Below are 55,295 nucleotides of genomic sequence, written 5' to 3' on the forward strand. Positions count from 1 at the left end.
TGCTGCAGGCCGGTGTCATCGGCGCCGTGCTGATGAAGAACCAGCCGGCGACGTTCCAGACCGCTTCGCTCTCGACCAGCGCGCCGATCACACGCGAGCTTGGCAGCACGGCTGCGCCGGCGCGGGCGCTGGTGCGCTTCACGCCCGAGGCGCGCATCGCCGACATCACCGGGCTGCTCGACAGCTACCACGCCTCGATCGTCGACGGGGCCAAGGGCGGCATGTTCCGCCTCCAGTTCGACAAGGCCATGAGCCAGGACGAGCTCGCTTCGCTGCTCGGCAAGATGCAGCGCGAGAAGTTCGTCAACCTCGCCGTCGCGACGCCTTAAGCGCGCGGCCAAGCCGATGACGGGCAAGTCCGAAAGCAGGGTGCGTGCCGGGGCCTACGCTTCATCGGTCGGCGCCGCGCTTCTGATCGCCGCCTGTCTCGGCGTCGAGGTTGCGCAGGCGCAGGCCATCATGCGCACGCCCACGATCAGCGTGCCCTCGCGAACGCCGACCATCTCTCCGAGCATCGCCCCGCGCGTCACCCCCAGTGTTGCGGCCCGTGCGGTCAGTGTCGACCGCGGCCCGCGGACGATGGCGACCATTCCCCACACCACGACGTCGCGCATACGGCCGACGACGCCGGTGCTGCCCTATGCGCGCTATTCGCCGAACCTCTATCCGGCCTGCACCGCACCCTATCGTGATGCTGACGGCGAATGCACAGGGCAGCCGAACGCAGGCGGCGAGGGCACAGGAACATCAGGCAAGAAAAGCGCCGGCAAGGGGCGTGGCAACAACACGCCGGTCGCGGTCACCTCGCGCAGCTTCGCCAACGAGTTCGTCGCCGAGATCGATGGCGCGCTGTCGCCCGGCGATGCCGACGCGCTCGCCCGCCGGCACGGCCTGACGCGCGTCTCCTCGGAGAGTTTCCCGCTGATCGGGGCCACATTCGGTCTGTTCCGCATCACCGATGGCCGGCCCTACGAGACCGTGCGGCGCGAATTCGCGGCCGACGGCAGCGTGCGCTCGGTCCAGCCGAACTTCCGTTACGTGCTCCAGGACCAGAAATCGACGACGCCGAGCGAAGGCGATCCTGCGCAATATGCACTGACAAAACTCCGCCTGCCGCAGGCGCACACGTTGGCGCACGGTGCCAACGTCACGGTTGCCGTGATCGATTCCGGCATCGACGCCAGGCATCCCGAGCTCGCCAATTCCGTCGCCGACAATTTCGATGCGCTCGGCAGCGCCGAGGGGCCGCACATCCACGGCACCGGCATCGCCGGTGCGATCGTGGCGCATGCCAGGCTGATGGGCAGCGCGCCCCAGGCGCGCATCATCGCGATCCGTGCCTTCGGCGGCACCAACGGCGGCGCCGAGAGCTCGTCCTACATCATCCTGCGCTCGCTGAACTACGCCGCCGAGCACGGCGCGCAGATCGTCAATATGAGCTTTGCCGGCCCGAAGGACGCGGTGATCGAGCGCGCCATCGCGGCCACCGCCGCGCGCGGCCTCGTGCTGATTGCGGCCGCCGGCAATGCCGGCGCGAAATCGCCGCCGCTCTATCCGGCCGCCAATCCCAACGTGATCGCGGTCAGTGCGACCGACCAGCAGGACCGGCTGTTCACCGCGTCCAACCGCGGCAATTACATCGCGGTCGCGGCGCCAGGGGTCGACATCTTCCTGCCGGCGCCGGACGGCAAATACCAGATGACGTCGGGAACCTCGTTCTCGGCCGCCTATGTCTCCGGCATCGCGGCGTTGCTGCTCGAGCGCAACTACGCCTTGAAGCCGGAGGCGCTGCGCATGACGCTGGCGAAGACCGCGCGCGATCTCGGCTCCCCCGGGCGTGACGAGCTTTTCGGCGACGGGCAGACCGATGCGTTCGCCGCGGTCATGGCTGTTCCCGCCGACAGCGCGACGCCGGTCGCGGCTGCGTCCGGTACAACAAAACGTGAAGATGCCGGAACGCGTCGCGAGGCGCCCGGCAGCCGCGCGATCGAACAACCTTCGCTGTCGAGTGCCGACGATAAATCCACGATTTCTCAGGCGGATAGGCCGGCGGCGCGATAGCGGCCGCGACAAAGATGCGCGCGGACCGAAGCTCAAAAAAGCCAACGCCGCGTTGAACGTTCAGCCAGCTGCCACGACCAAATTATGTGGGAGCGGTCATCCCTCCCCATCAGTCATATTAGGCGCGAGCGCCCATCCACCCCAAGCGCCCATATGGCTCGACCCGTCCGGTTGTCCCCCCGGACGGGTCTCTTCTTTTCAGGCGTCCGATTCTTTGAAGCCTCGCACCCGTTCAGCTTGCGGTTGAAGGATCGCACCTTCGTTCGTCACGATCGTTCGCTCGGCATGCCGCAAGACCGTTATGCTTGTGCGAAGCTTGACTCGAAAACACAGCAAATCTCCGCGCGACTACGGAGTTTGATGACGAACGCGGTGTCGTTGCTGGACAAGTCAAAACTTTTCCACAAAATATTCATGTCGCGTCTAAATTGATTCGTGTGCGTTGCGTCCCCGCGTCCGTGTTTTCTCCTGACGGGCTGGTTTATGACACATCGCCAAGAAGTCGTTCGCGACGTGGCTGTCGGCCGCGACATTGCGGCACGCTGGTGCACTCTCGCCGAGCAGCGGCTGCAGCATCTGTCCGAAATGTTCGAAACCGGCCGCTGGCGCCGCTATCATTCCGAGATCGCATTCCTGGAAAACATCCAGGAGGCCAAGCGTGCCGTCGAGACCTGGCGCGCGCTCGCGACCGGCCGGGATGTCGCCGAGGCGGCTGCGAGCGTGACGCCCGCCTTCGGTTGGTCGCCGGCGACGATGCCCCGCGTGTTTCCGCGCGAGCAGCAGGCGCAGACCGTGCAGCCGAAGGCCGTCCACATCACCCCCGAAACCGCCGTGCCGGTCAGGCTCGATCCGAAGCCGGACGTTCTGGCCGAGATCACGGAAGCCCCGATCGCGCCGTTCGCCATGCCTGCACCGCTCGTGGCGCCTGCCGCGATGGCGTCGTTCACCGCGCCTGCTGAGATGCCGCCGCTGAGGGCTCTCGCAGCGAGGGCACCGTTCACCGCCCCCGCCGTGAGGTCGCCGCTCGCCGCGCCCGCCACGATGGCGCCACTCACCGCGCCTGTTGTGCGGCCGCCGGTCGCCGCGCCCGCTGCAATGGCAGCGCTCCTGCCGCAGTTCGCGCCGCCGGCCGAGGAAATCGTCGCAGCCCCCGAGCGCGTCGTCGAGTTCACCCTCAGCCTCGACGGCCTGGAAGCCAAATACCCGCTGCTGCGGAACGCGTTCTAAGGCTCCTGAGCGTGGGCAAAGGGAACGCAACTGCACCTCTCGCCCCGTCATCCTGAGGCGCGAGGCATGGGACGCAACGCGTCCCATGGGGAGCCTCGAAGGATGCACGGCCCGGCTGCCGCCGCATCAAGCTTACTTCTTCGACTTAGGCGCTCCTGCCCGACGCCGCGCAAGCCGACTCACCGCCTTCCAATCTGAATGGATAAGTGCTTCCTTCTTAGCACGGCCCCATCCCTTGAGCTGGCGCTCGGCAGCAATGCCGTCGGTAATCCGATCGAAATATTCGGACCACACCAGCACGACAGGCCGCCTCGAATAGGTATACCCGGGATAAGCTCCGGCGTTGTGCTCATCGACACGCTTGGACGTATCCTCGCCGGTCGCGCTTCCGATGTAGAACGAGCCATCCGCACATCGCAGCATGTAGACATAGATGCCCACAACATCATCCTTCGAGGCTCCCCACGTGGCGCGTTGCGCCACGTGTCTCGCACCTCAGGATGACGGCGGTGTTTTGGTTGTCAAGTTTTGATGCGACAACTTCAGGCTATCCCGCCATCCCGAGGCGCGAGGCATGGGGCGCAACGCGCCCCATGGGGAGCCTCGAAGGATGAACGGCCCTCTGCCAGCCGCGCACTTATCGCCGCACGGCATTCCCGCCGAGCACCACCTGCGCAAACCGCTGCGCCCCGTCCGCTGACAGGTCCGAGGTCACAGCACGCGCGTGATCGAGGCCGACCACGGCGCCGCGCGGGGTTTCCGAGATCATGTTGTTGTTGACCAGCGCGATACCTGCGCCCGGAACGACGGAGACGCCGACGCCCGCCAAGGCCTTGCGGATCACGTTGCCGGTGATCGCGACGTCGCGCAGATATTTGCCCCAGCCGGCGACGATGCCGTAGGACGGCGCGTTCTCGATCAAATTGCCGGTCACCGATGAATCGGCCTCGATATAGATGCCGACGCCGGCGTCGTCGTCCGGCGCCGTGCCGATCGGGCGTTTCGGGATCAGATTGCGGATGATGTTGCCCTGGACCACCGCGATGCGGCCGCCTTCGTTGAAATTGCAGACGGAGACGCCAACCGCGGCGCCATCCACGGTGTTGTTGGCAATCACCGCGGCCTCGAAGGCGAACTCGGAATACAGCGCGACCTCGCGCACGTCGCTGACGCTGTTGCCGGTGATATGGATGTTCGAAGCGGAGTTACCGCGCACTGCGGAGTAATCACAGTTCCTGATGCGGTTGCCGCGCACGATCACGTTGCCGGCACGGAAGGCGTTGATGGCGTTGCCGTACTGACCGGAGCCGCCTGGGCCCGCCTTGATGTTCTCGATGCGGTTGTCGGTGACCAGCGTGCCGTCGTCACCGATCGCCGTGCGCAGGATCTCGATGCCGTTGTCGTTGGTGCCGATGATGGTGTTGCGGGAGACGTGAAGACCCTTGGCATCGAACGACACCACTGCCGTCACCGCGATGTCAGTGAAGATGTTGCCGGAGATCTCGCCGGATACCTGCTCGAGCCAGATGCCGCTGCCGCCCGACTTCGTGATCTCGCAATCGGCGATGCGGACGTCGCGCCCGCCGAGAACGTGGATCAGTCCGCGTCGCGCCGGCAATGGAACGCTGCCGCCGTCGAAGGTGATGCCGGTGAGGCCGATCGCGTCAGAGCCCTCGCTCTGGATCGCCGAGGCGCCGCCGGTGAAGAGAATTTTCGTCGCTCCGCGCACACCGATCAATTGGGCGCCGTTCGGCAGCCGCAGCAGCCCGCTGCGGTAAATGCCGGGCGGTAACGCCAGCGGCATCTGCACCCGCGCGGCCTCATCGATGGCGCGCTGAAGCGCGCGCGTCTGATCTTCGTTGCTGCCTGGCCGCACACCGTATTGCGTGGCATCGCGGCCGAGCAGGGACGTCAGCGGCGCAGCGCGCGCGGCGTCGGCCGGTATGGCCAGCGCGCCGGCGATGCCGGCGGTGGAAGCTCCGATGAGATGGCGGCGATTGAGGTCCATGAGGCGTCCTCCGGCGGACGCGGGCGTCCGCGCGGGATTAGGTAGCGCAGCGCGGCCGGGGCCGTGAGGATTGTTCGCGGTAGGGTTAAATGTTTACACAGGGAGGTGCGGTAGGGTGGGTTAGCCTCGTGGCTGCGCGAAGCGCGGTCCGCGCGGCGTAACCCACCATCTCACTGCGATTACGGTGTTTGCTGAAGCCAAGATGGTGGATTACGCTTCGCTAATCCACCCTACGAAACCTGTGTGTTCCGCGTCTTCCTTGCCAGCCCCACCGTCTCCATCAGCATGGCCTCGCCCGCATCCACCAGTTCCTCCAGCGTGATGCGCGGCGCCCCCTTGCGGCGCACCGCGCCGCTGCGCGCGAGTAGGGGAATATGGATGAACGCGGCGAGCTGGGGGCCACCGGCCCCGACGCGCTCGATCGCGCGCCAGCTTAGATAGTTGCAGAGATAGGCGCCGGCATCGCGCGAGGGCCGTGCATCGATGCCGGTCAGGCGCGCGGCGCGCAGCAGCCTTGCCGTGTGCGGGCCGAATGTCATGGCGTCCGCGTGGCCGGCGATGCCGCGCTTGCTCGAGCGGGTGTTGGCGGCATCGGGCCAGAGCATGGTGACGGCGTTGCGCGCGCGGGTCTCGATCCGCAGGTAGGGCGTGCGCGCGGCGAGGCCGAACATCAAAAGCGCATCCGGCTTCACTTTCGCGAGCACATCAGGCAATTGCTGGTCGACCGCGGCATAGGTGACCGGGAAGATGTGGCTGGAGATCGAGACATCGTCGAGCGCCGGACGGCGCAGTTGCGCGAGCCGCGCCACCAGTGGCTGCGTTGGGTTGTAGGGCGCGCCGGGAAACGGCCCGAAGCCGGTGAGGAGAACGCGGAGTTTTTCCCTCATTGCAGCAACCCCAACATCTGCTCGGCGGCGAGCGCCGGCGTGAGATGGCCGTCGGCGACCTCAGCCTCGATCTTCCGGACCTTCGTTCGCACCGATGCCTCGCTGCGCAGCCGCGCCAGCATCCGCTGCTCCAGCATCGACCACATCCATTTCACCTGTTGATCGCGCCGGCGCGCGGCGAAGTCGCCGGATGCGTTCATCGCCTTGCGGTGATCCAACACCTTCTGCCAGATCTTTGCGATGCCATCGCCAGTGAGCGCCGAATAGGTCTCGACCGGTGGATGCCAATGCTCGGACCGGGGGCTGAGGATGTGCAGCGCGCCGCGATAGTCGGCGGCGGTGATCTTGGCGCGCTTGAGATTGTCGCCGTCGGCCTTGTTGATCGCGATCATGTCGGCGAGCTCGACCAGGCCCTTCTTGATGCCCTGCAGCTCGTCGCCGCCGCCCGGCAGCATCAGGGCGAGGAAGAAATCGGTCATGTCGCAGACCGCGGTCTCGGACTGGCCGATGCCGACAGTCTCAACCAGCACGACGCCGAAGCCAGCCGCCTCGCAGAGTAGCATGGCCTCGCGGGTCTTGGCCGCAACGCCGCCGAGCGTGCCCGAGGACGGCGACGGGCGGATAAAGGCATCATCCGAGGCCGACAGCCGCGCCATCCGCGTCTTGTCACCGAGGATCGAGCCGCCGCTGCGCGCCGAGGACGGGTCGACGGCAAGCACCGCGACCTTGTGGCCCTGCTCGATCAGATAGGTGCCCAGCGCGTCGATGGTGGTGGACTTGCCGACGCCGGGCGATCCCGTGATGCCGACGCGGAAAGCCTTGCCGGTGTCCGGCAGCAGCATCTGCACCAGTTCGCGCGCCATCGCCTGATGGTCGCCGCGCCGGCTCTCCACCAGCGTGATGGCGCGCGCCAGCGCCGCGCGGCTGCCGGCGCGCAGGTCCTTGGCGATGGTCTTGATGTCGAGCGGGGCTTTCTTCTCAGTCATGCCCTGCTTTACAACGCCGCGGCGGGGCAGGCGAGGGCCGCCCGCCTGGAATCACCGGGATGCTGCCGCCGCCGTCTGCGCCGGTTTCATCTTGCGCCACACCCACACCATCACCGGCCACAGCAGGGCGCCGATCGCCATCGCGGCGAGGATGGCGGCAACCGGACGTTCGAAGAACGGCAGAATGCTGCCGTCGGACTTGATCAGCGAGGTGACAAAGGCCTGCTCGACCATGGTGCCCATGACGATGCCGAGCACCATGGCGGCGACGGGATAGCCGTTCGCCTCCATGACATAGCCGACCATGCCGAAGGCGGCGACGGTGACGACGCCGAACATGTTGTTGCCGATCGCGAACGATCCGACTGCGCAGCACAGCATGATGATCGGCATGATGGCCGAGCGCGGCGCCAGCAGGATGTAGGCCGCGACGCGGATCATGGCGATGCCGAGCGGGATCATCATGATGTTCGCGATGATGAACATCAGATAGATCGCGTACATGCTCGACGCTTTCTCGGTGAACAGCGTCGGGCCCGGATTGAGACCCTTCATGTAAAGCACGCCGATCGCGATCGCCGCGATGGTGTCGCCGGGGATGCCGAACAGCAGCGACGGCACCCAGCCCGAGGCGATGCTGGCATTGTTGCTGGCGCCGGCCTCGACCAGGCCCTCGACATGGCCGGTGCCGAACTTCTCCGGCTCCTTGGAGAAGCGCTTCGACATCGCGTAGGAGACCCAGGCGGCCATGTCGGCGCCGGCACCGGGCAGCACGCCGATGATGATGCCGACGATGTTCCCGCGCGTCATCTGCCAGTGATACAGCTTGGTCAGCCGCCACTGGCCGGCCATGATGCTTCCGAATTTTCGCCGCGGCAGCGGCGGCGGCTCCGGCGTCAGCATCGCGCGCATCACCTGCGCCACCGCGAACACGCCGACCAGCGCCGGGATCGGCTCGATGCCGCCGAACAGATCGGTGAGGCCGAAGGTGAAGCGCGGTACGCCGCCGGGATTCTCGATGCCGACGCAGGAGACGAGCAAGCCGATGAACATGCCGGCGATCGCCTTCACCGGCGAGGAACGCGCCACCAAGGTGGCGCACATCAGGCCGAGCAGGGCCAGCCAGAAATATTCGAAGGTCGAGAACGACAGCGCGATCTCGGCAAGGGGCGGCGCAAGGATCATCAGCGACAGGACGCCGGCGATGCCGCCGACGGCGGAAAACCAGACGCCGGCACCCAGTGCGAGCTCGGCCTGGCCCTTGCGGGTCATGGCATAGGCCTCGTCGGCATAGGCGGCGGAGGCGGGCGTGCCGGGAATGCGCAGCAATGCGCCCGGAATATCACCGGAGAAGATCGCCATCGAGGACGCCGCGACGATGGTCGCGACGGCCGCGATCGGCGACAGATAGAAGGTCACGGGGACGAGCAGGGCGGTCGCCATCGTTGCTGACAGGCCCGGCAGCGAGCCGATGACGAGGCCGTACACGGAGGCTGCGAACATCGCGATGATGACCTCCCAGGTGGAGATCAGCGCGAACGCGTCAAGCAGGGTTTTCAGCATGGGATTACCAGGGCGTCGGCAACAGGCCGGCGGGCAGCGGCACGCGCAGCAGCTTGCCGAAGATGAGGTGAATGGCGAACGGCGAGAGCGCCGCGAGCGGCAGGGTCAGCTTCCATTTGGCCCCGAGCGCGGTCGAGGTGACGTAGACCATGATCGCCGCGGTGATGATGAAGCCCAGCCGGTCGGCGGCAAACACATAGAACAGCAGCAGCGCCGGCGGCAGCAGGGCGCGCAGGCCGTAGAGCTTGCTTTGCGGCGGCGGGGCGGCCTGGCCGTCCTCGAACGGGATCAGCTCTTCCTCCTCCTCGAAGGAGTGGCCGATCCCGAACACGATCGCGAGCCCGCACAGCGCCAGCCCCGTGCCGATCACCAGCGGAAACACGTTGGGACCGACCGGCTGCCCCGGTACCGGCGGCAAGATCCAGCCGCCATAGGCAGCCGCCGCGCCGAGCACAACGAGAAACAATCCCGTGACGGAGTCGGGAAGACGCATAGGGAGAAGTCCTGTCAGAATTCCTGGAGAAGCGCTCGCTCTCCCCGCGTGGGTTGGGCTAGCGAATGTGCCGAAAGCGCTTGGCCTGCATGGTTCGAGACGTCCGCTTTCGCGGGCTCCTCACCATGAGGGTCTGATATCTCGCCGCAAAACACGACCTCGTCCTGAGGGCCTGCCCTAGGCGGGCGTCTCGAAGGATGGGCAGCAAGCGAGCTACTCGCCACCTTCTTCTTCATATGCGAAACCGCCGCACGCGAGGAAAGGTGAACAATTACGCCTTGCTGAGGCCCGCCGCCTTCATCGCCTCGCCCATCTGGGCGTCGCCCTTGTCCATGAAGCTGGCGAAGTGCGCGGCATCGCCCCAGACGGTGCCGAAGCCGCGATTGCTCATGAAGTCCTTGAACTCGGCGGACTCGTAGACCTTCTTCAGCGCCGCGGTGAGCTTCGTCGCGATCTCCGGTGGCAGGTTCTTCGGTGCGCCGATGCCGCGCCAGGCGCCGGTCGCGTAGTCGATGCCCATCGCCTCCTTCAGCGTCGGCACGTCCTTGAAGACAGGATTGCGCGCGGGCGCCATGATCGCGAGGCTCCTGGCCTTGCCCGCCTCGATGATGGCACGCGCCTCCGGCACCGAGCAGGTGGTAAGGTCGAGGCCGCCGGCGGCGAGATCCTGCATCGCGGGCGCCGCGCCGTTCGATGGCACCCAAGCGACCTGGTTGGCGGGCAGGCCCATCGCCTGCATCCAGCCGACCAGCGCCAGATGCCAGATGCCGCCCTGGCCGGTGCCTGAAGCCTTGAACTTGCCGGGAGGGGCGGCCTTGATCGCCTCGGCGAGCTCCTTGACCGTCTTGTAGGGCGAGGAGGAGGAGACTTGGATGCCCGGGGGGTCCTCGTTCATCAGCGCGAGCGGCGTGTAGCTCTTCGGCGTCAGGTCGGTGAGCCCCTGCCAATGCATCATCGAGATTTCGACTGTGAGCATGCCGATGGTGTAGCCGTCGGGCTGAGCGGTCGCGATCGCGCTATGGCCGACCACGCCGGAGCCGCCGGTGCGATTGACCACGTTGAAGGGCTGGCCGAGGTCCTTTTCCAGCAGCGCGGCGACAATGCGCGCGGTCGCATCGGTTCCGCCGCCTGCGCCCCACGGCACGATCACCGTGACCGGCCGAGCCGGATAGGCTTGTGCGAGCGCGGGCTTGAACCCGAAAGCGGCGGATGCCGCGACTGCGGCCGTTGAAGCCGCAAAGCTGCGGCGCGAAATCTTGGACATTGAATGCCTCCCAGCGGCGCCCATGACGTCGGGCGCTCTTGTCAATGGCGACATTCTAGTCGGCTTTGCAGCATCGCTGCAAGGTAGCGCTACCAACGAGATCGACATGCTGTGTGAAAACTGCATGCCCATCGGAGGGGCCATCGGAAATCGGGTGGGTTTTGCCGGCACGCGCCGTCAATCTGAGCGCGTAAGGAAAACCAAAGGCAAGCCCCCGATGACCCAAGCCTATTACAGCGCGGTGCTGGACCGCCCGCTAGACGAAGTCTGGTCGCTGATCCGCGATTTCAACAATTATCCCGCCTATATCGACGGCGTGAGCGAGAGCGTGATCGAAGACGACAGGCGCGGCGATGAAGTCGGCGCCATCAGACGCTTCTGCTATCTCGGAAACTGGATCCGCCAGCGCCTGGTCGATCACTCGGACCAACAGCATAGCCTGACCTATGCCGGTCTCGAAGCGCTGCCCTATCCGCAAGATGACGGAAGCCCAAAGCCAGCGCCGGCGCACTATCAAGGCACCATGCATCTGCGCCCGATCACCGAGGGCGACCGCACTCTCATCGAATGGTCGGTCGCGCTCGCTACCGAACCTGCGGACGCCGATCGCTGGCAGGCCCTGTTTGCGTCCTGGATTCCCGGTTGGGCGGATTCGCTGGCGCGGACGCTGGCTCGGGCCAGTTAGCGATCGCTCACGGCTCGTCCGCATCGCCCTTGGGCCGCGCGCCGCCGAAGATGCGCGTGCCTTCCGCGGTCAGGTAAGGCTTCAGCGTCTCCCACGGCACGAAGGCGACGTACCCGCCCTCGGCGTAGGGACCGACGGCGTAGGGCGGGTAATGGAAGGTGAGGCCGGAGCTCTTGCCGGCTTCAGTTGAAGGCGCGAGCGTCACCGCGCCGATCTTCAAGAGGCTCGGCTTCAACTCCTTGAACCATTCGTCGGTCGCGGTCTCGCTGGCGCCGCGCTTCTTCTTCTCGGCGGTCGACCTCGAGCAACCGCTCGACCGCAAGACGCATGAAGACGTCCTGGGCGAAGGTCTCTGAGCAGCCACGGCCCGCCTGATTTTGTCCGTCGCATCCAGGATATGGCCAATGCGGTCGGCAAAAGTCGGGGGCACGTCAGAACACTTCGAGAATGTCGTCTGCGATCCGCTCCGCGAAGCGGGGAGAAAGGGAGCGGCGAACAGTTGCCTGCGCTTGCAAGCCCGTCGCATCCTCGATGATGTGCTCGACATCGATCAAGTTGAGCAGCGAAAAAGAGGTGTCCGGCTCGATCTCGACGATGACGTCGATGTCGCTGTCAGGCCGATAATCGTCGCGGGCGCGTGAGCCGAAAATGGCAAGCTTCGATACGCCTTTGCCTTTGATGGCATCGGCATTCTTGCGTATGGCAGCGATGATTTCGTCACGCGTCATGGACACACCTGGCCAGTCGTGCGGCCAGTCTATCAGCTACTCCGCCGCCTCGCTATGCCCCAGCCGCGCGTTCAGCTTGCGGATCAGCTCCTCCGCCGCATCCGCGATCACGGTGCCCGGCGGGAAGATCGCTTCCGCGCCGGCAGCATAGAGCGCGTCGTAATCCTGCGGCGGCACCACGCCGCCGACGATGATCATGATGTCGTCGCGGCCCTGCTTCTTCAGCGCGGCCTTCAGCTCCGGCACGGCGGTGAGGTGGGCCGCGGCGAGCGAGGAGACGCCGAGAATGTGGACGTCGTTCTCGACCGCCTGGCGGGCGGCCTCGTCGGCGGTCGCAAACAGCGGGCCGATGTCGACGTCGAAGCCGATATCGGCAAAGGCCGATGCAATCACCTTCTGGCCGCGGTCGTGCCCGTCTTGGCCGATTTTTGCGACCAGGATGCGCGGGCGACGGCCTTCGGCCTCTTCGAAGGCGTCGATCAGCGCCTGAACCTTCTCGACCTGATTGCCCATGCTGGACGCCTCCCGCTTGTAGACGCCGGTGATGGATTTGATCTCCGCACGGTGCCGGCCGAACACCTTCTCCATCGCGTCCGAGATTTCTCCGACGGTCGCCTTCGCCCGCGCCGCGTCGATGGCGAGCGCCAGCAGATTGCCGTTGCCTTCGCCGGCCGAGCGCGTCAGCGCGGCCAGCGCGGCGTCGACGTCCTTCTGGTTGCGCTCGGATTTCAGCCGCGTCAGCTTGTCGACCTGCAAGCGGCGGACATTGGTGTTGTCGACCTTCAGGATCTCGATTTTGTCCTCGTCGGTCGGCTTGTACTTGTTGACGCCGATCACCGCCTGCTTGCCGGCATCGATGCGGGCCTGCGTCTTGGCCGAGGCCTCCTCGATGCGCAGCTTCGGCAGGCCGGCCTCGATCGCCTTGGCCATGCCGCCGAGCTCCTCGACCTCCTGGATGTGGGCCCAGGCCTTCGCCGCGAGGTCGCGCGTCAGCCGCTCGACATAATACGAGCCGCCCCAGGGGTCGATGATTCGGGTGGTGCCGCTCTCCTGCTGCAGGAAGAGCTGGGTGTTGCGGGCGATGCGCGCCGAGAAGTCGGTCGGCAACGCCAGCGCTTCGTCGAGCGCGTTGGTGTGCAGCGACTGGGTGTGGCCTTGCGTCGCCGCCATAGCCTCCACCGTCGTGCGCATCACATTGTTGAAGACATCCTGCGCGGTCAGCGACCAGCCCGAGGTTTGGCTATGCGTGCGCAGCGAGAGCGAGCGCGGGTCTTTCGGATTGAAGGGCTTGAGCAGCTTGGCCCAGAGCAGGCGGGCGGCGCGCAGCTTGGCGACTTCCATGAAGAAGTTCGTGCCGATCGCCCAGAAGAACGACAGGCGGGGCGCGAAGCGGTCGACGTCGAGGCCGGCGGCAAGGCCGGCGCGCAGATATTCGACGCCGTCGGCGAGCGTATAGGCGAGCTCGAGGTCCTGCGTCGCGCCGGCCTCCTGCATGTGATAGCCGGAGATCGAGATCGAATTGTACTTCGGCATCTTTTGCGAGGTGTAAGCGAAGATGTCCGAGATGATGCGCATCGACGGCGCGGGCGGATAGATATAGGTGTTGCGCACCATGAACTCTTTCAGAATGTCGTTCTGAATCGTCCCTGAGAGCTTCTCCGGCGGCACGCCCTGTTCCTCGGCGGCGGCGACGTAGAGCGCGAGGATCGGCAGCACCGCGCCGTTCATGGTCATGGACACGCTCATCTGGTCGAGCGGAATCCCCGCGAACAGCGTGCGCATGTCGTAGATGGAATCGATGGCAACGCCGGCCATGCCGACGTCGCCGCCGACGCGGGGATGATCAGAGTCATAGCCGCGATGGGTGGCGAGATCGAAGGCGACCGAGAGGCCCTTCTGCCCGGCCGCGAGGTTGCGGCGGTAGAACGCGTTGGAATCTTCCGCCGTGGAGAAGCCGGCATATTGCCTGACGGTCCAGGGCTGGTTGACATACATGGTCGGGTAGGGGCCGCGCAGATAGGGCGCGATGCCCGGGTAGGTCTCGAGGAAATCGAGCCCGGCCAGATCGGCCTCGCCATAAGCGGGCTTCACCAAAATGCCCTCGGGCGTCAGCCACGGCTCGGCGCTGCCTGATGGTGCGGCGGTGGTTGCCCTCTCGAAGGCGACATTGGCGAAATCAGGAATGCGGCTCATGGCTTCAACCATATCCTAATCATGGTCCGGATGCTGATGGCTGACGATGGTCGCCATCTTCTCCGGCCCGTAATTCTGCTGCGTGGTCTGGCTCGGCAGGTTGGCGATTCCGACCACCCAGCCGAGGCGGGATTCGGTGCCGAACTGCCGCGTCGGCACGATCTGGTCGGGACGGTCGAACGCGCCGGTCATGATCTCGATCCGGTCGCCGTCGATGCGGCCAAAGCTCAGCGGCGTGCCGCAGGCGGCGCAAAAGCCGCGCTCGGCGATGGTGGAGGAACGGAAGAACGACGGCTGTCCCTTGGTCCAGGCAAAATCGGTCTTGTTGATGTCGGCAAAGGAGGCGAAGGGCGCGCCTGCCGCCTTCTGGCACATGCGGCAGTGGCAGATCGAGATACGGGTGGGCGCAGTCATCACGCCAAAGCGCACTGCGCCGCATTGGCAGCCGCCGGTGAGAATGGGTTTAGAGGTGTCGGTCATGCCTGCTCCATCCGTCGATAGGCGTCTTGCAGTGTCGCAAGCGCATCGCCGCCGGCGAAGACGAAACCGGTGACTCCGGCTGCGCGCAGCGCCGCCTCGGCATCGGTCGGGCGGCCTGCCAGATAGATATGTCTGCTGCCTGCCGTTTGCAGGGCCCGGGCGGTAGGTTCCGCCTGATCGGCATAGACCTTGTCGCTGGAACAGAGGCACGCGAGCTCGGCGCCGGAGGCCTTGAAGGCGTCGACCAGCTTGGCCGGATCAGCAAAGCCCTCGCTGCCCGTGGCCTCGATGCCGCCGGCCTCGAAGAAGCTTTTGGCAAAGGTCGCACGCGCCGTGAAATCGGCGGGCGTGCCGAGATTGGCCAAAAACACTTTTGGCCGCGCACCGCGCGACTTGACCGCCGCATCGGACTTGTCGCGCAGCGCCTCGAACGGTTGCGCAAGCCGGATCGGCGGCAGCGCATCGAACTTGTATTTCTGCTCGCCATACGGTGCCAGCGCGACCGGCGTCGCCTTGAGAACCTTCGTTTCGCTCTCATGCAGGTTCGGAAACTCGCTGGCGCCGGTCAGCACGTCGCGGCGTTTTGCAATGTTGGCGTCACGCGCTTTTCGCGCGGCCGCGACCTTGCTCTGAAACAGGCCTTGCTGAAGCGCGGCGAAGGCGCCGCCGGCCTTTTCGCTCTCCTGGAACAGAGCCCAGGCGGCCTCGCAAAGCTGCGCGGTCAGCGTCTCGATGCCGCCGCTGCCTGCCGCGGGATCGCTGACCTTGGCGAGATTGCTCTCTTCCAACAGCAGGAGCTGCGTGTTGCGCGCCACGCGCCGCGCGAACGGATCGGGCAGCCCGAGCGCCAGCGTGTGCGGCAGCACGGTGATCGCGTTGGCGCCGGCGAGCCCGGCGGCAAACGTCGCGATGGTCGCCCGCAGCATGTTCACGTAAGGGTCGCGCTGCGTCAGCATGCGCCAGGCGGTGTCGGCGGCGATGAACAGCGGTTTTGGCGTCAGCCCGCAGGCCGTCTCGATGCGTGCCCACAACAGCCGCAGCGCGCGGAATTTCGCCATGGTCAGGAACTGGTCGGCATCCGCGGCGAGCCGCGCATAGACCATGCCTTGCGCCTGGTCGAGCGGAACGCCGGCGCCTTCGATCGCGCGCAAATAAGCGACGCCACAGGCGAGCACGAAGGCAAGCTCCTGCACCTCCGAGCCGCCGGCATCGTGGATCACGCGTCCGTCGGCAGAGGCGAACGGTCCCCTGAAGCCAAGCCCTGCGAGGCCCTTGATGGCGCCGGCGAGGGCCGGAATAATTTCCTCCCAAGTATAGGGGCTATGACCCCACACCGCGCCGGCCGCGAGCGGATCGAGCCCGAAGCGGATGTCGCAGGCGGCGGGGTCGAGACCTTGGCTCTTCACATATTCCGCGACATGGATCGCGGCCATCCGCGACTGCGGCCCGATCTGGAGTTCGAGGCCAATGCTGGCATCGAGATGAATGTCCTTCAAGACTCTTGCGACTGCATCGGCCGAAGGTTCCAGGCCGAAACCATGGGCGCCGCTGCCGCCGGCGAACACCAGCGCGAGCCCGGTCGCGCCGTTCTCGAGGTCGGTCAGCGCTTGCGCATTCGCGAGCGCCGCATCGGGATGGTCGATCCGCTGGATGATCTGCCAGGGCGCGGCCGCCGGCCGTCCCGCCACGGGCGCAACGCCTTTGGCGCGCGGATAGAGCGGTTCGATCTTCAGGCCGTCATAGGTCTTGCCGACCAGCTTTTCGAACGGCGCGCCCTTCAGCACGCCGTCGACCAGCTTGCGCCAGTCTTCGACGGTCGCTTGGGGAAAATCCGCCGCCAGTGGCAGGTCGTCAGTCACGGAGGTCATGCGGCGAGGGGCTCCCGAAATCGTGTTATTCGCAGGCGAAATTGCCACGGCGGACCGTCCCTGCAAACGGTTGTTTTTGGTTAGCCGGTATCCGGAAGCCGCTCAATGCCTTGCGTCGAGACGCTGGCAAGCCCGTCACGCACACGAATGCCTGAGATGACGCGGTCGGGCGCGATCTCAGCCAGCGGCACCAGCACGAAGGCGCGCTCGAACAGGCGCGGATGCGGCAGGGTCAGATCGGGCTTCTGCAAGGAGACATCGTCATAGGCGATCATGTCGAGATCGAGCGTGCGCGGTCCCCAGCGCCGTTCCTTGTCACGCGTACGGCCGAATTTCTGCTCGACTTTCTGCAGCACGAACAAGAGCGCGTGCGGATCGAGGCCGGTCTCGATCTCGATGCAGGCATTGATGAAGGGATTTTGGTTCTCGTCGCCCCAGGGTGGGGTCGTGTAATCCGACGAGCGCGCGATCAATGTGGCTTGCGCCATGCCGCAGATATGGGCGATCGCCTTGGCGAACGTCGCGCGGACATCGCCGACATTGCCGCCGAGCGCGATCAGCACGCTCGCCATGTCAGGGATTCCGCGAGCGCGTCAGCATGATGCCGACATCATCGAAGATCGCGGCGATCGGCGCATGCGGCTTGTGCACCGTGATCTTCACGGCGCGGACGCGCGGGAAGGTCGACAGGATGGCGTCGGCCACAGCGCCGGCGGCGCGCTCGAGCAGCTTGTAATTGGTGTTCTTGAACGCCGCCGTCGTGGTCGCGACGACGTCGGCATAGGACACCGTATCGGCGAGCCGGTCGCTGCGCGAGGGCTCCGACAGGTCGGTATAGAGTTCGAGATCGATGACGAAGCGCTGGCCGACCTCGGTCTCGTGGTCCATCACGCCGTGGCGGGCGTGGATCGACAGGCCGGTGACGAAGATCGTATCGGTCATTGCTTGCCCTCGATTGCGTTCGCGACCCGCAAGGCCTGCAAGGTCTCGGCGACGTCATGGGTCCGAATGATTTTTGCGCCGCGCTGCACGGCGATCAGATGCGCGGCGATCGAGCCGGCGAGCCGCCCTGATGGCTCCGACGGCGACACCGAGGCGATGAAGCGTTTTCGCGAGGCACCAACGAGGATCGGCAGGCCGAACATCTCGAATTCGCGCAAGCGCGCCAGCGCGGTCATGCTCTGCTCGGCGGTCTTGCCGAAGCCAATGCCGGGATCGAGCACGATCTTGTCGCGCGCGATGCCGGCTTTTGTGGCGATATCCAGCGAACGCAGGAAGAACGTCTTCATGTCCGTGATGATGTCGATGGCGGGATCGGCATCGTCGCGGTTGTGCATGACGATGACGGGGACGCCTCTTGCGGCCACTAGCGGCGCCATCCCGGCGTCGCGTTGCAGGCCCCAGACGTCGTTGGCGATCGCCGCGCCCTGATCGAGCGCGAAGGCCGCCACTTCGGCCTTCATGCTGTCGATCGAGACTGGCACGCCGAGTGCAACCACGCCCGCCAGCACCGGCTTCAACCGGGCGAGCTCGTCCTCCGCCGTGACTGCCTTTGCGCCCTTGTAGGGACGGGTGGACTCGGCGCCGATATCGATGATGTCGACGCCATCCGCGATCATCGCCCGCGCCCGCGCGAGCGCCTGCTCGGGCGCGATGAACTTGCCGCCATCGGAGAAGGAGTCCGGGGTGATGTTGAGCACGCCCATCACCGCCGGGACAGGCCGTTCCAGCAGGATCCGCAGCGCATCTGGCCCGGCCGAGCCGGCCGGCGGGACGGATGGGGAGGGCGAGGCATTCATGGCGCCCGCTTTGCGCGGTCGGGAAGGGGGAGTCAAGCGGGGAGGGAGCCTTCGTGCCCCGGACGCAGCGCAGCGCTAAGGGGCGTTGCAGCGCGTCCGGCACATGACGCCGAACGCGGAGCTAATACGTAATCTTCGGCTGCAGCTTCTTCGCCTTGGCGATGATGTCGCCGACCGACTTCTCGGAAGGCAGGATGCGGAGCAGCTTCTTCTTCTCGTTGGCGTCGCGCATGCTCTGGGTGAGTCTTGCCGGATTCCGATAGGCGAGCTCGCGCACGGTGGTGACGCCGGCGGCGCGGACCAGACCGACCTTGGCGCGGCCCATGCCGGGGATACGCATGTAGTCGGAGACGTTGGCCCATTCCAGCAGCAGCTGCTCACTGATGCCGGTCTTGGCGGAAAGCGCCTTGCGGCCCTTCACCGTGCCGGCCGCCTCGAGCAGCGCATCGGTGGTGCGGATGCCCTGCGCCTTCAACTTGTTGGCGGCAAAGACCGACAGGCCCTCAATCTCGGAGATCGGATATGTCATGATACTCGATATGAAATGCCAAAGCTTCAGGCGAACTGGCTGAGGCCCGGCGTCCCCGCAACGATCTTGCCCATCTGATCTGCTCCGATTTTGTCTCGGCCGAAGCGGAAAAGTTCACGGGCGACGTCCTGAATCTCGGACATGCCAAGTCCGAGGCCCATCAGGCGCGTGCCGACGGCCATCAAGCCGCCGCCCATCAGCCGCGACAGTCCGCCGCCGCTCCTGGATGCCTCGATCGCGGCTTCCGCTCCGGGTATATGATCGATCAGGGCCTGCACGCTGTCGGGAGGACCCTCACTGCGGAGGAAGCCCAGGATGATGCCGACGGTCTTTTCAGCGACAGCACCATCTATGCTGGCGTTTGTCGCCAGCCGCCCGATCAGCTCGTCCATAAGGCCCGCCCCTCAGCCGGTTTGCTTGCCGGAATATTGCTTTCGAAAATGATCTTGAGCCGGTGTGATGTGAAATACAAGCGATGAACGCAGCCGTCGTCGCGATTCATCTTCGAACGCGCGAAGAGTGTTGCAGCGATGCAAGAGCCGAGATGGAATCGACGAAAAATTGCCGCGTTGCGAACGCCTCGTTCCTACTTTCGGCTGAGGTCGTCCACCTATCCGACAATGTCGCATCTCCGGCGCGTAGAATGGTTTCAATCGACGCGCGACTTGCGTTAAACTCAAGGAACTGTCGCCTTTGAGTTTCAATACGCGAAACCCGGCAGAAAGATCAGAGAGAATAATGACCGCACAGAACAGCAAGCTCGGCGATACCGACGACAAGATATTCGTCGGCAAGGGAGACGAGCAGGCATGGCTGACGCTGGCGCTCGCCAATCGCCATGGTCTCGTCACCGGCGCAACCGGAACCGGCAAGACGGTGACGCTGCAAGTCATGGCGGAAGGATTTGCCCGTGCCGGCGTTCCGGTCTTCGCGGCTGACGTCAAGGGCGACCTCTCCGGCGTCTCTCAGATCGGGGAAGCCAAGGACTTCATCCTCAAGCGCGCCACTGAAATGGGGCTGAATTTCCAGCCCGACCAGTTTTCGACGGTGTTCTGGGATGTATTCGGCGAGCAGGGCCACCCGGTGCGCGCCACCGTCACGGAAATGGGGCCGCTTCTGCTCGCGCGCATGCTCGACCTGAACGATGTGCAGGAAGGCGTGCTGAACGTCGCCTTCCGCGTCGCCGATGACGCCGGCCTCACCCTCATCGACATGAAGGATCTGCGTGCGCTGCTCGACGCCATCGTGCCGGACGCCGGCAAGAAGGGCGCGGATGTCGAAGAGAGCCCGCTGGCCGACGTCAAGAAGGCCGCGCAGGGGTTTGGCAACGTCACCAAAGCCACCGTCGGCACCATCCAGCGCCAGCTCCTGGTGCTGGAGAACCAGGGCGGCACCAAATTCTTCGGCGAGCCGGCGCTGACGCTGAAGGACTTCATGAAGACCGACCGCGACGGCCGCGGCATGGTCAACATCCTGGTCGCCGACAAGCTGCTCCAGAACCCCAGGCTTTACGCGACATTCCTGCTGTGGATGTTGTCGGAGCTGTTCGAGGAGCTGCCCGAGGCCGGCGATCTGCCGAAGCCGAAGCTCGTGTTCTTCTTCGACGAGGCGCATCTGTTGTTCAACGACGCGCCCAAGGCGCTGTTGGACAAGATCGAGCAAGTGGTCCGTCTGATCCGCTCCAAGGGGGTCGGCGTCTACTTCGTGACGCAAAACCCGGTCGATGTGCCCGACCGCGTGCTCGGACAGCTCGGTAACCGGGTGCAGCACGCGCTGCGCGCCTTCACCCCGCGCGACCAGAAGGCGGTCGCCGCCGCGGCCCAGACTTTCCGGCCCAACCCGAAGCTCGACACCGCCAAGGTGATCATGGAGCTCGGCAAGGGCGAGGCGCTGGTATCCTTCCTCGAGGGCAACGGCACGCCGGCGATGGTGGAGCGGGTGATGATCCGGCCGCCATCGGCCCGCATCGGACCGATCACGCCGGATGAGCGCAAGGCGATCATGGCGGCAAGCCCGGTGAAGGGCAAATACGACACCGCCGTCGATGCCGAATCCGCCTACGAGATGATCCAGAAGCGCATTGCCGGCACGGCGGCGACAGCCGAAGGCTCCGCGGGCGGAAGCGGCGGCGGCATTTTCGGCCAGATCGGCTCGATCGTCGGCACTGTATTCGGCACCAACGTCAAGCGTGGCCGTCTGTCGACGGGCCAGGTCATAGCGCGCGACGTGACGCGATCGGTCACCAACCAGGTGATCGGCGGGATGGCTGCCAATATCGGCAAATCGCTCGGCGGCCAGCTCGGCGGCTCGATCGGCCGCACGCTGATCCGCGGCGCGCTCGGCGGATTGCTGCGGCGGTAGCTGGAGGTCACCACCTCTACAATTTCAGGTGAGGGGCTCTCCAAGCCTGCGCCGGTCTGCTACGTCCTGTTCGCCGCCGCACAGGACCACTCCGTGACCCCGCCCGCCCTGTTAGCCAAGCCTGACGCGCCCAGACGCCTGTCGCTGCGCGCGCCGCTGGACCTGCTGTTTCTGCTGTGCTGCATCCTGCTGACCGCTGACGTGCTCGTCCCCGAGATTTTCGGCCGCGGCAAGACCAAGGATTACCTGCTGTGGTACTGGGCCGGGCAGCGGGTGTTGCAAGGCGAGCCGTTCTATCCCGCCACGGCCATCGAGTATTTCGACTACATCTACCCACCGCTGCCGGCGATCCTGCTGGCGATCCCAAGCTGGCTCGGCAAGATCCCGCTCTACCTCGTCCTGTCGATCCTGAATGCGATGGCGTGGTGGTATACCGGGACGTTCTCCCAGGTGATGGCCGGCTCGGACCGCAAACCAGGTCCCTGGCTGGAAGCGCTGCCTGTTGTCGTGACCGTGCCCTTCGTGTTCGACATGTTCGACCTCGGTCAGCCGAACCTCGTCCTGCTCGCGATGATGCTCTACGGCTTCTGGAGCTTGCGGCATCAGCGGTCATGGCTCGCCGGCTTCATGTTCGCGCTCGCCACCGCCATCAAGGTGTTTCCGATTGCGGTGCTGCCCTATCTGATCTGGCGGCGCAAATGGGAGGCCGTCATCGCTACGGTCGCCTTCACCGGCATCCTTCTCTATGTCGTGCCGGCGCCGATCCGCGGCTTCGAGCGCAACGCGGCCGAGCTCGCGCTCTGGTATCACGGCATGGTCGGAACCAACTCGGAAAAGGGCTTTGGCCAGCGCGACGAGCAGAACTGGTCATGGGTCAACCAGTCGCTGATCGCCGTCACGCACCGCCTGGTCCGCCCGGTCAACTACAATCAGGATAGCCCCAACAAGCCGGCACGCACGATGAATATCATCGACGTCGACTACAGGACGGCAAACTGGATCGTGCTGGTGTTGTGCGCATTGCTCGGGCTCGGCTTCATCGCGATCATGCCTTCGCAAGCGCGGCGAACGGCGCGCTCGGATGCCGAGGAGCTCGGCATCCTGCTCTGCCTGATCACGGTGGCCTCGCCCCTGGCGCGGCAATACTACTTCATGTGGCTGTTCTTCCCGATGACGGTGTTGATGCATCGCGCCGCCTTCGACGTGCGAGCCAAGGTGCGCCTCGGAACCTGGCTCGCCCTCGGCGCTGCCGGCATTCTCATGCTGCTGGCGCTGCCGTGGTTTCCCAATGCCTTTCAGGCCTGGGGTAACAACCTCGCTGCGACCGCCGTTCTTGCGGGTGCGCTCGCATGGCACATCCGCCATCCGCCGGTTGCGGCTGGCTCCCAGCCTGCGACGGCGCTAAAACCCAGGCATCTTGAAATGCCGTAGAGACTCAAACGTCAGGAATCCGACCATGGCCAATGCGCAGCTTCAATCCGTGCTCGATCACATCGACAAGGATTTCGACAACAGCCTGGAGCGCCTGTTCGCGCTGCTCCGGATCAAGTCGATCTCCGCGGATCCGGCCTTTGCCGGCGATTGCAAGGCGGCGGCGGAGCATCTTGCCAAGGACATCGCCACTCTCGGTGTAGCGACCGAGGTGAGGCCGACCGCCGGCCATCCCGCCATCGTCGGCAAGACCGGGGCCGGCGGACGGCCGCATGTGATCTTCTACGGGCACTATGACGTGCAGCCGGTCGATCCGCTCGATCTGTGGCACCGTCCGCCGTTCGAGCCGATGGTCACGGATCATGCCGATGGCCGCAAGATCATCGTCGCGCGCGGTGCCGAGGACGACAAGGGCCAGGTGATGACCTTCGTCGAAGCCTGTCGCGCCTGGAAGAAAGTGACGGGCTCGCTGCCGATCGACGTCACCTTCCTGATCGAAGGCGAGGAGGAGGTCGGCTCGAAGAACTTCGTGCCCTTCATCGAGGCCAACAAGGACGAGTTCAAAGCCGACTACGTGCTGGTCTGCGACACCGGCATGTGGGACCGCAACACGCCGGCGATCACCACCTCGCTGCGGGGCCTGCTCTATGAGGAGCTGAAGATCACCGCCGCCAACCGCGACCTGCATTCCGGCGTGTTCGGCGGCAGCGCGATGAACCCGATCCGGGTGCTGACGAAAATTCTGGGCGGCCTGTTCGATGACGACAATCGCATCACCATTCCCGGCTTCTATGACGGGGTGAAGGATCTGCCGCCCGACATCCTCGAGCAATGGAAGAAGCTCAACCTGACGCCGGAGATGTTTTTGAAGCCGATCGGGCTATCGATCCCCGCCGGCGAGAAGGGGCGCCTCCTGATCGAGCAGGCCTCGTCGCGCCCGACCTGCGACGTCAACGGCATCTGGGGCGGCTATATCGGCGAGGGCTCCAAGACGGTGATCCCCTCGCATGCCTCGGCAAAGGTCTCGTTCCGCCTGGTCGAAGGGCAGGACCCGCAAAAGATCCGCAAGGCCTTCCGGGATTACGTCACGGCACGGCTGCCGGGCGACTGCAAGGTCGAATTCGGCGACCATTCCGCCGCGCCCGCAGTCGCGCTCGACTGGAACATGAAGCCGCTCGCCGCCGCCAGCAAGGCGCTGACGGAGGAGTGGGGCAAGGAGACCGTGCTGATGGGCTCCGGCGCCTCGATCCCGATCGTCGCCGACTTCAAACGCACGCTCGGCCTCGACTCGCTGCTGGTCGGCTTCGGCCTCGACGACGACAACATCCACTCGCCGAACGAGAAATACGATCTCCGGAGCTTCCAGAAGGGCATCCGCTCCTGGGCAAGGATTCTCGCGGCGCTGGCGGAGGTGAAGTAGGCCGAGCTGCCGTAGGGTGGACAAAGGCGCAAAGCGCCGTGCCCACCATCTCTCAATGATCGCAAAAGAACGTGGGCACGCTCCGCTTTGCCCACCCTACGAGACCTTCATATTCGGGTGCCGTAGGGTGGATTAGCAGGCGGCTGCGCGAAGCGCAGTCCGCTTGCGTAATCCAGCAACGTCGTCCCGCATTCTCGGGAAGCATGGTGGATTACGCTTCGCTAATCCACCCTACGAAGCTCACCAAATAAAAACGCCGCCCGGGATTGGGCGGCGTTTCATTCCAAAAGGCGTAGAGGTTCGTTGGCGCTACTCTACACCAGATCCCGAAAATTTCAAGACCGATAGCCCGGCAGCTCGCGGTCGAGCTTGCGCAGCAGCGGCGGCCACACGAGGTTGGTGGCGCGCAGCTCAGCGCGATCGCGGTTGGCGAGCAGCTCGGTGTTCTTCTCGATCGCAATCTCCTCGACCGGATAGACCGGCGTGCCGAGCGCGCGCGTGCGCACCTGCATCGAGCAGGCGCGCTCGAGGTGATACATGCGCTCGAAGGCGGAGGCGACCGAGCGGCCTAGCGTCAGCGTGCCGTGGTTGCGCAGCAGCATGTGGTTGTGGTCGCCGAGATCCTTCTGCAGCCGCGGCCGCTCGTCGTGGTCGAGGGCGATGCCTTCATAGTCGTGATAGGCGAGGTCGTGGGTGACGAGCTGGGCGGTCTGGTTCAGCGGCAACAGGCCTTCTGCGCTGCTCGACACCGCGGTGCCGTCGAGCGTGTGGAGATGCAGCACGCAGATCGCGTCCTCGCGCACCTCATGGATCGCCGAATGGATGGTGAAGCCCGCCGGGTTGATGGTGTATTCACTCTCGGAGAGCTGGTTGCCGTGCAAATCGACCTTGACGAGGCTGGAGGCCGTGATCTCGTCGAACATCAGCCCGTATGGGTTGATCAGAAAGTGATGCTCGGGGCCGGGCACGCGCGCGGAGATGTGGGTGTCGACCAGATCGTCCCAGCCGTACAGCGCGACCAGGCGATAGCAGGCGGCGAGATTGACCCGTTGCTGCCACTCGGCCTCCGTCATATCAGACGGCACTTCTTTCAGGCGCGCTTCCGCTGGCGACATGGCTGATCTCTCCGAACATCGTTGTTGCGGAGAGGGAGCCTAGTCTTGGGTGAGGCTGGCGGCAAGGCGCCAAAGGCGCGCGGCAGTTCAGCGTAGCCCGCATGCTTGTCCGCCGTAGCCCGAAGAGCGAAGGCGGAAGCGTTACGGCGACCGGAGAAAGTTATTACGGCGCCGGGATCGACAGCAGGCTGGAAATGCTGCGGCCGCGGATGTCGTAGACGCGGGCGAACACCACGTCGTCGCGCTTGATCTCGACCATCACGGGCGCGGTGAGGCCCTTGCAGTAGAACTCGCCGAGCGTCATGGCGAAATCGGCTGCGTTGGAATCCCAGCCGATGGTGAAGTCGGGACCGAGCGCGACCTGCGCGGGGCGCTGCGGACCGCAGACCGCGACCTTCCATTTGCGATTGGTCGGCGGCACCTCCTGGCGCTCGATGATCTGCTCGCGTAATTCGTCCGAAGCCTGCTTCAGCGCGAGACCCCAATAGTCCAGCATGAAGCGGTCGTCGGCGCCGCGCACGGTGCCGGCGATGTGGTTGAAATGAGTGTATTGATAGGGATGCAGCCGGATCATCTCGGCAAGCGACAGCGCGAGGCCGAAGCAGAACGTGGCGAGCACGACCGGCTGCCAGGTGCGGTGATTGGCGCGCAGGCGCTCCATGGCGAAGGCGAAAGCGACGCCGCCGAGCACGGCCATCGGCGGAATCACGAACACGAAATGGCGGATGCCGTTGTACAGCGCCGGCCGCTTCACCATCGCGATCGCGAGCGGCAGGGTCGCAGCCAGCGTCAGCATCAGCAGGATGGTCTTGCGCCGCGCCGGAACCTCGCGTCGCGGCAGCATGGCGAAGGTGCTGACCACGGCGCCGGCCGTCAGCACCAGCATCACCTCGGGCAGCTGCAGCGCGAACAGCGTCGGCAGATAGGACCAGGGCATGTCCGGCACCGACACGATCGCGCCGTCGAACATCTCCTTCCACGGCTTCTCGAAGAAGTGCGAGAAGTAGGTCAGCGCCTCGAAGGGATTGCCGGGCTCCATGATCGACCACGGCCAGATCAGCCCCATCACGAGATAGCCGAACGCGAGGCCGGGCAGCAGCACATAGAGGACATGGGCGAAGCGGCGGACCGACTCGCGCAGGCCCTCGCTGCGCAGTTCCTCCAGGAACAGCGGGATGAAGCCGAGTACGGCGTAGACCAGCGCGAGCCCGCCGAGAACGCGGCAGCCGAGCGAGAGGCCGGCACCCAGGCCGACGATGAGGATCGTGCGCGGCGACGGCTGCGGATATTCTTCGACGAGCCGGACGAGGCCGAGCATCAGGATGATCATGGCCACCGCGAAGGGCGCATCCTTCGGATTCATGAACATGTGGCCGTAGAAGATCGGGCACAGCGCGAGCAGCAGGAGTGAGGCAAGGCCAGCAAGGGGGCCGCCGATGCGGCGGCCGAGCCGCCAGGTCACCGCAAGTCCGATCACGCCGACGATGGCGCCGACCAGACGCCGCGTCTCGAATAATTCGAGCGGAATGATCTTGTGCAGGAGGGCCGCGACCATGTCGAAGCCGCCGCCATACATATAGAGGTTGGCGAAGGAGAGCGCCGCGGTGTCCTTGAAGCCGGAACCGAACATGCGCAGCAGGAGGTCGGCATATTCGGCGTGGGTGTAATCGTCCCAGCCGAGGCCGTAATCGCGGAAGGTCAAGCCTGCAATGACGGCGACCGCAGCCAGCACCAGCATGGCGAGATCGTCGCAAGTCCGTTCGACCGAGCGCCGTTGAGGCGTGTCGATCGCCGAAGTCGTGATGGATGTCATGGCTATCGGTGCCCCGGAATCCCCTCTTGGCCCTGCTGGCTCGCGCGGGCCTCAACCCCGGACTCCCTATAGCGCAGTTCCATTACCAAGTAATTGGGCATTATGGCTAAATTCCTGATGCGACGCAGCAATTCCGGATAATGAGCAGTAGCCAAGCAGTAGCGAGCCCTAGCTGAAGGGAATGTGAATAAGTCCCTGATTTCCTTCCCATTAGGAACGTTGCCTGCAATTCGCCGTTGGCGTGGAACATCGTATGACGGTATCGTGGCGTGACGGGTCGCGTGTGGATGTGCGGCCGGGGGTGAGTTCGATGACCTTGGCATTGTTGATCGCGGGGATTTTCGCCGTCGTGGCGGGCCTCCTGTCGATCCTGTTTGGCTTCTCCGTCAGGGAGTTCAGTCTCGGCAGCCCTCTCATAATCTCGGGCACGATCGCAGTCTGCTCCGGAATGTTACTGGCCGGCCTCTATGCCGTGGTCGCGGAACTGAAGGGCATCGCTCGCCGGCTGGCCGGTGCGCCGTCCGAGGTTCGGGTCAGGCCCGTGCTGCCGGGTCTTGCCGTGCCCGGGCCGGGCCTTGCCGTGCCCGGCGCCGCTGCGCCCGAGCCGATGCCCGCCTCGGCCGCAAGGAGCGAACCGGCGCCGCCACCGCCACCACCGGCCGGAGGCCCGCCGCCGTGGCAGAGCGAAGCTGCCGCGCGCGAGCGTCCGCGTGTCGAGGTGCCGCCGGAGCCGGAAGCTCCGACGCCGCCCGCGGCCCCGGAAGCGCCGCGCCGGCGCAACCTGTTGTTCGCCTCGACTTCGCGCAAGGAGCGCGAACGCTTGGAGGCGAAGGCCACCGAGGGCGCGCCGCCGCAGCTACCTGCGGAGCCCAGTGAGGCCCTGGATAGTCCGCCTGCAAGCTTTGACGATGCCTGGCCGAAGCCGGAGCGCATGCGTCCGCCGGAGCCTCCGGCCGCCTTGCGCCGCCCGCCGCCGCGCTCGCCCTCGACCTTTGCGGAGGCCGCTCCGCCGCCTGCACCCGAGCCGACGCCGCCGCCTGTCGAGCAGCCGCCCGTGACCGTGCTCAAATCCGGCATCGTCGACGGCATGGCCTATTCGCTCTATTCCGACGGCTCGATCGAAGCGCAGATGCCGGAGGGCATGATGCGCTTTGCCTCGATCGACGAGTTGCGCGCCCATCTCGACCAGCGCGGCTGAGGCGGCTGCGCCCAAGTGAAGGCCGAACGTATTGTTGACACGGAATAGTTCGGCGTCGTCTATCCCGTGAGGCGCAAGGTGGAGAGAGGGCGGGCCCATGTCGGATGCCGGGGCTAAGAATTTCATCGAGCTGACGGCGAGCATCGTGTCGGCCTATCTCAGCAACAATCCGACGCCGTCTGCGGATATTCCGAATCTCATAAGCCAGGTGCATGGCGCCCTGGTGCGGGTGTCGTCGGGCCGCACCGAGACCGCGCCGCTCGAGCCGGCCAAGCCGGCGGTCTCGCTGAAAAGGTCGATCGCGCCGGATTATCTGGTCTGTCTGGAAGACGGCAAGCGGTTCAAGTCGCTGAAGCGCCATCTGCGCACGCAGTACAACATGACGCCGGAGCAATACCGCGAGAAATGGGGCCTGCCGGCCGACTATCCCATGGTCGCGCCGAACTATGCGGTGGCGCGCTCGCAATTGGCCAAGCAGATGGGTCTCGGACAGCAGCAGCGCAAGAAGGGGAAGTAGCGCCGGGCACCGTTCTCGTAGGTGGGTTAGCGCAGCGTAACCCACCACTTCTGCTTCTGCGGATAGGAAAACGGCGGGTTACGGCTTCGCCTAACCCACCCTACGAAAGCTGCCTACGAAGCTTCCTCACGACGCTTCCGCCAGCGCCTCTTTCGCGTCGGTCTTGATGCGCTCGACCATCGAGCGCAGGCCGTTGGAGCGCTGCGGCGTCAGATGATCGCGAAAGCCGAACTCGTTGAACACAGCGATCGCGTCGGTACCGAGGATTTCTTGCGGCGTGCGGCCCGAATAGAGCGACAGCACGATCGCGACCAGCCCGCGCACGATATGCGCGTCGCTGTCGCCGCGATATTTCAGGATCGGTACGCCATTGCCGCGGTCGACCAGCTTCTGCAGCCAGACCTGGCTGACGCAGCCCTGCACCTTGTTGGCGGCGGAGTGTTCCGCCTCCGGCATCGGTTCCAGGGTGCGGCCAAGCTCGATGACGTACCGGTAGCGGTCGTCCCACTCGTCCAGGAGCTCGAAATTGTCCCTGATTTCGTCGATCGTCGTCATCTTGGCCCGTGTTCCCGCTTCCCACCAATATAGGGATGCGAGAAGCCGAAATCGATAGGGTTTCCGCGCTAATTCGCCGGCTGCGGGCCGCGCCATTCCAGTGCGAGGTCGTCCTGGCTCAGCGTGTCCCGTGGCGCTTCGCTCGAGGCAGCATCGCCTTCGCCGGCCATCGCGATCGAGCCGGTATGGTCGGGCGCCTTCTTGTCGTTCTTGTCGTTCTTCTCGTTCTTGTCGTTGGAGATCTGCTCTTTCTTGTCGTTGATGATCTGGTAGATCTTGCGCGCGCCGTCCTGGGCGCGCTGGCCGATGATGGTCGCGGCCTGTCCGCCGACCTCGCAGGCCGCCGGCTGGCGTTTACAGAATTGGGTCATGTCGGAGACGGCCGCAGTCGCAGCCTGCACCGCATCGGCGGCGCCGATCTGCGGCAGCTTTTCCGAGTCCGGTGTCTTGTCCCTGGGCAGGAGCACCAGCACCAGCCCGAGCCAGAATGTGATGCGAAGCAGAAAGCGCATCTTGCGACCTGTACGTTCGATCCCGCCCGCGGCGATCTCCGCGGACGTCGGACCTAGCAACTCTCGATAAATCGCAAGTGATTGCCTTGAGCTTAATTCGCGGAAAATTTACGCAAAATTCTTCGCGATCGAGGATGTCGTAAATTTTCGATTGACGCCGGCGCCCGTGATTCTGCTGGCAGGCGCATCCACCAATTCGAAACCATGCGCGGCAAGGTGAAACCCTGTGTTCACCATCCTCACTGAAGACGTCGCCAAATCATCTAAAAAGCCCCGCGATGTTCCGGCGTCCGGCCGCATGCCGCGGCGCCTTAGCACTCGTTTAAGGTCGCTCTGACACGGTGGCTCAACGACAAGGAGGCGTTCCGGCGCGTCTTCTCAGACGATTGAGCCGAAGCGCGAGACCCGTGACAGTTTTGAGTATCATCCGCGATTGTCTCGATGCGCTGCTGCATCCCTCCGCGCGTTACGATGCGCTGATGCGAGCGCGCCATCGTGCCTTCATGGCGCCGCGGCTGCTCGGCAGTCTGGCGGCCTTTGCCGCATTCCCGGTCTATCTCGCCATGCGTGGGGCGCCGAGCGCGATCGAGGTCGCCGCTTTCGCATGGCTGATCGCGCCCATCCTGCTGTCCTGGTTCCTGTCGCGCACCGGCCGCTTTGAGGGCGCGCATGTGCTGTCGTCGCTGGCGCTCGCCGGCCTGATCATAGCGGTTGCGGGCACCACGGGCGGCATCGAATCATTCGCCGCGGTCTGGCTGGTCGTGGTTCCCCTCGAAGCCGCGCTGTCGGCCTCGCGCCGCGTCACCGTCTTCGCGTCATTGCTCGCGCTGTCCTGTGCGGGCATCCTGATCCTCCTCAGTCAGCTTGGCTGGCTGCCGTCAGCAGACACCAGCGCCGCGGAACGCGGCGTGCTGATGGCGTTCGGCGTCGCCTCGGCGACGCTCTATGCCGCGGGCCTCGCCTTCGGCGCGGAATCGCTCGCGCGCACCGGCGTCGCGCTGCTGTCGCGCGAGGAGGAACGTTATCGCCTGCTCGCGCGCAATATGAGCGACGTCGTCTCGCGGCATCAGCGCAACGGCGCGGTGCAGTTCATCTCGCCTGCGGCGGAGGCCATGCTCGGCGTATCAGTGACGCAACTGCTCGGTCATGGCCTGTTCGACCGCGTCCATGTCGCCGATCGCCCGGCCTATCTCACCGCGCTGTCCGATGCTGCGCGCGGTGATGTATGCAGCGTCGAGTTCCGGTTGCGGCGTGAGCCGGATGGTTCGGAGCGCGGTCAGATCGATTTTCTCTGGGTCGAGATGCGCTGCCGCCCTCTCGACCACGATATGGGCCAGAATCCTCATAGTGACGTCCCGCGCGAGGCCGAAGTCGTCGCGGTGATGCGCGACGTCACCGGCCACAAGCTGTCCGAGCAGGCGCTGGATCAGGCGCGCAGCGCCGCTGAAGCGGCCGACGCCGCCAAGACGCGCTTCCTCGCCACCATGAGCCACGAGCTGCGGACGCCGCTGAACGCCATCATCGGTTTCTCCGAGATGATCGCGCAGGAGCAGACCTTGATGCTGGGTGCAGCCCAGCGCAAGGAATATGCCCAGCTCATCAACGATTCCGGCCAGCATCTCTTGTCGGTCGTCAACGGCATCCTGGACATGTCGAAGATGGAGTCGGGCAATTTCGAGATCGCGTCCGAGCCGTTCGCGCCGCGCGCCTCGCTGTTGCATTGCTGCAACCTGCTGGCGCTGAAAGCGCGGGAGAACGGCATCGACCTCGTCACCGACGCGCCGCAGGACCTGCCGGTCATGACCGGCGATCCCAGGGCCTTCAAGCAGATCGTGCTCAATCTCGTCGCCAACGCCATCAAGTTCACCGAGCGCGGCGGCCAGGTTTCCGTTTCCGCTGCGGTGACCGGATCGCAGCTGACGCTGCGCGTCAGCGACACCGGCGTCGGCATCGCGCCCGACGATCTCAAGCGCATCGGCGCGCCGTTCTTCCAGGCGGGCAAGACCTATCAGCGCCGGCACGAAGGCACCGGGCTCGGACTTTCGATCGTGAAGAACCTCATAGCGTTGCATCTCGGTGAATTGACGGTACAAAGCGGCTTGGGGGAGGGCACCACCGTCACCGTCAAGCTGCCGCTCGTCTACACGCCGCCGCAAACCAAGCCGGCCGAGAGCAAGATAGCGACGCTGACGCCGGTGCTGCGCCAAGAGTCTCATGACCAAACTCAGGACCAACCCGCTTTGGTGAAGAAAAGTGCCTAAGAAGTCTGCCAAGGACGAATCCGCACCCCGCCGCCGTGGCGCCAAAGCCGCGGTTGTCGATATCGAGACCGAGCGCAATCTCGTGATGCGCGTGCTGCTGCACAGCCCCAAGGACACGCTGGCCGGCCTCGTCGCCGTCGCCGCGATCGGTGCGATCGTTGCCAATGCGCTGTTCCTCCAGACTGGCCGGCATCCTGCGCCGATGTTCGGCACGGTGATCAATCTTCCCGCGCCGTCCTCCGCGTCGCTGTCGAATCCCTTGCCGCGTCCGCGGCCCGTCGGCGCCGATACATCGCCGCTCGAGCCGCGCGCGACGGAATTCCGCGCCGAGCCCAAACCCGCCGAGCGTGCCGCCGAGAAGGCGCCCGAAAAACCCATCGAGGCGACCGCCTCGACGCGCGCGAACGATCCGATGACCAATCTGGTCAAGGCGACAACCTCGACGCCGCCGTCCGCTATGCGTCCGCCGGCCCCGATTCCTGCGCCGCAGAGCCCGGCCGCACGGCGCATCGCTGGCGTGCAGCGCGCGCTGTCCGAATTTGGCTACGGCAATTTGAAGATTACGGGCACGATGAGCGGCGAGACTCAGTCGGCGATCCAGAAGTTCGAGCGCGAGCACAAGATGCAGGTCACCGGCCAGCTGTCCGATCGGCTGCTGCGCGAGCTCGGTGCGGCGATCGGCCATCCCGTCGAATAATTTCCACGCGCGCGCGACGGCTGGCGCTGACTGCGCCACTGGCCTATCGTTCGACTCATGCGTTTGAAATCCAACATATGGGTCGCCGCTTATCTGCGCCGGTGCCAGACCGAGGGCGTGTTCGGCGCGGTGCGCCGTCGCGGTGCCGAGGAGGCGGGCGCGGTGTTCGTAAAGGTGTCGCTGCTCGACGGCAATGCGATGCTCTACGTGCCGGCGCCGCAGACCTCTTACGACGATGGCCGCCCGGTCGATCGCTTTTTCGTGCCGGTCGCGCCGCAACCCTTGCCGGAGCATACCATCGAGGAACGGCTGACCAGAGAAATCCGCTTCGATCCGGACGCCTGGATCGTCGAGACCGAAGACCGCGCCGGGCGGCATTTTCTGGAACTGGCGAAGACGTAACTGCTGCCTCCACCGTCATTGCGAGCGCAGCGAAGCAATCCAGAATCTGTCCGCGGAGGGACTCTGGATTGCTTCGTCGCAAGAGCTCCTCGCAATGACGAACTCGGAGAGATGCTGCGCGCTCTACGCTCAGCGTCAGCGCGCGAGCAGGATCAACGCTCCGAAGATCCGTCGGTACCGGTGCGGCGCGGTGGCATCGCGCCAGGCTGCACGCCTGGCCGCGTCTGGCTCGCGCCTGCGCGGGCGCGCTGGCGTTCGCCGTCGTGCAGCGACGACTGGTACTTTGCGCGGGTGACGGCGAGCGTCGAGCCGCGCCAGGCCGCCAGCATCACCAGCGCCGAGCGGTCGCTGAGGCGATCGTAGAGCCGCGACAGCCGGTACACCTCGTTCACGGAATTGCCGATCTCCGGCTTGAAGAACAGCAGGATGCGCTGGAAGTTCGGGCTCGGCATGTCGAGCGCGCGCGCGACAACCGCGAGCGCTTCGCCGCCGGCATCATCGACGATCTGCGCCGCGACGCGCGAGGGCAGGATCAGGCTGTCGCCGAGCTCCAGGGTGAAGTTCTCGAAATCGCCCGCGATCGCCGCCATCTCCAGGATCTGTATCGCGCGCTTGGCGCGCACGGTCGGAATCCGGAGCGCGGCCTTCAGCGGGGTCTGCGCCAGATTGTGCAGGATCAGCGCGCGCTCGGATGCGCTGGCGCGGAAGAACATGTCGTGGATCTCGGCGGCGTCCTTCGGCTGCATCGCCATGTTCGAGGCCATGCGCAGCTCGGCATCCGAGGGCGTGCGGACCGGCGCGGGTGCGGGTGCCGGAGTGGGAATCTCGCGGGCGAGCGGAACCCTGCGGCCTTCCTGTGCTGCCACCAGCCCGAGCTTCTGCAGCACCGGGATCGGTGTCTGCGGATAGATCGCGAGCTTGGCCTTGATGGCCGCGCGCGTCGCATCGTCGACCTGCTCGATCAGCCGGGTTGCAAGCTCGGTAAACTGACGCTGCTCGTCGTCGCTGTGGATGCGCGTCTGGACGTAAAGGTCGGTCAGCACGCGCAACAGCGTCGGCCGAACATCGACGCCTTCGCGACGGGAGAGGGACATCAGCCCGTCGAATCCGGGAAACAGCGACTTGGTCATGGAGAGATACGCGACCTGGAAGAGATACTCGCCGCCAGCCTACGGCAGGCTCCTTTAAAGGCTCGTTAAGGAAAACGAGGCGTGAAGCCGAACGCTCGTCTTGTAGCGATCTCGTGCCGCAGCGGGACGCCGCGGCCCGGTCCGTGCGGATACGGTCCGAACGCCGTGTTTACACCCCGTTAACCATGAACTGATCTTAATGAATGCATGTTGCAAGGGCGCGTCCGGTCGCGCGGCAATTGAAGAGAGCTGACATGGGGACCATCATTGAATTTCCGGCCGGTCGCCGGGTGGGCTCGTCGGGGGATGTCGCTCCGCGCGCGGACATGGGAACGATCCTGATCCTTCCCGTCATCCGTATCGAGCGCGAGGCAGATGAAACCAGCGGCGATCGCGGGCCCGAGCAGGGCACAGCGCCGGGGCGCCGTCGCCGCCGTCGCTGACATCCGGCTTCGTGCAATGCCGGACACCATCCGCCAGATCCGGCCCGTCATATCGGCCGTCCTGCTCGCACTGTTCGCTGCCACGCTCGGTGCGTGCAGCGGCGGTGATTTCGGCCGTACCCGCGCCGACATGCGCAGCGACGACATGCATCGCTGGCTGGGCGCGGAGGTCACCTCCAGCGTCGGCCTGAAGCCCTCGCAATTCCAGCTCACCGACGAAGAGCGCCAGCTGCGCGACCTCGCCTATCCCATGATCGAGCCGCCGCTGTCGCGGCCCGCATGGAAGAGCGTGTTCGGCGACTACAAGCCGCTGCCCTCGCCCTGGCGTCAGAAGATCGTGTTCGACCGCACCATGTACGGGCGCACGCTGATTGACGAACCGCACCGCTCGCATTCCTCGCGCTATGCGCAGTTGATCGAGGACGTGCGCAACGACATCACCCGCTTCGAGCCGTTCTTCGCCAGCGCGATCCGCGTCATCGATCTCGACAGGAAGCGCGATGCCAGCATGGCGCGCGTCTCTGCGCTTTCACCGAAGGAGAGGGACGATGCGGTCGCGCGCATGCAGGAGAACTCGCTGATCGTGCAGTGGGTGCAGCAGTGCCTGGCGCAGCGCGTCTCGTCCTACCGCTGGGCGCTGGAGCGGCTGGTGATCCAGGCCCCCGACGGCATGGCCGCCGACGCCGACCGCCTGATCGGCGAGCTCGCCGCCCAGACCGCCAACCCGCCGGTCCAGGCGCAACCGCCCTACGGCCGCGCGGTCGTCTCGAAGGGCTGAGCGGGCGGTCCCCGCCGCTCGTCGAGCCGGGCATCGCGCAGCCGTCCCAATCCTGTTGAGGTCTTCGGGAACTCCATTGAATGCCCTTGTCCTTCCGGGCCGGCGGGATAGGATTGTCTCGTTTCTTCAAAGTCATTTTACCCGAAGGTCCTTCGAGATGAGCTTAGACGCCACGCGTCCGTTCAAGAGCCGTCTGGACATTACTCCCCGCCATTTGCTGGCATGTGCCATTCTGCTCGGATCCACCGGCTCCGCAGCCGCGCTGACCAAGGAGGCAGCGCTCGAGAATTGCCGAATGACGGTCGGCCGGCCGATCGTGCAGGCGTGCATGCGCGCCGGCGGAGGGCCCGCCGGCGGTGCCAATCTCGAAGCTTGCCGCGCCAAGGCCTCGCCTCAGGTCAAGGCCTGTGTGATGGCGGCGCTGAATGCCGCCAATGGCCGCACCAATGTCGCAGTCGAAATGCCGAAAGAGGCGGCACCCAAGCTCGAGGCAGGCGCCGCGCTTCCGAAGGACTTCGTTGCGCCGCCGCGCAGCATCGCCGACATCACGGCGATCCTCGACGGCGACAAGCCCGACGAGAAGACGATCGCGGAATTGAAGTCGGACGCCGATGCCGCGCCGACCGGGAAGGAGTCCCGCCAGGATCTCGCACAGTTCTATTTCGATCGCGCTAATGCGCGCGCGCAACTCGGCCGGCTCGCCGAAGCGGTGACTGATGCCGACAAGGCCGTGGAAGTCGGCCGCGGCGCCGTCGGCCCGCATTTGCTGGGGCGGATGTTGCAGCTTCAGTCCCTGCAGCACGCTCTCGCCGGCGACCCGAAGCGCTCGCTCGAGATCATGCAAAGGCTGTTGCGCGAATCCGCCAGCATGCCAGGCGCCAAGGGGTTGCAGTTCAGTACGAATCGCGGGATCGCCGCCACCCTCATCCAGATGGGCGACGTCGCACAGGCCGAAGCCTATCTCCGTCGGAGCCAAACCGCGATCCAGGAGGCCCGCACCAGCGGCCATCCCAATTGGCGGGCGGCCTATGCGAAGTTCGGCCAGAGCTGGGAAGGCGAGCTGGAGCTCGCGCGTGCCTTGATCTTCGAGGCGCGTGGACAGTTCGCCGACGCCGAGGCCGCCTATCGCAACGCCGAGCTGCGCAAGCGCGCAAGCACCAAGGCGATCATGGAATCGGACAATCCGCCGGCGGAAACCATTCTGCTGCAGGCGATCGACGGCACCGTGTTGAACCAGGCGCGCATGAAGGCGAAGCAGGGCAGGCTCGCCGAAGCCGAGATCGACGCGCGACGCGCGCTGCTCTCGCGCCTGAAGGATACCGGCAAGTACAACTCCGTCACGCCGCGCTTCGTGATGGGGCTGGCGGGCATTCTGGTCGACCAGGGTCGTTACGAAGAGGCCGAGAAGCTCGGCCGCGTCGCCCTCGAGATCAACAAGACCGTCGGTGTGCCGGAGGATTCCCAGGCGACGGTGCAACTGCTGTCGCAGCTCGCCGGCATCCTGACGCTGCGCCGTCAGAACGCCGAAGCGAGCGAGATGTTTTCCCGGATCGACAAGGCCGTCGCCCGCTGGGAGCCGCAGCGCCGCCAGGTGTTCGAGCTCAATCCGTCCCGCATCATGTCGCTCTATGGCGCCGGTCAGTTGGATGCCGGCATTGCCGCCGCCGAGCAACTGGTGAAGAAGCAGATCGCCCGGGTCGGAGAAAATCATTTCGACGCCGCCTCGGCGCGCGGCACGCTGGCGGTCGGATTGATGCGCGCCCGGCGCGATGCCGAGGCGATCCGCGAGTTCAAGGCTGCCATTCCGGTCATGATGGCGAGCGCCAACGAAAACGCCGATGACGAGAACACCACCGTGGTGGCCGCGCGCAGCCAGCGGCTGCAAACCATCGTCGAGAGCTATCTGCTGCTACTCGGGAGGGAAGGCGCCGGCAAGGACATCGGCGAAGAGACGTTCAGCCTCGCCGATGCCGTCCGCGGCCGCTCCGTGCAGCAGGCGCTGGCGGCCTCGAGTGCGCGGGCGGCGGCAAAGGATCCGGCGCTCGCTGAGCTCGTCCGAAAGGAGCAGGACCTGACCAAGCAGGTCAACGCTCAGCTCGGCACCCTCAACAACGTGCTGGCGCTTCCGTCCACCGAGCGGGACGAGAAAGGCGTTGCACAGATTCAGGCCTCGATCGCCGCCTTGCGCGGCCAGCGCGACAAGGCGCGTCAGGAGATCAAGCAGAAGTTTCCGATCTACGCCGATCTCGTCTCGCCCAAGCCGCCGAGCGTCGCGGAGATCCGCGCGACGCTCGCCAACGACGAAGCCATGCTGTCGTTCTATTTCGGCCAGAACGGCAGCTTCGTCTGGGCCGTGCCGAAGTCGGGGCCGGTGGCGTTTGCCGCTGTCCAGGCCAAGATCGGCGACATCGAGAGCAAGATCCGCAAGCTGCGCGAAGCGCTCGAGCCGCAGGCTGCGATGATCTCGGACATTCCACCCTTCGACCTCAAGCTCGGCCATGAGCTCTACGAGCTGCTGCTCAAGCCGGTCGAGAGCGGCTGGAAGCCGGCCAAGAACCTGATCGTCGTAACCAACGGCGCGCTGGGGCTGCTGCCGCTGTCCTTGTTGCCGACGGCGCCAGCGGAGGTGGCCGTAGACGAGGATCCGCTCTTTATCGGTTACCGGAACGTGCCGTGGCTGGCGCGAACCCATGCGGTGTCGACGGTGCCGTCGGCGGCTGCACTGCGGACCCTGCGGCAATTGCCGCCTGGCAAGTCCGGCCGCGGCGACCTCATCGCCTTCGGCGATCCCTATTTCAACAGCGACCAGCAGACCGAGGCGGAAGGCGGCGGGCAGAAGATTCAGGTCGCCGACGCCAGCGGCAACATCACGCGCGGTGGGCCGCTGAAGCGGCGCAACAGTCCGAAGCTCGACGGCGTCGACAGCGCCGAGCTCGGTCTGTTGCCCCGGCTTCCCGACACGGCCGACGAGTTGAAATCGATCGCGCTGGCGTTGCAGGCGGATCCCGCGAAGGTGTTGTTTCTCGGCAAGAGCGCGACGGAGAGCGCGGTGAAGACCATGAACCTCTCCGGCTTCAAGATCCTAGCCTTTGCCACCCACGGTCTGGTTCCGGGTGAGCTGAATGGACTGACGCAACCGGCACTCGCCTTGTCGTCGCCGGTGGTGACGGGCGAGGGCGGCGACGGGCTCCTGACCATGGAGGAGATCCTCGGCCTCAAGCTGGACGCGGACTGGGTCGTCCTGTCGGCCTGTAACACCGGTGCCGGCGCAGGCGCAGGGGCCGAGGCGGCATCCGGGCTCGGCCGTGCGTTCTTCTACGCCGGCACGCGCGCCCTGCTGGTGACGAACTGGTCGGTGCATTCACAGTCGGCGCGGCAGTTGGTGACAGACTTGTTCAAGCGGCAGGCCGACGATCCGAAGCTATCGCGCAGCGAGGCGCTGCGGCAGGCGACGATGGCCCTCGTCGATGGTCCCGGCTATCTCAACAGCGAGGGCAAGACCGAGTTTGCCTATGCGCATCCGCTGTTCTGGGCGCCTTACACCATCATCGGCGATGGCGGCTTGCGTTGACGAACCGGGGAGGGGTGCACGGAAAATGAAGCGGAATGTCTTGCTGGGCCTCGTGGCTGCGGGTTTGTTATTCTCCGGATCATCGCGCGCCACGCCATTGATCACGGAGGAGGAAGCCAGGCTGCCGCCGCCGAAAGGCGCGGTTGCCGTCGAACAGCGCGGCATCATGCGCGGCCCGAAAGTCGAGTTCATCTCGCCGGGCGACTCGGCGAGCTCACCCTTGCCGCTGGTCTTGAAATTCCAGTCCTATGGCGGGGCAAAGATCGATCCGGAATCGGTCAAGATGATCTTCCTCCGGACGCCGAATGTCGATCTGACCCCGCGCGTCAAGCCGTTCGTGAAGGCCGATGGCATCAACATGCAGGATGCGGAGCTGCCGCCCGGAGAATACGCAGTGCGTGTCGATATCAAGGACAGTGATGGCCGTTCGGGCACGACCGTCTTCACGCTGAAGGTCGCGCCCAAGTGACGTGTCCCTACTGCAAAGCAGGGACCGCGGAAGGAGCGCTTGTCTGCGCGTCATGCGGGCGCGACATCGCCGCTCCCGCGACGCTGATTGCGGAGCGTGATGATCTCCTGCGCAAGCGCGAGGAGCTGCGCGACGAGCTGAAACGGGCCAGAGACGAGGCCGAGGCCTTCATGAGGCGGAGGCATTCGCGTTAGCGATGGAATGTCCGTTCTGTGCCGAGACGATCAAGGACGAAGCCATTGCGTGCAAGCACTGCTCGCGCGACCTGCGCGCGGTGCGGCCAACCTTGCTCGAGATCGAGGAGATCGTCGCCGATCTGGACAGGCTCAGGCGTGATCTCGACCGGGTCAATGTCCGGCTCGAACGGTACAAGAATCCGCTGCGCTATTTCGCGACGCATGCGGTTCTCTACGTCGCGATACCGTCCCTTCTCCTGGTGATCGCGCACGTGCTCGTGACCATCACCTTCAACGTCTCTCCGATCCCGCTTCGGATTGCGTCCATCGCCATACCGCTGCTGTTCGGATTCGTGGCCTACCCGCTGCACCGGGTTTCGGCCTTGGCGGCCTTGGTGTTGGCGTTCTTGGCGGCGGCCATCAGCGTCCTGTCGATGCTGACGGTCACGGGAATTCACGATCACGTCCCGATCCTGCCGCAAGCCTGGATCGAATGGCGGGAAGTGTTCGAATACGGCGCCAGCATCCTGCTCGCCTTCGTCTCCGGAAATATCCTGAGCGTCGTGATCTTCCAGGTGCTGCCGCGCGTGCTGACACAGGGCGGCAAGCCGAATGCGTTCGCCTTCCGCGTGGCGCGCCTGCTGGGACAGCATGTCGGCGAGGAACAGCTGCGCCGCCGCGCCCGCTTGATCCAGGACCTCATGCAGACCGTTGGGCCCCTCGCCGGCGTCGCCGCGACCGCCGTCGGCTCGATCTACGCGGGATTGAAGGGCTTGCTTGGATAGAAGGTCGTCAATGGCGGCGTGCGCGTCAGCGCTGCCCGTCATGCACGGAGATCTCGGACGCCTTCAGGCCGCCGATGCGCGCGTGGGGGCGGCCGCCGGTTGCCATCACGAGGCCGAAGGCGATCTCGTCGCGGCGCGGCGCATCCCACAGCGTCATCTCAGCCGTGCCGAAATGGCTGCGGACATAGGCGGCATGGATATGGCCGAGCGGCACCATCAGGCGCGTGCCGGGACCGCCGATGGTCTTCGCGGCCGGGACGATCGCCTTAGGTTGTCCCAGCACCTCGCGCATGCCGTGGCCCCCCGCTTCGTGCCAGACGGCGCCATGCTCGAGCTCACCGTCCTCGCCGACGATGATGCCCTTGCCATAGGCCTCGATGCGCTCTGCGCCGCCGAGCTGCGCGATCAGCTGTGTTGCCAGCTCGCGCCCGAGCTCGCGTAAAGAGGCCTGAAACGGCATCAGATCGGCCTCGAATCGACCGGCGAAGGGATTGCGGATCACGGCAATGGCGGTGCCGACCAGCAGCGGCTTCTCCAGCCGTGGGCCGCGCTCGTGCCAGATGGTCTCGACGCCGAGCGCGGTCTTGCGAATATCGTAGGACATGCGGCGTCTTACGCCTCGTCCATGACGGGATTGCTGAGCACGCCGATGTTCTCGATCTCGACCTCGACCACATCGCCGGCTTTAAGGAAAACCGGCGGCTTGCGGGTGAAGCCGACGCCGGCCGGCGTGCCTGTCGCGATGACGTCGCCGGGGACCAGGTCGAAAATGGTCGAGCAATATTCGATCAGCCGCGGGATCGAGAAGATCAGCATCGAGGTGTCGGACGACTGCTCCACCTTGCCGTTGACGCGCGTCTGAAGCTTCAGCTTGGTGGGATCGTCGATCTCGTCCGGCGTGACCAGCCACGGTCCGAACGGGCCGGTGCCGACGAAGTTCTTGCCGGAGGCGATCTGCTGGGCATGGCGCTGCCAGTCGCGCACGCTGACGTCGTTGTAGATCGAGTAGCCCGCGATGTGGCTCCAGGCATCGGCCTGGCTGATGTGACGGCCGCCCTTGCCGATGACGACTGCGAGCTCACCCTCCCAGTCGAAATTGTCGGAGACTTTTGGCCGGATCACAGGCGCGTTGTGCGCAACTTGCGAGCGCCAGACCCGCAGGAAGATCGGCGGAAACTCCGTGATCTCGCGCTTCATGCCGAATGCGACCGCCTCATTGTGGTGGTCGAGATAGTTGCGCACGGCGCAGACGATCTTCTCGGGGCGCGGGATCACCGGCAGATATTTGACGTCGCTCAGCGCCAGCGTCGGCTTGTGCCCGGCGACGATCGTGTCGCGCTTGGCGTAGTCATCGCTGCCGAGAAAGTCCGCAAGCGTCGGGTATTGGGGCAGGGCGCGGCCGAGATCGACGACGGTGTTTTCGACAACGGCCCCCCAGCTTTCCCGATTTCCATCCAAGAACGACAGCAGCTTCATGGTTTCGCCCCGAGGGTTCCGATTTTCGATAGGTCCTATTATTTTCGAAAATTGTCCGCGACGCAAGCCCGCTGCGTGAAAATGCCGGTGCCTATTCGGTGTCGAGCAGGTGGGTTGCGTATTTTGCGACGTTGTCGGCGGTCGAGCGGATATGGCTCTCGATCAGCTGTGTGGCGAGATCGGCATTGCGCGAGATCGCGGCCTGCATGATCGCCTGGTGCTCGCCGGCCTTGTCGCGCGGGCGCGGCCGGAAATTGGCCGACAAATGCCGGTAGCGCTCGGCGCGGTCGAACAGCTCGGCGCGAATGGCGAGCAGCGTGGCCGAGCCGCAGGCGGAGACCAGCGCCTGGTGGAATTGGCGATGCGCGATCTTCCATTCGGGATCGCGCAAGGGATGTTCGGGATCACGCTGCTCGATCCGCTTCAACCTGTGCAGTGTCGAGATCACGGCGATTTCCCAATCGTCGTCGCCCCTTTGAATCGAGCGGCGGATCAATTCCACCTCGATCAGCACGCGCGCGTCGGTGACCTCCACCAGATCCTGGCGACTGACCGGCGCGACGCGAAATCCGCGCTGCTCCTGCGCGTCGACCAGGCCTTCGGCGGCGAGCGCCGTTAGTGCCTCGCGCAGCGTCGTGAAGCTCGCGCCGAACCGCTCGCGCAGCACGTCGAAGCGCAAAGGCTCGCCCGGCGGAAGCGCGCAAGCGATGATCTCCTCGCGCAGCCGATGGGTGATGTCGGCGGCGATGGTCTTGCCGAATTCCTTGCGGGGGCGAATGGCGCTCTCGGGCATGGGATCTGTCGTTGAATCGATGGCCCAAGATGCCGCGCCCACGACCATCTTGCAATAATTTTCGTAAACGGTATGATTTTCGAAAATATGGTCCGGGGAGCTTGAAGACATGAGGGCGGTGCTGGTGCGTCAGCCGGGTGGGCCGGATGCACTCGAATTGGTCGAGCTTCCGGTGCCTGTGCCCGGACCCGGCCAGGTGCAAATCCGGGCCGAGGCGTTCGGGGTCGGTCAGCCCGACGCGCTGATCCGGCGCGGTGTCTACAAATGGATGCCGCCGCTGCCGGCCAACCCCGGCAACGACATTGCCGGCCGCATCTCTGCACTCGGGCCCGGCGTCGAGGGTTTTGCGATCGGCCAGAAGGTGCTGCTCAGCGCCCGCGATTTGTCGCAGCGCGGCGGCTGCTATGCCGACTACGTGGTCGCGCCCGCGGATGCCGTTCACGCGCTGCCCGACAATGTCGACCTGCAAGCCGCCGTGTGCCTGTCGAACTACCAGGTCGCCTACGCCCTGCTGCATGAGTGCCGTCATCCGCGCGCACCGGGGAGGGTACTGGTGATCGGCGCCGCCGGCGGCGTCGGCACCGCGCTGGTGCAACTGGCAAAGCTCGCGCAAATGACCGTCATCGGCACGGTCTCGACGGAGGAGAAAGCCGCGTTCGCGAAGGCGAACGGTGCCGATCACATCATCTTCTACCGGAGCGAGGATGTGGTGGCGCGCACCCGCGAACTGACCAACGGCGAGGGCGTCGGCCTCGTGCTCGATCACGTCTGCGGGCCGGAATTTACCGGCTATCTCGGCGCACTCGGCAAATGGGGCACGCTGCTGTCGTACAACGCGTTCGCCGGATTGCCCGAAGAGAATTTGATGGCGGCGATGCGCAACCATCTCGACATCTGCCCTTCCGTGCGCTGCTTCTCCTTCCACATCTACGACCATGATCGCGACGGCCGCCGTGGCCTGATGCGCAGCGTGATCGAGGCGCTCGGTCGCAACGCGATCAAGCCGGCGATCTCGGCGGTCTTGAGGCTCGACGAGGTCAGGAAAGCGCATACGCTGCTGGAGCAGGGCTCCGCGCTCGGCAAGATCATCATGATTCCATGAGGGGGTGGACCGCACGATGAGCACACAAGCACCCATTGCCCGCTTCACCCGACTGCGGCACGCGACATTCGCCTCGCCCGATCCGGAGCGGCTGCTCGACTATTACCGCGGCATGATCGGTCTTGGCCTCGTTGCCCGCGATGGAAACCGCATCTTCCTCGCCAGCGATTCCGAGCAGCTCTCACTCGTGATCGAGCCGGGCGACGCCGCGCTGAACAGCATCGCCTTCGAGATATCGCCTGATGTCCAGATCGAAGCACTGGGCGCCGCACTGAAGCAGGCGGATTTGCGGCCCGAGCTTTGCAGCGATTCCCTGCCGGGCGTGCCCAGGCTGCTGTCCTTTATCGATCCTGAAGGGACGCGCTTCGAGCTGATCCAGGGCTGGACGCCGACGCCTGCGCAGGAGCGGATCGGCGGGCTCGCCGTCAGCAAGCTCGGCCATGTCGCGCTGCGTACGCCCGATCCGCGCGCGACATCGGAGTTTTATGCGAACATCATGGGCCTGCGGGTCTCCGACTGGATCGAGGACCGCTTCGTCTTCATGCGCAGCGGCTTCGAGCATCACACGCTCAACTTCGCGCGCGCGCCGGTGCGCAGTCTGCATCACCTCGCCTTCGAGCTGCGCGGTCCCGACCACATACATCGGGCCTGCGACCATCTCGCGCGGCACAAGCTCCCGGTGCTCTGGGGCCCGGTGCGTCACGGGCCCGGTCACAACACCGCGATCTACCACCGCAACCCCGATGGCCATTTGGTTGAGCTGTTTTGTGATCTCGACCGGATGGCGGACGAGGAGCTCGGCTATTTCGAGCCGCGCCCCTGGCATCGCGATCGTCCGCAACGGCCGAAGGTCTGGGTCGGGCTGCCGCGCGACGTGTGGGGCATGCCGCCATCGCCTGAATGCACGGAGTTCGCGCGGTAGCGAATTCAATTCGATTTGAATGACGCCGCACGCGCTGCGGCCAAAGAGATAACAATCAAAGGGAGGATGCATCCATGCTTGGGATGAAGCGGCTTGCTGCGGCCATTTTTCTGCTTGGTGTTTTTCTTGGCTTTTGTCTCGCAACCGGGCCGGCGTCGGCGGACAATTATCCGTCGCGCCCGATCCGCCTGCTGCACGGCTTTGCCGCCGGCGGGGCGGCCGACACGCTGTCGCGCATCATCGCCGACGGGCTGTCGAAGAGGCTCGGGCAGCCGGTCATCGTCGAGGCCAAGCCGGGCGCCGGCGGCAACATCGCGGCGGACGCGATCGCCAAGGCGGCGCCCGACGGTTACACGCTCGGCCTCGTCACCGGCGCGCACGCGATTTCCGCGGCGACCTACAAGAGCCTCGCCTACCAGCCGGCCGACAGCTTCGAGATGATCTCGACGCTGGTGTACTACGCGCTGGTCATTGCGGTGCGTAACGACTATCCCGCCAAATCGCTGGGCGAGCTCATTGCGATGGCCAAGGCAAAGCCCGGCTCACTCAGCTTCGGATCGGTCGGTTTCGGCAGCACCCATCACCTCGCGGGAGAATTGCTCAACGCCACCGCAGGCGTCGAAATCGTGCACGTGCCGTATCGCGGCGATTCTCAATCCACCACTGCGCTGCTCGGTGGCGACGTTCCCGTCATCGTCGGCACCCCCGTTTTGCTGGCCCCACAAATCCAGAGTGGCGCGATCCGGGGGCTGGCGGTGACGTCGCCGACGCGCACCGCGTTGCTCCCCGATGTCCCGACGGTTCAGGAAGCCGGCCTCAAGGGCTACGACGTGCGCACCTGGGCAGGCCTGCTCGCCCCCAAGGGAACGCCGCCCGCCATCATCGCCGCGCTCAATGCAGCGACTCTGGACGCCCTCAGGGACCCCGAGCTCAAGCAGCGTCTGGAGACGGCCGTCGGCGGCGAGGTCCGCGGCAGCTCGCCGGGGGAGATGAAGATGCTGATCGAGACCGAGATCGCCAAATGGACCGGCGTGGTCGAGCGGGCGAAGATCCCGAAAATCTGAGCCGGGCAGACGGGGACGGTGCCGGCCAGCACCCCGGTCACGAATGCTTGATCCGGATCAACAAGCGCCGCTGGCGCTGGAATATGTTACTAAGGAGGCGTCCCGGGCCGAAAGGTAAGTCGATATAGATGCGGTTCGTCCGTACCATCCTGGCATTTGCAATCGCCATATCCCTGGCGATGCTGCCCGTTGGCGCGTCCGCATCCGGCCTTGCAATGTCGTCGGATGACATGCAGGCGACCATGCCAATGGGCAGCGATGCCGAGATGGCGATGGACGATTGTTGCCCCGACATGAAGGGACCGGCCAACACGGGCGGCTACAAGTGCGGGATGGGCTTTTGCTGCGTCGGCGGCACCATTGCGCTCGATGACATCAGGCCCGTCGCCTTCGGGCATTTCGCCGTAGCGGCGAGCAAGATCGCGATCCCTGAGGATCAGGTCGTGTCCGTCCGCGGCGGCAGTCCTCCCTTCCGGCCTCCTCGAATCTGATCTCGCTGAGCCCCGCGACGCGCGCAGCACGCCTGTGCGCGACGACGCCTGACGTGCGCGCTTCATGCGCCACGGCGAGATCAATTCATGAGGACAGGACAATGCTTTCCAAATTCAGCACCGCGGCGCTCGCCGCCACCCTTTCGCTTGCCGCTTCCGCGGCGATGGCGGGCGCCGCCGACTACGCCTTCGAGCCCGTCGCTGCGCAAATGAAGAAGGGCGACGATGTCACGCTCTCGGTGCGCCTGACCAACAAGCAGACCGGCAAGCCGGTGGCGGACGCCGTCATCTTCAAGACTCGCGTCGACATGGCCCCGGACGGCATGGCCGAGATGGAATCGGCGGTCGCGCCGCTGCCGTCGAAGGAACCGGGCGTCTACGCCTTCAAGACGGACCTGCCGATGGCCGGTCGTTACCAGGTCACGCTGTCGGCCAAGGTGCAGGGCGAGGCGGAGACCGTCACCGGCAAGGTGATCGTCACGGCGACCAAGTGAGCGTGCGGACGCCGCCCGCGGCGTCCGGACTTCCTTTCCTATTCACATGGACGCGCGCTCGCCGCGCGAAGACACACCATGAAGACGCTGCGTCTCCTGACGATTCTCGCTCTCGGCGGTGGCCTCGCCTTGGGCGTGTACTGGTTCTCGAACGGCGGGCGCTGGTCCGTTCATGCGGAGGTGACCCCGGCTGCGGCACCAGCGAACCGAGCTCCGCTCTACTATCGCGATCCCAGCGGCGCGCCGCTCTGGTCCGCCGCTCCGAAGAAGGATGACCGCGGCCGGGACTATCTGCCGGTCTACGACGATGATCAGGCGGCACCGAAGCCGGCGCAAGCGGCGTCATCGCGAAAGATCCTCCACTACCGCAATCCCATGGGCCTGCCCGACACCTCGCCGGTGCCGAAGAAGGATCCGATGGGGATGAACTATATCCCCGTCTACGAAGGCGACGAGGTCGACGACGGTACGGTGAAGCTGTCGCCGGGCAAGATCCAGCGCACCGGCGTGAAATCCGAACCGGTCGAACGTCGCGCGATCCGCGTCGCGGTCAAGGCCCCCGGCACCATCCAGCTCGACGAGCGTCGCGTCTCGGTGATCGCAATGCGCGCCGAGAGCTTTGTCCAGAAAGTCGCCGACGTCACCACCGGCACGCGGGTGAAGGCGGGCCAGCCCTTGATGGAGATCTACAGTTCGGCAGTCGCCTCCGCCGCGGCGGAATATCTCGCGACGATCACGTCCAAGACGGTGGGCGGCGTCGAGATGTACGGCCGCGGCTCGCGGCAACGGCTGGTCAATCTCGACGTCCCCGAGCCTGTGATCGCCGAGATGGAGAAGACGCGCGTCGCGCCCGTCACCGTGCATTGGTCGGCGCCGCGCGACGGTATCGTGCTCGAACGCAACGCAATCGAAGGCATGCGCGCCAATCCCGGCGACGTGTTGTTCCGGATTGCCGACACCTCGCTGGTCTGGGCGCTGGTCGACGTCGCCGAGCGCGATCTCGGCAATGTCGCGGTGGGGCAATCCGTGGCGGTGCGCGCGCGCAGCTTTCCCGGCCGTATCTTCAGCGGCAAGATCGCGGTCGTCTATCCGCAGGTGAACCGCGAGACCCGGACGGTTCGCGTCCGGATCGAGCTCGCCAATCCCGATGCAGCGCTGCTGCCGGATATGTATGTCGATGCCGATATCAACACGGCTGATAGCACGCCGGTCCTGGCGATCCAGGATAGCTCGGTGCTCGACACCGGCGCGCGCCAGGCCGTCCTTGTCGACAAGGGCGAGGGGCGCTTCGAGCCACGCGAGGTGAAGCTCGGCCGGCGCGGCGGCGGCTACATCGAGGTGCGGGACGGACTTGCGGACGGTGAGGCGGTGGTCACATCCGCCAACTTCCTGATCGATGCGGAAAGTAATCTCAAGGCCGCGCTCAAAGGTTTTGCCGAGGCCGCGCCTCAGGCGTCCAAACCTGGCCCTGCGACGGGAGACCGCAAATGATCGCCCGCATCATCGCCTGGTCGGCGCGCAACCTGCTGCTCGTGTTGTTCGGCACCGGCTTTGCCGCCGCCGCCGGCCTCTATGCGCTGCTCCATCTTCCGCTGGACGCGATCCCCGACCTCTCGGACACGCAGGTCATCGTCTATACCGAATATCCCGGCCAGGCGCCGCAGGTGATCGAGGACCAGGTCACCTATCCCCTGACGACGGCGATGCTGACCGTGCCGAAATCGAAGGTCGTGCGCGGCTTCTCGTTCTTCGGCGTGTCGTTCGTCTACGTGATCTTCGAGGACGGCACCGACATCTACTGGGCGCGCTCGCGCGTCCTGGAGTTTTTGAACGGCGCTGCGTCGCGGCTTCCCGCCGGCGTCAGCCCGACCATCGGTCCCGATGCGACCGGCGTCGGCTGGGTCTATCAGTACGCTGTCCTGTCAAAGGAACTGAACCTTGCGGATACCCGCACGATCCAGGACTGGAATTTGAAGTTTGCGCTGGCCAAGGCCGAAGGCGTCGCCGAGGTCGCCAGCATCGGCGGCTTCGTCAAGCAGTACAATGTGGTGCTCGATCCCCAGCGGATGCGCGATCGCGGCATCAGCATGCAGAAGGTCCGCGACGCGATCCGCGCCAGCAACGCCGATGTCGGCGGGCGCACCGTCGAGCTCGCCGAGTTCGAATACGTCATCCGCGGCAAGGGCTACATCAAGGGCATCAACGATCTCGGCAACATCGTGCTGAAGACGAGCAATGGCACGCCGGTGCTGCTCCGCCACGTCGCCAGTGTCGAGCTCGGACCGGACGAGCGCAGGGGCATTGCCGAGCTGAACGGCGAAGGTGAGGTCGCCAGCGGCATCGTGCTGCAGCGCTTCGGCGTCAATGCCCTCGACGTCATCGAGAACGTCAAAAGGCGCTTCAAGGAGATCGCGAGCAGCCTGCCGAAGTCGGTCGAGATCGTCCCGGTCTATGACCGCTCCAATCTGATCTACGCGGCCATCGACACGCTCAAGCATACGCTGTTCGAGGAGAGCGTCGTGGTTGCGCTGGTCTGCATCGTGTTCCTGCTGCACGTCCGCAGCGCGCTGGTCGCGATCCTGATGCTGCCGGTCGGCGTGCTGATGGCGTTCGGTGCCATGAAGCTGCTTGGCCTCGGCTCGAACATCATGAGCTTAGGCGGCATCGCGATTGCGATCGGCGCCATGGTGGATGCCGCGATCGTCATGATCGAGAACGCCCACAAGCATCTCGAACGCGCCAAGCCCGAGCAGTCCCGCGTCCAGATCCTGATCGATGCCGCATCCGAAGTCGGGCCTGCGCTGTTCTTCAGCCTGCTGGTCATCACCGTATCGTTCATGCCGATCTTCACGCTGGAGTCGCAGGAGGGGCGGCTGTTCAGCCCGCTCGCGTTCACCAAGACGTTCGCGATGGCGGCTGCGGCCCTCTTGTCCGTCACCCTGGTGCCGGCGCTGATGGTGATCTTCGTCCGCGGCCGGATCGTGCCGGAGGGCAGGAATGCCATCAATCGTTTTCTGATCTGGATCTACCGGCCGGTGATCAAGGGCGTGCTGCGCGCCAAGGCGCTGGTGATCCTGGCCTCGCTCGTCGTGCTCGCCGTCACGATCTGGCCGGCGCAGCAGCTCGGAACCGAGTTCATGCCGGCGCTGAACGAGGGCACGCTGCTCTACATGCCGACAACGCTGCCCGGCATCTCCGTCACCAAGGCAGCCGAACTGATGCAGACGCAGGACCGCATCATCAAGTCGTTCCCGGAGGTCGCGTCCGTCTACGGCAAGGCGGGGCGGGCGGCGACCGCGACCGATCCGGCCCCGACCGAGATGTTCGAGACGGTGGTCAATCTGAAGCCGAAGGAGCAATGGAGGCCCGGCGTCACTGTCGACAGCCTCATTGCGGAGATGGACAAGGCGCTGCAGTTTCCCGGCGTCTCCAATGCCTGGACCATGCCGATCAAGGCGCGGATCGACATGCTATCCACCGGCATCCGTACGCCTGTCGGCGTCAAGGTCATGGGCACCGATCTCGTCGAGATCGACCGGCTGGCAAAGCAAATCGAACGGGTGATCAAGACGGTCCCGGGAACGTCGTCGGCTTACGCCGAGCGTGGCATCGGCGGCTACTATCTCGAGATCGTCCCGGACCGCGAGGCGCTCGCCCGCTACGGCATTTTGATCCAGGACGTGCAAGACACCATCGCGGCCGCGCTCGGCGGCCAGACCGTAACCACGACGGTGGAGGGACGGCAGCGCTTCACAGTGAACATGCGCTATCCGCGTGATCTGCGCGACAATCCCAAGGCGATCGCCAGCGACATCCTGGTGCCGATGCCGGCGGGCGGCGCCGTGCCGCTCGGCGAGGTCGCCAAGGTCGAGCCGGCGCGTGGGCCGACGTCGATCCGCACCGAGAACGGTCAGCTCGCGACCTATATCTATGTCGACATCCGCGATCGCGACATCGGCAGCTACGTCGCTGACGCGCAACGCGCCGTGACGGAGAGCATCCAGTTTCCCGCCGGCACCTATGTGGTCTGGAGCGGCCAGTACGAATATCTCCAGCGCGCGGCAGCGCGCCTCAAGATCGTGATCCCCGTGACGCTGACGATCATCTTCCTGCTGCTGTACCTGAATTTCAGGGCAATGACCGAGACCCTCATCGTGATGCTGTCGCTGCCGTTTGCGCTGGTCGGCGGCATCTGGATGATGTGGTGGTTCGGCTTCAATCTCTCCGTCGCGGTCGCCGTCGGCTTCATCGCGCTTGCAGGCGTCGCCGCCGAGACCGGCGTCGTAATGCTGATCTATCTCGAATACGCGCTGGTGGAGATGAAGGCGAAGCGCAACACCGAGGGCCGGGGCTTCACCCGGGCCGATCTCCATGACGCCATCATGGTGGGCGCCGTCGAGCGCGTCCGGCCGAAGATGATGACCGTGGTCGCCATCATGGCGGGCCTGCTGCCGATCATGTGGAGCACCGGAACGGGGTCGGAGATCATGCAGCGCATCGCCCTGCCGATGATCGGCGGGATGATCTCATCGACGCTGCTGACGCTGATTGTGATCCCCGCGATCTTCGGCCTGGTGAAGGGGCGGGGGCTGCCGGGTGGCGAGCAACCGGCGCTCGCCGACGAGCCCGCGTGCGCCATGCAAGCCTCGCAAGCGGCAGAATAGGATCGGCGAGGCGCGTACCCGTTCGTTGCGATTGCGCGCCGGGCCTGCAGGATTGGTCCGCGACTGCGCGCCGCCGTAAACCTAGCGCGCTTCCACCACTTCGCCGTCCTCCTTCACGAAGCGGCCGACGGGATTGTCCAGCAGGTCGATGACGGCCTCCGAAGGGCGGCACAGCCGCGTGCCCTTCGGCGTCACCACGATCGGACGGTTGATCAGAATGGGATGGGCCAGCATCTGGTCGATCAGCTCGTCGTCGGACCATCTGGGATCGTCGAGGCCGAGTTCCTTGTACGGCGTGCCCTTCTCGCGCAGCAGCGCGCGCACGGAAATGCCCATCGCCTTGACGAGCTCGATCAGCTTCTCCCGCGAGGGCGGCGTCTTCAGATATTCGATGACGACGGGTTCAGTGCCGCTCTGCCGGATCATCGCCAGCGTGTTGCGCGAGGTGCCGCAGTCGGGGTTGTGATAGATGGTGATGGTCATCGAGGTATCTCCGCAATTGGAACAGGGCCGCGTGCCTGCGAGGCGCCGAGCAGCCAGTTCATCAGCAGCATACCGGCGAACGCGCCGCAGAGCTCTGCAAGGATGAATCCGGGCAGGTCAACGGGGCGAATGCCGGCGAACGTGTTGGTCAGCGACCTTGCGATGGCGACTGCCGGATTGGCAAACGACGTGGAAGCCGTGAACCAATAGGCCGCCGTGATGTAAAGCCCGACCAGCCAGGGCACTGCCGTGCGCTGAAAGCGGATGCCGGCCAGGATCGTCGCGACCAACCCGAACGCAGCGACGGCTTCGGCGAACCATTGCGGCCCTCCCGTGCGAACCTTCGTCGAGAGGTCGAGCAGGGGCAGTCCGAACATCAGATGCGCGGCTATTGTTCCTGCGATGCCGCCGGCGATCTGCGCGATCACGTAGAGCGCAGCCTCGTTCACCGGCAATTCGCGCTTGCCGGTGAAGACGAGGGTGACGGCCGGATTGAAGTGCGCGCCGGAGATCGGACCGAGCACCGTGATCAGGACAACCAGAATGGCCCCGGTCGGCAAGGTGTTGCACAGCAGTGCAAGCGCTACATCCTTGGTCAGGGTCTCCGCCATGATGCCGGACCCCACCACGGTGGCGACGAGAATGCCCGTGCCGAGCGCCTCGGCCGCGAGGCGCCGCGAAAGGTCGAAGGCCTCCATCAGCGCACCCGCTCCTTTCGCTTCGGTGAGCAGCAGGATTGCAGGGTCTCGACGACGGGCTCGCAAACTTCGGGGCGTCCGCCGCAGCAATCGCGCAGCAGGAAAACCGCGATGTCGCGGAATTCGCCGAGATTGGCGCGGTAGACGATCGAGCGGCTGTGCCGCTCCGAGGAGACGAGGCGCGCGCGGCTGAGGATCGCCAGATGCGCCGAAAGCGTGTTCTGGGGGACTTCCAGCAGGCGGGCGAGATCGCCTGCCGCAAGGCCGTCAGGCTCGTGCCGGACCAGCGTCCGGAAGGCTTCCAGACGGGTCGATTGGGACAGCGCCGCGAGCGCCAGAACGGCTTCTTCGGTTTCCATATATCCAGACTTATGGAATTATTGAGATGGCGTCAATCTGAAGTCCATGGCTTTATATTTCGAATATTCTGGAAATACCGTTGACAGCCTGCTTGATGTGGAGCATCGTCCCCAGCATGAAGATCGATGACGCAGCAGCACGGCTGGAAGCTCTGGGCAACCGGACCCGGCTCCAGATCTATCGGGCCCTCGTTCGCGCCGGACACTCAGGCATGCCGGTCGGCCGCCTGCAGGAAAAGCTGAAGATCCCGGCCTCGACGCTGTCGCACCACATCAAGAGCCTGGTGTCGGTCGGGCTCGTCAGTCAGGTGCGTGAGTCCACCAGCCTGGTCTGTCATGCGAATTATGACACGATGCGAGGCCTGCTCGATTTCATGGCGGCAGAGTGTTGTGCCGACGAGGCCGAATGCAAGGGCGCGCAAACGGCGGCCTGATTTTTTTGCGGATTTATTCCATGATTCTAGAAAAATGGGAGAAGCCAATGAGCGGGAAGACGGTTGCGATCATCGGGGCAGGGCCGGTCGGCCTCGCGGCGGCCGCGCACGTGCTCGAACGCGGCATGTCGCCCATCGTGCTCGAGGCCGGAGGTGAGGCCGCCCATGCGGTCCGTCAGTGGCAGCACGTGCAGCTGTTCTCGCCGTGGGAATACAATGTCGACAAGGCGGCGGCGCGCCTGCTCGCCCTGACGGGATGGAATTCGCCGGACCCGCAACCCTATCCGAGCGGCGGCGAGCTGATCGAGCGCTATCTCGATCCGCTCGCGACGCGAACGCCGCTGCGCGAGGCGATCCGGACCTCGAGCCGTGTCACGGCGATCAGCCGCGCCGGCTTCGACAAGGCGAGGACGAAGGGCAGGGAGCCGGCGCCGTTCGAGATTCGCTATCAGAACGGCAAGGGCCCCGAAGTGCTGCGCGCCGACGCCGTGATCGACGCGTCAGGCACGTGGTTCTCGCCCAATCCCGCCGGCAGCAACGGCTTGCCGGCGATCGGCGAACGCGAGCGCGCGGACCGCATCGCCCATGGCATGCCGGACGTGCGGAGCACAGATCGCGCCAGATATGCCGGGAAGACCATTGCCGTGCTCGGTGCCGGCCATTCCGCCGTGGGCACGCTGATCGATCTCGTGCAACTCGCCGATGAAGTGCCCGGCACCAAGCCCGTCTGGCTCCTGCGTGGCACTGAACCCGCAAAGGCCTTTGGCGGCGGCCGTAACGACCAGCTTGCCGCACGCGGCGAGCTTGGCTCGACCTTCGCCGCGCTGGTCGCTGCCGGCAAGATCGCGGTCGAGACCGGATTCGGCGTCACGCATGTGTCGGACTCCGAAGGTCGCCTCAGGATTTCGGCCGGCGCCGGCTGCGGCGCGCGTAGCGTGATTGCGGATGAGTTGATCGTCGCGACCGGTTTTCGTCCGGACTTTTCATTCCTGTCCGAGCTGCGGCTTCGGCTCGACCCGGCCATCGAGGCGCCGGTCGCGCTGGCGCCGCTGATCGATCCCAACGAGCATAGCTGCGGCACGGTCCGTCCGCACGGCGCGCGCGAGCTCGCGCATGACGAGCCGGGCTTCTACGTCGCCGGCATGAAATCCTACGGCCGGGCGCCGACCTTTCTGATGATGACAGGCTACGAGCAGGTCCGCTCGATCGCCGCCGACATCGCCGGCGACAAGAAGGCCGCGGCGCGGGTCGAGCTGGTGTTGCCGGAGACCGGCGTCTGCACCCGCGGTGGCGTGGAAAAAGGGGCCGCAGCGGAATGTTGCGGCGGTCCGGCCAAGGAAGATGTCTCGGCGTGCTGCGCCGCCGACGAGGCGGCGAAGAGGGCGGGTGCCTCCGGCTGCGGCTGCACATGAGGCAGTTGCAATGCGCAAGCTGAGCGGCACTTCGGCGGCGATCGTTCCACCAGTCGGATATCGCCGCTACGGCTGCGGAGGAAAACGGTCGAACGTCGGCAGCTCGTGCGCGTGCGCCATCCAGCGCAGGCGCTCGGCGACCTGGATGTGCATCGTCGGCGGGATCGCATCGGGATCGTCGTAGGTCGCGCTCTGGACGTCGATGATCCCGGGCTGCATGCTGGCGTTGACATAGAACAGGCCGGTTCCGCAGTCGCCGCAAAAGTGCCGTTGCGCATGTTCCGAAGACCGGTACACCTTGGGCTCGCCCTTGGTCACCTTGACGGCGTCCTCCGCGTACATCGTCCAGCCGACAAGTGGAGCGCCGGCGTGAACTCTGCAATCGCGGCAGTGGCACAGCGCGTGCACGATCATTTCGCCTTCGATCTGATAACGGATTGCGCCGCAGTGACAGCCGCCGGTGATGGTGCTCATGCGTTCCTCCCGTTTGAAGGTCAG

General features: G+C 65.4%; 54 protein-coding genes and 1 pseudogene (1 of these 55 only partly in view). 26 read left to right on the forward strand and 29 right to left on the reverse strand.

What is annotated here, in order from left to right; genetic code table 11:
- From IVA79_RS30420 to IVA79_RS30430, 3 genes are all read left to right on the forward strand, one after another.
- Positions 1-329: the final stretch of a hypothetical protein gene (locus tag IVA79_RS30420; protein ID WP_247560069.1), read on the forward strand. The gene continues 367 nt to the left of window position 1, outside the view; only the last 329 of its 696 coding nucleotides appear in the window; the start codon falls outside the window, past its left edge; the stop codon is at positions 327-329.
- A gap of 16 nt (positions 330-345) precedes the next feature.
- A complete protein-coding gene (locus IVA79_RS30425; RefSeq protein WP_247560071.1) occupies positions 346-2,061 on the forward strand; it encodes a S8 family serine peptidase in 1,716 nt (571 codons plus the stop codon).
- A gap of 513 nt (positions 2,062-2,574) precedes the next feature.
- Positions 2,575-3,288 (forward strand): TIGR03809 family protein, encoded by a 714-nt coding sequence (locus IVA79_RS30430; protein ID WP_247560263.1) that lies wholly within the window; start codon positions 2,575-2,577, stop codon positions 3,286-3,288.
- A 132-nt stretch (positions 3,289-3,420) separates the two neighbouring features.
- Here the strand turns inward: IVA79_RS30430 and IVA79_RS30435 are convergent, their stop codons facing one another.
- The 7 genes from IVA79_RS30435 to IVA79_RS30465 form a co-directional block, all read right to left on the reverse strand.
- Positions 3,421-3,729, reverse strand: a complete 309-nt coding sequence (locus tag IVA79_RS30435; protein ID WP_247560073.1) for a GIY-YIG nuclease family protein — start codon at positions 3,727-3,729, stop codon at positions 3,421-3,423.
- Positions 3,730-3,925: 196 nt separating this feature from the next.
- Entirely contained in the window at positions 3,926-5,296 is a 1,371-nt protein-coding gene (locus tag IVA79_RS30440; protein WP_247560075.1) for a TIGR03808 family TAT-translocated repetitive protein, read from the reverse strand.
- Between the two features lie 230 nt (positions 5,297-5,526).
- Positions 5,527-6,183: a pyroglutamyl-peptidase I gene (locus tag IVA79_RS30445; RefSeq protein ID WP_247560077.1), complete on the reverse strand. Its 657-nt coding sequence runs from the start codon at positions 6,181-6,183 to the stop codon at positions 5,527-5,529.
- Positions 6,180-7,169, reverse strand: a complete 990-nt coding sequence (meaB, locus tag IVA79_RS30450) for a methylmalonyl Co-A mutase-associated GTPase MeaB (RefSeq protein WP_247560079.1) — start codon at positions 7,167-7,169, stop codon at positions 6,180-6,182. The genes IVA79_RS30445 and meaB overlap by 4 nt, the downstream gene beginning before the upstream one ends.
- Before the next feature lie 51 nt (positions 7,170-7,220).
- Positions 7,221-8,732 carry a tripartite tricarboxylate transporter permease gene (locus IVA79_RS30455; protein ID WP_247560081.1) on the reverse strand — a complete coding sequence of 504 codons (1,512 nt, stop codon included), beginning with the start codon at positions 8,730-8,732 and terminating at the stop codon, positions 7,221-7,223.
- 4 nt (positions 8,733-8,736) lie between these two features.
- Positions 8,737-9,225, reverse strand: a complete 489-nt coding sequence (locus tag IVA79_RS30460; protein ID WP_247560083.1) for a tripartite tricarboxylate transporter TctB family protein — start codon at positions 9,223-9,225, stop codon at positions 8,737-8,739.
- A 271-nt stretch (positions 9,226-9,496) separates the two neighbouring features.
- Complete coding sequence (locus tag IVA79_RS30465) at positions 9,497-10,489, reverse strand: tripartite tricarboxylate transporter substrate binding protein (protein ID WP_247560085.1); 993 nt, start codon at positions 10,487-10,489, stop codon at positions 9,497-9,499.
- Positions 10,490-10,511: 22 nt separating this feature from the next.
- Between IVA79_RS30465 and IVA79_RS30470 the strand changes: the two genes are divergently transcribed.
- Entirely contained in the window at positions 10,512-11,174 is a 663-nt protein-coding gene (locus IVA79_RS30470) for an SRPBCC family protein (protein ID WP_247560087.1), read from the forward strand.
- Between the two features lie 7 nt (positions 11,175-11,181).
- Here the strand turns inward: IVA79_RS30470 and IVA79_RS30475 are convergent.
- The 10 genes and pseudogenes from IVA79_RS30475 to IVA79_RS30520 form a co-directional block, all read right to left on the reverse strand.
- A pseudogene (locus tag IVA79_RS30475) lies at positions 11,182-11,466 on the reverse strand (RsiV family protein); the annotation flags it as partial.
- A gap of 139 nt (positions 11,467-11,605) precedes the next feature.
- Entirely contained in the window at positions 11,606-11,902 is a 297-nt protein-coding gene (locus IVA79_RS30480) for a nucleotidyltransferase domain-containing protein (RefSeq protein ID WP_247560089.1), read from the reverse strand.
- A 36-nt stretch (positions 11,903-11,938) separates the two neighbouring features.
- Positions 11,939-14,095 carry a methylmalonyl-CoA mutase gene (scpA, locus tag IVA79_RS30485; RefSeq protein WP_247560092.1) on the reverse strand — a complete coding sequence of 719 codons (2,157 nt, stop codon included), beginning with the start codon at positions 14,093-14,095 and terminating at the stop codon, positions 11,939-11,941.
- Positions 14,096-14,110: 15 nt separating this feature from the next.
- Positions 14,111-14,575 carry a GFA family protein gene (locus tag IVA79_RS30490; RefSeq protein ID WP_247560094.1) on the reverse strand — a complete coding sequence of 155 codons (465 nt, stop codon included), beginning with the start codon at positions 14,573-14,575 and terminating at the stop codon, positions 14,111-14,113.
- Positions 14,572-16,443, reverse strand: a complete 1,872-nt coding sequence (locus tag IVA79_RS30495; protein ID WP_247560096.1) for a methylmalonyl-CoA mutase family protein — start codon at positions 16,441-16,443, stop codon at positions 14,572-14,574. The genes IVA79_RS30490 and IVA79_RS30495 overlap by 4 nt, the downstream gene beginning before the upstream one ends.
- An 80-nt stretch (positions 16,444-16,523) precedes the next feature.
- On the reverse strand, positions 16,524-17,015 hold the full coding sequence (gene folK, locus IVA79_RS30500) for a 2-amino-4-hydroxy-6-hydroxymethyldihydropteridine diphosphokinase (protein WP_247560098.1): 492 nt from the start codon (positions 17,013-17,015) through the stop codon (positions 16,524-16,526).
- 1 nt (position 17,016) lies between these two features.
- Positions 17,017-17,385, reverse strand: a complete 369-nt coding sequence (folB, locus tag IVA79_RS30505) for a dihydroneopterin aldolase (protein ID WP_247560100.1) — start codon at positions 17,383-17,385, stop codon at positions 17,017-17,019.
- Positions 17,382-18,242, reverse strand: coding sequence for a dihydropteroate synthase (folP, locus tag IVA79_RS30510; protein ID WP_247560103.1), 861 nt, complete (start codon positions 18,240-18,242; stop codon positions 17,382-17,384). Before folP ends, folB begins: the two co-directional genes overlap by 4 nt.
- A 121-nt stretch (positions 18,243-18,363) precedes the next feature.
- Positions 18,364-18,771 carry a DUF4332 domain-containing protein gene (locus IVA79_RS30515; RefSeq protein WP_128917137.1) on the reverse strand — a complete coding sequence of 136 codons (408 nt, stop codon included), beginning with the start codon at positions 18,769-18,771 and terminating at the stop codon, positions 18,364-18,366.
- Positions 18,772-18,797: 26 nt separating this feature from the next.
- Positions 18,798-19,163 carry a DUF2267 domain-containing protein gene (locus IVA79_RS30520; protein WP_247560105.1) on the reverse strand — a complete coding sequence of 122 codons (366 nt, stop codon included), beginning with the start codon at positions 19,161-19,163 and terminating at the stop codon, positions 18,798-18,800.
- Positions 19,164-19,509: 346 nt separating this feature from the next.
- On the opposite strand from IVA79_RS30520, the gene IVA79_RS30525 reads away from it, so the two are divergent.
- From IVA79_RS30525 to IVA79_RS30535, 3 genes are all read left to right on the forward strand, one after another.
- Positions 19,510-21,132 (forward strand): helicase HerA-like domain-containing protein, encoded by a 1,623-nt coding sequence (locus tag IVA79_RS30525; protein ID WP_247560107.1) that lies wholly within the window; start codon positions 19,510-19,512, stop codon positions 21,130-21,132.
- A 93-nt stretch (positions 21,133-21,225) separates the two neighbouring features.
- A complete protein-coding gene (locus tag IVA79_RS30530) occupies positions 21,226-22,563 on the forward strand; it encodes a glycosyltransferase family 87 protein (RefSeq protein WP_247560109.1) in 1,338 nt (445 codons plus the stop codon).
- A gap of 25 nt (positions 22,564-22,588) precedes the next feature.
- Complete coding sequence (locus tag IVA79_RS30535) at positions 22,589-23,983, forward strand: M20/M25/M40 family metallo-hydrolase (RefSeq protein WP_247560111.1); 1,395 nt, start codon at positions 22,589-22,591, stop codon at positions 23,981-23,983.
- Positions 23,984-24,318: 335 nt separating this feature from the next.
- On the opposite strand, the gene IVA79_RS30540 is transcribed toward IVA79_RS30535, so the two are convergent.
- Together IVA79_RS30540 and IVA79_RS30545 are read right to left on the reverse strand one after the other, a co-directional pair.
- The gene (locus IVA79_RS30540; protein WP_247560113.1) at positions 24,319-25,098 is read right to left on the reverse strand and encodes a class II aldolase/adducin family protein; all 780 of its coding nucleotides are present in this window, start codon (positions 25,096-25,098) and stop codon (positions 24,319-24,321) included.
- Between the two features lie 163 nt (positions 25,099-25,261).
- Positions 25,262-26,911, reverse strand: a complete 1,650-nt coding sequence (locus IVA79_RS30545) for a glycosyltransferase family 39 protein (RefSeq protein WP_247560115.1) — start codon at positions 26,909-26,911, stop codon at positions 25,262-25,264.
- Between the two features lie 310 nt (positions 26,912-27,221).
- Between IVA79_RS30545 and IVA79_RS30550 the strand changes: the two genes are divergently transcribed.
- Complete coding sequence (locus tag IVA79_RS30550) at positions 27,222-28,109, forward strand: DUF308 domain-containing protein (RefSeq protein WP_247560118.1); 888 nt, start codon at positions 27,222-27,224, stop codon at positions 28,107-28,109.
- Between the two features lie 97 nt (positions 28,110-28,206).
- Entirely contained in the window at positions 28,207-28,626 is a 420-nt protein-coding gene (locus IVA79_RS30555) for a MucR family transcriptional regulator (protein ID WP_247560120.1), read from the forward strand.
- A 126-nt stretch (positions 28,627-28,752) separates the two neighbouring features.
- On the opposite strand, the gene IVA79_RS30560 is transcribed toward IVA79_RS30555, so the two are convergent.
- Together IVA79_RS30560 and IVA79_RS30565 are read right to left on the reverse strand one after the other, a co-directional pair.
- Entirely contained in the window at positions 28,753-29,181 is a 429-nt protein-coding gene (locus IVA79_RS30560; protein ID WP_247560123.1) for a SufE family protein, read from the reverse strand.
- A gap of 68 nt (positions 29,182-29,249) precedes the next feature.
- Positions 29,250-29,693: a DUF5330 domain-containing protein gene (locus tag IVA79_RS30565; RefSeq protein ID WP_247560125.1), complete on the reverse strand. Its 444-nt coding sequence runs from the start codon at positions 29,691-29,693 to the stop codon at positions 29,250-29,252.
- Between the two features lie 407 nt (positions 29,694-30,100).
- Here IVA79_RS30565 and IVA79_RS30570 point away from each other — a divergent pair, with 407 nt between their 5' ends.
- The 3 genes from IVA79_RS30570 to IVA79_RS30580 are packed head-to-tail and all read left to right on the forward strand — an operon-like array spanning position 30,101 to position 33,053.
- Positions 30,101-31,954 (forward strand): PAS domain-containing sensor histidine kinase, encoded by a 1,854-nt coding sequence (locus IVA79_RS30570; protein WP_247560127.1) that lies wholly within the window; start codon positions 30,101-30,103, stop codon positions 31,952-31,954.
- On the forward strand, positions 31,947-32,651 hold the full coding sequence (locus IVA79_RS30575) for a peptidoglycan-binding domain-containing protein (RefSeq protein ID WP_247560129.1): 705 nt from the start codon (positions 31,947-31,949) through the stop codon (positions 32,649-32,651). The genes IVA79_RS30570 and IVA79_RS30575 overlap by 8 nt, the downstream gene beginning before the upstream one ends.
- 57 nt (positions 32,652-32,708) lie before the next feature.
- Positions 32,709-33,053: a DUF1491 family protein gene (locus tag IVA79_RS30580; protein WP_247560132.1), complete on the forward strand. Its 345-nt coding sequence runs from the start codon at positions 32,709-32,711 to the stop codon at positions 33,051-33,053.
- Between the two features lie 152 nt (positions 33,054-33,205).
- On the opposite strand, the gene IVA79_RS30585 is transcribed toward IVA79_RS30580, so the two are convergent.
- Positions 33,206-34,183, reverse strand: coding sequence for a DUF2336 domain-containing protein (locus tag IVA79_RS30585; protein ID WP_247560134.1), 978 nt, complete (start codon positions 34,181-34,183; stop codon positions 33,206-33,208).
- A 254-nt stretch (positions 34,184-34,437) separates the two neighbouring features.
- Between IVA79_RS30585 and IVA79_RS30590 the strand changes: the two genes are divergently transcribed.
- The 5 genes from IVA79_RS30590 (at position 34,438) to IVA79_RS30610 (ending at position 40,405) form a co-directional block, all read left to right on the forward strand.
- Entirely contained in the window at positions 34,438-34,626 is a 189-nt protein-coding gene (locus tag IVA79_RS30590; protein WP_212067156.1) for a hypothetical protein, read from the forward strand.
- A 16-nt stretch (positions 34,627-34,642) separates the two neighbouring features.
- On the forward strand, positions 34,643-35,404 hold the full coding sequence (locus tag IVA79_RS30595; RefSeq protein ID WP_247560136.1) for a hypothetical protein: 762 nt from the start codon (positions 34,643-34,645) through the stop codon (positions 35,402-35,404).
- A 157-nt stretch (positions 35,405-35,561) separates the two neighbouring features.
- Positions 35,562-38,975 carry a CHAT domain-containing protein gene (locus IVA79_RS30600; protein WP_247560138.1) on the forward strand — a complete coding sequence of 1,138 codons (3,414 nt, stop codon included), beginning with the start codon at positions 35,562-35,564 and terminating at the stop codon, positions 38,973-38,975.
- 25 nt (positions 38,976-39,000) lie between these two features.
- Positions 39,001-39,444: a hypothetical protein gene (locus IVA79_RS30605; protein ID WP_247560141.1), complete on the forward strand. Its 444-nt coding sequence runs from the start codon at positions 39,001-39,003 to the stop codon at positions 39,442-39,444.
- A 196-nt stretch (positions 39,445-39,640) separates the two neighbouring features.
- Entirely contained in the window at positions 39,641-40,405 is a 765-nt protein-coding gene (locus tag IVA79_RS30610; protein ID WP_247560143.1) for a hypothetical protein, read from the forward strand.
- A gap of 25 nt (positions 40,406-40,430) precedes the next feature.
- Here IVA79_RS30610 and IVA79_RS30615 read toward each other — a convergent pair whose 3' ends face one another.
- The 3 genes from IVA79_RS30615 to IVA79_RS30625 form a co-directional block, all read right to left on the reverse strand.
- A complete protein-coding gene (locus IVA79_RS30615) occupies positions 40,431-41,009 on the reverse strand; it encodes an amino acid synthesis family protein (protein ID WP_247560145.1) in 579 nt (192 codons plus the stop codon).
- An 8-nt stretch (positions 41,010-41,017) separates the two neighbouring features.
- Positions 41,018-41,881 (reverse strand): fumarylacetoacetate hydrolase family protein, encoded by an 864-nt coding sequence (locus IVA79_RS30620; protein WP_247560147.1) that lies wholly within the window; start codon positions 41,879-41,881, stop codon positions 41,018-41,020.
- A 91-nt stretch (positions 41,882-41,972) separates the two neighbouring features.
- Positions 41,973-42,674 (reverse strand): FCD domain-containing protein, encoded by a 702-nt coding sequence (locus tag IVA79_RS30625; RefSeq protein WP_247560149.1) that lies wholly within the window; start codon positions 42,672-42,674, stop codon positions 41,973-41,975.
- 109 nt (positions 42,675-42,783) lie between these two features.
- On the opposite strand from IVA79_RS30625, the gene IVA79_RS30630 reads away from it, so the two are divergent.
- From IVA79_RS30630 to IVA79_RS30660, 7 genes are all read left to right on the forward strand, one after another.
- The gene (locus tag IVA79_RS30630) at positions 42,784-43,776 is read left to right on the forward strand and encodes a zinc-dependent alcohol dehydrogenase family protein (RefSeq protein WP_247560151.1); all 993 of its coding nucleotides are present in this window, start codon (positions 42,784-42,786) and stop codon (positions 43,774-43,776) included.
- A 16-nt stretch (positions 43,777-43,792) separates the two neighbouring features.
- Positions 43,793-44,698 carry a VOC family protein gene (locus tag IVA79_RS30635; protein ID WP_247560153.1) on the forward strand — a complete coding sequence of 302 codons (906 nt, stop codon included), beginning with the start codon at positions 43,793-43,795 and terminating at the stop codon, positions 44,696-44,698.
- A 74-nt stretch (positions 44,699-44,772) separates the two neighbouring features.
- Positions 44,773-45,762, forward strand: coding sequence for a tripartite tricarboxylate transporter substrate binding protein (locus IVA79_RS30640; RefSeq protein ID WP_247560155.1), 990 nt, complete (start codon positions 44,773-44,775; stop codon positions 45,760-45,762).
- A 128-nt stretch (positions 45,763-45,890) separates the two neighbouring features.
- Positions 45,891-46,253, forward strand: coding sequence for a hypothetical protein (locus tag IVA79_RS30645; RefSeq protein ID WP_247560157.1), 363 nt, complete (start codon positions 45,891-45,893; stop codon positions 46,251-46,253).
- A gap of 101 nt (positions 46,254-46,354) precedes the next feature.
- Complete coding sequence (locus tag IVA79_RS30650) at positions 46,355-46,747, forward strand: FixH family protein (protein ID WP_247560159.1); 393 nt, start codon at positions 46,355-46,357, stop codon at positions 46,745-46,747.
- Positions 46,748-46,825: 78 nt separating this feature from the next.
- The gene (locus tag IVA79_RS30655) at positions 46,826-48,238 is read left to right on the forward strand and encodes an efflux RND transporter periplasmic adaptor subunit (protein ID WP_247560161.1); all 1,413 of its coding nucleotides are present in this window, start codon (positions 46,826-46,828) and stop codon (positions 48,236-48,238) included.
- Entirely contained in the window at positions 48,235-51,411 is a 3,177-nt protein-coding gene (locus IVA79_RS30660) for a CusA/CzcA family heavy metal efflux RND transporter (protein WP_247560163.1), read from the forward strand. Before IVA79_RS30655 ends, IVA79_RS30660 begins: the two co-directional genes overlap by 4 nt.
- Positions 51,412-51,492: 81 nt before the next feature.
- Here the strand turns inward: IVA79_RS30660 and arsC are convergent, their stop codons facing one another.
- The 3 genes from arsC to IVA79_RS30675 are packed head-to-tail and all read right to left on the reverse strand — an operon-like array spanning position 51,493 to position 52,951.
- Complete coding sequence (gene arsC, locus IVA79_RS30665) at positions 51,493-51,894, reverse strand: arsenate reductase (glutaredoxin) (RefSeq protein WP_247560165.1); 402 nt, start codon at positions 51,892-51,894, stop codon at positions 51,493-51,495.
- Complete coding sequence (locus tag IVA79_RS30670; protein WP_247560167.1) at positions 51,891-52,592, reverse strand: MIP/aquaporin family protein; 702 nt, start codon at positions 52,590-52,592, stop codon at positions 51,891-51,893. The genes arsC and IVA79_RS30670 overlap by 4 nt, the downstream gene beginning before the upstream one ends.
- Complete coding sequence (locus tag IVA79_RS30675; RefSeq protein ID WP_247560170.1) at positions 52,592-52,951, reverse strand: metalloregulator ArsR/SmtB family transcription factor; 360 nt, start codon at positions 52,949-52,951, stop codon at positions 52,592-52,594. The genes IVA79_RS30670 and IVA79_RS30675 overlap by 1 nt, the downstream gene beginning before the upstream one ends.
- A 116-nt stretch (positions 52,952-53,067) precedes the next feature.
- Here IVA79_RS30675 and IVA79_RS30680 point away from each other — a divergent pair, with 116 nt between their 5' ends.
- Complete coding sequence (locus IVA79_RS30680) at positions 53,068-53,385, forward strand: metalloregulator ArsR/SmtB family transcription factor (protein ID WP_247560172.1); 318 nt, start codon at positions 53,068-53,070, stop codon at positions 53,383-53,385.
- 47 nt (positions 53,386-53,432) lie between these two features.
- Positions 53,433-54,797, forward strand: a complete 1,365-nt coding sequence (locus IVA79_RS30685; RefSeq protein ID WP_247560174.1) for an NAD(P)-binding domain-containing protein — start codon at positions 53,433-53,435, stop codon at positions 54,795-54,797.
- Between the two features lie 66 nt (positions 54,798-54,863).
- Here the strand turns inward: IVA79_RS30685 and IVA79_RS30690 are convergent, their stop codons facing one another.
- Positions 54,864-55,271, reverse strand: coding sequence for a GFA family protein (locus IVA79_RS30690; protein WP_247560177.1), 408 nt, complete (start codon positions 55,269-55,271; stop codon positions 54,864-54,866).
- Positions 55,272-55,295: the final 24 nt, after the last annotated feature.

The sequence above is a fragment of the Bradyrhizobium sp. 138 genome (assembly GCF_023074075.1).
Lineage (GTDB): Bacteria > Pseudomonadota > Alphaproteobacteria > Rhizobiales > Xanthobacteraceae > Bradyrhizobium.

Excerpts from the sequence above, each read along its gene's own strand:
- IVA79_RS30550 (WP_247560118.1), top strand. The coding sequence starts at position 27,222 with ATGACCTTGGCATTGTTGATCGCGGGGATTTTCGCCGTCGTGGCGGGC.
- IVA79_RS30585 (WP_247560134.1), bottom strand. The coding sequence starts at position 34,183 with ATGACCAAGTCGCTGTTTCCCGGATTCGACGGGCTGATGTCCCTCTCC.
- IVA79_RS30565 (WP_247560125.1), bottom strand. The coding sequence starts at position 29,693 with ATGCGCTTTCTGCTTCGCATCACATTCTGGCTCGGGCTGGTGCTGGTG.
- IVA79_RS30470 (WP_247560087.1), top strand. The coding sequence starts at position 10,512 with ATGACGTCGGGCGCTCTTGTCAATGGCGACATTCTAGTCGGCTTTGCA.
- IVA79_RS30600 (WP_247560138.1), top strand. The coding sequence starts at position 35,562 with ATGAGCTTAGACGCCACGCGTCCGTTCAAGAGCCGTCTGGACATTACT.
- IVA79_RS30455 (WP_247560081.1), bottom strand. The coding sequence starts at position 8,732 with ATGCTGAAAACCCTGCTTGACGCGTTCGCGCTGATCTCCACCTGGGAG.
- IVA79_RS30425 (WP_247560071.1), top strand. The coding sequence starts at position 346 with ATGACGGGCAAGTCCGAAAGCAGGGTGCGTGCCGGGGCCTACGCTTCA.
- IVA79_RS30465 (WP_247560085.1), bottom strand. The coding sequence starts at position 10,489 with ATGTCCAAGATTTCGCGCCGCAGCTTTGCGGCTTCAACGGCCGCAGTC.
- IVA79_RS30560 (WP_247560123.1), bottom strand. The coding sequence starts at position 29,181 with ATGACGACGATCGACGAAATCAGGGACAATTTCGAGCTCCTGGACGAG.
- IVA79_RS30650 (WP_247560159.1), top strand. The coding sequence starts at position 46,355 with ATGCTTTCCAAATTCAGCACCGCGGCGCTCGCCGCCACCCTTTCGCTT.
- IVA79_RS30480 (WP_247560089.1), bottom strand. The coding sequence starts at position 11,902 with ATGACGCGTGACGAAATCATCGCTGCCATACGCAAGAATGCCGATGCC.
- IVA79_RS30610 (WP_247560143.1), top strand. The coding sequence starts at position 39,641 with ATGGAATGTCCGTTCTGTGCCGAGACGATCAAGGACGAAGCCATTGCG.
- IVA79_RS30460 (WP_247560083.1), bottom strand. The coding sequence starts at position 9,225 with ATGCGTCTTCCCGACTCCGTCACGGGATTGTTTCTCGTTGTGCTCGGC.
- IVA79_RS30675 (WP_247560170.1), bottom strand. The coding sequence starts at position 52,951 with ATGGAAACCGAAGAAGCCGTTCTGGCGCTCGCGGCGCTGTCCCAATCG.
- IVA79_RS30660 (WP_247560163.1), top strand. The coding sequence starts at position 48,235 with ATGATCGCCCGCATCATCGCCTGGTCGGCGCGCAACCTGCTGCTCGTG.
- IVA79_RS30525 (WP_247560107.1), top strand. The coding sequence starts at position 19,510 with ATGACCGCACAGAACAGCAAGCTCGGCGATACCGACGACAAGATATTC.
- scpA (WP_247560092.1), bottom strand. The coding sequence starts at position 14,095 with ATGAGCCGCATTCCTGATTTCGCCAATGTCGCCTTCGAGAGGGCAACC.
- IVA79_RS30680 (WP_247560172.1), top strand. The coding sequence starts at position 53,068 with ATGAAGATCGATGACGCAGCAGCACGGCTGGAAGCTCTGGGCAACCGG.
- IVA79_RS30490 (WP_247560094.1), bottom strand. The coding sequence starts at position 14,575 with ATGACCGACACCTCTAAACCCATTCTCACCGGCGGCTGCCAATGCGGC.
- IVA79_RS30630 (WP_247560151.1), top strand. The coding sequence starts at position 42,784 with ATGAGGGCGGTGCTGGTGCGTCAGCCGGGTGGGCCGGATGCACTCGAA.
- IVA79_RS30605 (WP_247560141.1), top strand. The coding sequence starts at position 39,001 with ATGAAGCGGAATGTCTTGCTGGGCCTCGTGGCTGCGGGTTTGTTATTC.
- IVA79_RS30595 (WP_247560136.1), top strand. The coding sequence starts at position 34,643 with ATGCCGGACACCATCCGCCAGATCCGGCCCGTCATATCGGCCGTCCTG.
- IVA79_RS30495 (WP_247560096.1), bottom strand. The coding sequence starts at position 16,443 with ATGACCTCCGTGACTGACGACCTGCCACTGGCGGCGGATTTTCCCCAA.
- folK (WP_247560098.1), bottom strand. The coding sequence starts at position 17,015 with ATGGCGAGCGTGCTGATCGCGCTCGGCGGCAATGTCGGCGATGTCCGC.
- folP (WP_247560103.1), bottom strand. The coding sequence starts at position 18,242 with ATGAATGCCTCGCCCTCCCCATCCGTCCCGCCGGCCGGCTCGGCCGGG.
- IVA79_RS30625 (WP_247560149.1), bottom strand. The coding sequence starts at position 42,674 with ATGCCCGAGAGCGCCATTCGCCCCCGCAAGGAATTCGGCAAGACCATC.
- IVA79_RS30540 (WP_247560113.1), bottom strand. The coding sequence starts at position 25,098 with ATGTCGCCAGCGGAAGCGCGCCTGAAAGAAGTGCCGTCTGATATGACG.
- meaB (WP_247560079.1), bottom strand. The coding sequence starts at position 7,169 with ATGACTGAGAAGAAAGCCCCGCTCGACATCAAGACCATCGCCAAGGAC.
- IVA79_RS30670 (WP_247560167.1), bottom strand. The coding sequence starts at position 52,592 with ATGGAGGCCTTCGACCTTTCGCGGCGCCTCGCGGCCGAGGCGCTCGGC.
- IVA79_RS30685 (WP_247560174.1), top strand. The coding sequence starts at position 53,433 with ATGAGCGGGAAGACGGTTGCGATCATCGGGGCAGGGCCGGTCGGCCTC.
- IVA79_RS30645 (WP_247560157.1), top strand. The coding sequence starts at position 45,891 with ATGCGGTTCGTCCGTACCATCCTGGCATTTGCAATCGCCATATCCCTG.
- IVA79_RS30555 (WP_247560120.1), top strand. The coding sequence starts at position 28,207 with ATGTCGGATGCCGGGGCTAAGAATTTCATCGAGCTGACGGCGAGCATC.
- IVA79_RS30590 (WP_212067156.1), top strand. The coding sequence starts at position 34,438 with ATGGGGACCATCATTGAATTTCCGGCCGGTCGCCGGGTGGGCTCGTCG.
- IVA79_RS30445 (WP_247560077.1), bottom strand. The coding sequence starts at position 6,183 with ATGAGGGAAAAACTCCGCGTTCTCCTCACCGGCTTCGGGCCGTTTCCC.
- IVA79_RS30655 (WP_247560161.1), top strand. The coding sequence starts at position 46,826 with ATGAAGACGCTGCGTCTCCTGACGATTCTCGCTCTCGGCGGTGGCCTC.
- IVA79_RS30440 (WP_247560075.1), bottom strand. The coding sequence starts at position 5,296 with ATGGACCTCAATCGCCGCCATCTCATCGGAGCTTCCACCGCCGGCATC.
- arsC (WP_247560165.1), bottom strand. The coding sequence starts at position 51,894 with ATGACCATCACCATCTATCACAACCCCGACTGCGGCACCTCGCGCAAC.
- IVA79_RS30635 (WP_247560153.1), top strand. The coding sequence starts at position 43,793 with ATGAGCACACAAGCACCCATTGCCCGCTTCACCCGACTGCGGCACGCG.
- IVA79_RS30640 (WP_247560155.1), top strand. The coding sequence starts at position 44,773 with ATGCTTGGGATGAAGCGGCTTGCTGCGGCCATTTTTCTGCTTGGTGTT.
- folB (WP_247560100.1), bottom strand. The coding sequence starts at position 17,385 with ATGACCGATACGATCTTCGTCACCGGCCTGTCGATCCACGCCCGCCAC.
- IVA79_RS30580 (WP_247560132.1), top strand. The coding sequence starts at position 32,709 with ATGCGTTTGAAATCCAACATATGGGTCGCCGCTTATCTGCGCCGGTGC.
- IVA79_RS30545 (WP_247560115.1), bottom strand. The coding sequence starts at position 26,911 with ATGACATCCATCACGACTTCGGCGATCGACACGCCTCAACGGCGCTCG.
- IVA79_RS30515 (WP_128917137.1), bottom strand. The coding sequence starts at position 18,771 with ATGACATATCCGATCTCCGAGATTGAGGGCCTGTCGGTCTTTGCCGCC.
- IVA79_RS30535 (WP_247560111.1), top strand. The coding sequence starts at position 22,589 with ATGGCCAATGCGCAGCTTCAATCCGTGCTCGATCACATCGACAAGGAT.
- IVA79_RS30620 (WP_247560147.1), bottom strand. The coding sequence starts at position 41,881 with ATGAAGCTGCTGTCGTTCTTGGATGGAAATCGGGAAAGCTGGGGGGCC.
- IVA79_RS30615 (WP_247560145.1), bottom strand. The coding sequence starts at position 41,009 with ATGTCCTACGATATTCGCAAGACCGCGCTCGGCGTCGAGACCATCTGG.
- IVA79_RS30690 (WP_247560177.1), bottom strand. The coding sequence starts at position 55,271 with ATGAGCACCATCACCGGCGGCTGTCACTGCGGCGCAATCCGTTATCAG.
- IVA79_RS30520 (WP_247560105.1), bottom strand. The coding sequence starts at position 19,163 with ATGGACGAGCTGATCGGGCGGCTGGCGACAAACGCCAGCATAGATGGT.